Genomic DNA, 57,671 nt, shown 5'->3' with positions numbered 1-57,671 from the left:
ATTCCAATTAACGTATTCACAGTAGTTGTATCCGGATTTTTAGGATTGTTTGGAATGGCCTCCCTAGCAGCTATTCACTTATTTATTCTTCCATAATGCCTACCACATATAAGAAACTGCCATTGGGACGAGTTATCCCCTATGGCAGTTTTTATTTCACTGTAGGAAAGAGTACCAAGTATAAGAAAGACGTACCTATTTTCTAAAAGACGAATGAATGCGAGTTTTTCTAATGCTTTAAATGGCTTGACCAACGTAACGGTTTTGATTAATATATGAATATAAAATAAAATAATTCATATATTCAAAAACAAGGAGATGTTGGGATGCCAAAGTTTGGGCAAAGGGAAAAGGAATGGATTCAACAAGATCTTCTTACAAAAGGAAGGGACTTGTTTGTGAAACGAGGACTGAAGAAAACGAGTATTTCGGATATCACGAAATCAGTCGGGATAGCGCAAGGTTCTTTCTACAATTTTTATGAAAGCAAAGAAGTGCTTTATTTAGAGATCTTGGAGCAGGAAGAAGAAAAGATTAGAGAACAACTTGTGCTACCATTTTTCCGGTCGGGTAACGTCACGAGAGAAAGCTTTAAATCCTTTTTAATGGAGGCTTTTTCTGTAATGGAGTCTAATGCATTTGTTAGCCAGTTATTTAACGAGGGAATAATGGAATCGCTATTCAGAAAATTACCAGAGGAGAAAGTAGCCCACCTTGCTAATAGTGATGTGGATTTCTTCACACCATTAGTTGAAAAATTACAAAGGGAAAATGTCATAGTAGAGGAACAATCTGAGGTTGTAATCCAACTACTGCGCATGGTTTTCTTATTATTTCTCCAAAAGCAACAGATTGGTGAGGAGCATTTTGTAGAATCCATGGACTTACTCCTTACCTTTATATCTAATGGCTTAATTAAGAAGGTGGATTAGATGATAAAAGTAGAAAAGTTGTTTTTCACCTATCCAGGTCGTAAAGAGCCTACCCTAAAAGGGATGGATTTTACAATAAAGAAAGGGGAGATTTTTGGGTTTCTTGGCCCATCTGGTGCGGGAAAAAGTACGGCCCAAAAAATCTTAATTGGTATGCTGAAAAACTATCAGGGCGGGGTTCGCATTTTTGACCAAGAAGTAAGCCAGGTAAGGCGCTCTTATTATGAAAGGATTGGGGTAGCTTTTGAATTTCCTAATTTCTATCAGCGGCTTACGGCAATAGAAAACCTCTCCTTATTCCGCAATCTCTATGCAGGGGATACTGCTGTACCAGCGCAGTTGCTTACAGAAATGGGATTAATGGAGTCCGCTCATATGAAAGTGGCCGCTTACTCTAAAGGAATGAAAATGAGGTTGAATTTATGTCGTGCATTATTAAATAATCCGGATATCCTCTTTCTAGATGAGCCGACTTCAGGATTGGATCCGCTTAACGCTAAGAAAGTAAAAGATAAAATTATAAGCTTAAAAAAAGATGGGAAAACGATTTTAATTACCACACACAATATGAGCACTGCTGATGAGATTTGTGATCGGGTTGCTTTTATAGTAGATGGAAAGATCGAATTGATTAATTCCCCTAGAAATTTACGGGTGCTTCATAATAAAAGAAAAGTCCGCTTGGAGTATCGCAGAAAGGATCATCAGTTAGTAACAAGTGAATTTGACTTACAAGGAATCGGGACAAATCATGATTTTTTAGGTATTCTCCAAACACATAATGTGGAGACGATCCATACCCAGGAGGCAACACTCGAAGACATCTTTATTAATGTTACAGGGAGAGGATTGAAATGAGATTTCCTGCAGCCTTTCTCTATGATATAAAAATTCAATTTCGTCACGGACTGTATGCAGTCTATATGTTAGTCAGTCTGTTTTACATTATTGCGCTCCATCAGATCCCGGAACAGTATAGAGAAATTGCTGGGATCTTCATTACATTTTCTGATCCTGGTGTATTAGGATTTTTCTTTATCGGTGGGCTCGTCCTTTTAGAACGGAACCAGAATATTTTAGACAATCTATTCATTACTCCGTACAAAGTGGAAGAGTACATCTTCTCCAAAGCACTTTCATTAACGATGCTATCTGTTCTAACAAGTTATATCATTCATATCAGTGTTTTTGGTGTATCTCATTATCTGGTGCTGTTTCTGGTCGGTGTGTTTTTAACATCCATGTTTTTCACTATTTTTGGTTTAGGGGTAGCGGTGCGTTGCCATACGCTAAATGGATTCTTTCTTCTGTCCTCTATCTACAGCCTGATATTTTTACTTCCGTTACTAGAACTAACAGGGATGGACCATTTTCTTTTTATGCTTTTGCCAACAAAAGGTGCTCTTCTTTTGATCAGCTCAGGATTTCATTCGATTACTACGTGGGAGGCAATATATTCTGTGGTAATGCTATTAATATGGGGTGTCATAGCATTTATTTGGGCAAGGAAATCTTTTTACAACATGATTATACGTAAAGCAAGTGAGGGGAAAACATTATGAAGTCCGTCTTCCATTTAATAAAAGGGGACATGAAGCAAATATACAGGGATCCCATGCTTTTGATTTCCTTGATTGGCCCCCTCTTACTCATCTTACTTGTTCGCTTCATATTGCCGTTTGCTACTGCACAGTTTGCGTTAGGAGCCTATAATGAACTCTTGGCAAGCTTCTTTATTCTATTAATACCATTATTACTAGGCATCATGGCAGGCTTTATTATGCTCGATGAACGAGATGACAAAATGATAGACTACTTTGCTGTGACGCCGTTGAGCAAACAGGGCTACCTGTTGTATCGCTTGTTATTACCAGGAGTGTTAACCGTGTTGTATGGATATATTTATCTGGAGTGGGCGAGTCCTGTTGCTTTACCCATTTTAGATAAGCTGTTGGTAACAGTAATGCTGGCAATGGAGGCTCCGATTATCTGTTTGTTTCTTGTTGCCATTGCTGCCAATAAAATAGAAGGGTTAGCTCTCTCTAAAGGTGTCGGTCTTGTTGTATTTGTCCCATTCATCATCTATTTTGTTTCAGAGCCCTGGAACTGGGCTGGTGGTATCTTGCCAACTTTTTGGCCGGCAAAGCTATTTCTTATAGAGGGCGTCCATTTGATAAATAGCCTCTTTATTGGGGTTTTGGGAGTGGGTATTCACATCTTCTATATCATTCAATTGTCCAAACGGTTCCTTAGAAAAACAGATTAATAGCTTCGCATTTTTTCAAAGATTTTTCGTATATATTTCGTTAGATTGGGAGATACTAGTTTCTAACGGAGGTGGGGAGATGGAACAAACAACATATTCGCAACGATGTGGGATCTGTGAGGAAGAAAAGGCTAGAGGGATCCATTTGTACACGACATTCATTTGTACAGAGTGCGAGCATAATATGATTCATACAGAGCCACGAGAAGAAAAGTACAATTATTATGTGAGAAAATTAAAGAATGCAACCAAACCAAAACTATATTCATAGATACCTAAGTCTTTGCTTTTTGCAGAGACTTTTTTTATTTCCTAATGGTTTAACTAGAGGGGTAATCGTCGTTCCATAAAAACAGGCGCTTGCCATTTTGTTATAGTAAAATAGCATGAACAAATAGAAATGATTTTCGGCCTACATAAACAATAAAAGAAGGAGCATCTCATCATGGATCAGCAATTGACCCCTTTATTCCAAGCATTAAAACAATTCACTAAGAACAGCCCTGTCTCCTTTCATGTGCCTGGGCATAAAAATGGAACCATTTTTCCAGAGAAGGCAAGTGACTTTTATAATGAAATATTAAAATTGGATATGACAGAACTGACTGGACTGGATGACTTGCATGCCCCAGAAGGCCCTATCGCAGAAGCAGAACGTCTTGCTGCAGATTATTTTCAGGCGGAACATACCTACTTCCTTGTTGGAGGGAGTACAGCGGGGAATTTGGCCATGATTATGGCAGCTTGTTCACGCGGGGATAAAGTTATTGTTCAGCGAAATAGCCATAAATCTATTATGAATGGTTTAGAGTTAAGGGGAGCTAATCCGATTTTTATTTCTCCCGCATATGAGGAAAGTGTCGGTCGCTTCACCAACCCCGAGCAAGATACATTACAAGAAGCTTTGAAAAGACATCCAGATGCGAAGGCAGTGGTGCTGACATACCCTGATTATTTCGGAGGAACGTACCCCTTAAAAGAGATGATTGAACTTGCACATGATTATCAAATCCCTGTACTCGTAGATGAGGCGCATGGCGTGCATTTTTCTCTAGGTAACCCTTTTCCTGCTTCCGCTATTAGCTTAGGAGCAGATGTTGTTGTTCAATCGGCACACAAGATGGCACCAGCCATGACGATGGCATCCTTCCTGCATCACAACTCTTCCTTGGCGTCGCGAGGGAGATTATCTCATTACTTGCAACTCTTGCAATCAAGTAGCCCATCCTACCCGTTGATGGCCTCACTAGATATTGCAAGAGCATTTCTAGCGACTATGTCCAGAAAAAATATGGACGCTGTTATGAAAAGTGTCCAAGAAGTAAAGGGACTATTTGAGGATTCGGAAAACTGGTCCATTGTCCCTGCAGAGGATCCATTAAAAATAACGTTACACGTGAAACATTCTGCCAATGAAGTAGCAAAACTGTTTGAAGAACAAAATATTTATCCAGAGCTTCAAACAGACAATCAAATTTTATTTATTCACGGGCTGTCTCCTTTTAGTCAAACAGGAACATTGAAAAAAGCAATAAAAACAGTGAATGAGCAATTAAAAAATAGTCGAATGCATGATACAATAGATATAGTACCGTTTTTAACGGGGCTTGAATCCATAACAGAGCTGGCTATTCCTTATGCAAAAATGGATCAGTTGGAAACAAGGCATGTGCCTATCACCGAGGCAGCGGGACATATAGCGGCAGAGGCCGTTATCCCATATCCGCCGGGAATACCGCTTATACTTAAGGGAGAGCGTATTAAAGAGAAACAGCTTGAACATATAACGCAACTCCAGGGTAATGGAGTGCGATTGCAACAAAGGGACCCTGAAAGAGTAGCTGTCTTTATAGGGTCAACAGAAGGAGAAGAATGACGTGGACGGAATCTTTATAACATTTGAAGGCGGTGAGGGTGCTGGTAAGACCTCTCTTCTTCATCGTATAAGCAAGCATTTACGTGACCAGGGTTATGACGTTCTAGCGACAAGAGAGCCCGGAGGCATTGAGATTGCGGAACAGATCAGGAAGGTTATACTCGATCCTGCCAATACGGAAATGGAAGAGCGCACAGAGGCTTTATTGTATGCAGCCTCTAGACGCCAACATTTAATTGAAAAAGTATTACCTGCTCTCAAAGCGGGGAAAGTAGTACTATGTGATCGTTTCATTGACAGCAGCCTCGCATACCAGGGACATGCTAGAGGATTGGGCATCGATGAAGTATTCTCTATCAATCAATTTGCCATTGGTGACTGTATGCCTGATTTAACTTTATTTTTTGATATAGAGCCAAACAAGGGATTGGCAAGGATCGCGGCGAATAAAGATAGAGAACGAAATCGTCTGGATTTGGAAAATCTCCATTTTCATGAACAGGTTTATGATGCCTATCATATTCTAGTGAAAAGATTTCCTCGCCGAATCCAGGCGATCAATGCGGACCAGCCTATGGAAGCTGTTGAGAATGAGGCGATGGATCGCATTGTCACGTTACTAAAAAATAAAGCGTAAAGGGGGTTACGTATAATGAAATTGCTTATCGCTGTCGTTCAGGATAAAGATTCCAATCGTCTAGTAGATGCATTGGGAGAAGAGAACTTTAAAACAACCAAACTCGCTACTACAGGTGGATTCCTAAAAGAAGGTAATACGACGCTTATGATTGGTTGTCAGGACGAGTATATAGACGAAGCATTACAAATTATTAAAGACAATTGCTCTCACCGTGAGCAAATGGTAGCACCCATTTCCCCAATGGGAGGGAATGCTGATTCGTATATTCCGAAGCCAGTTAAAGTTGAAGTTGGTGGCGCAACCGTCTTTATTCTGCCAATCGAGTCGTTCTATCAATTTTAGAAAGCTCTCGTCTTAGATATACAATGAGGGAAAGGCGGCCAGCAGATATGAAATGTTGATGCTGGTCGTCCTTATTCTTAAGATAAACACGCATTCCAAGGAAAATCGTTTAAGGGACTGATTTTATGAAAATTGGCCAGGAAATACGGACACAAACAGAGCCGAATTATACCAGGACGAATGTAGTCGAATCTAATTCGTTTCAACAAAACCTGCGGTCCCAAACCCAAAGCTTGAAACAGCAGGAACTACAGCAATTAATGAAAAATATAACGCTTCAGGGAAATAAGCTAGCGCGGTTTCGGTCCTTTCGTGATCTTGCAAAGTTTAAGCGAATGGTGAAAAGCTTTTTGCAAGAGACCGTGTCAAATGGACTTGACCTTGAACATTCTCACAGCTTCAGTCTAGATGGCCAAAGCCGTAAACTGGCTATTGTGAAGCAAGTAGATGAGAAATTATTAGAGCTAACAGAAGAAATAATGAATCGGGAAAAAAAGACAGTAGATATCCTTGGCTTAATCGGAGAAATTAAAGGACTATTGATTAATATATATACGTAACAAGGTATGCCGTAAATGAGGGAGTGAATACAATGATGAACTGGTCTGAAATTGCTGAAGTACAGCCACTGGCTAGCAGAATTATTACCAACAGCATAAAAAAAGACCGTATTTCTCATGCGTATTTGCTTCACGGGGCTCGTGGGACAGGTAAAGAAGCAATTGCACAATTGATTGCCAAAAATTTATTTTGTGAAAAGCTGGCAGGGGTAGAACCTTGTAATCAATGTAATGCATGTAGAAGAATTGCCTCTGGGAACCATCCTGATGTTCATTGGGTAGAACCAGAAGGGAAGTCCATTAAAATAGAGCAGATCCGTAATTTACAGAAGGAATTCAGCTATTCTGGTATGGAATCAACTCGTAAAGTATATGTCATAAAGGGTGCTGAGACGCTTACCGTTAATGCAGCCAACCGTATTTTAAAGTTTTTAGAGGAACCAAGTAAACAAACAACGGCCATCATGCTTACAGAGAATAGCCATGCTATTTTGCCAACCATTCGTTCTAGGTGCCAAATTATTGACTTAAGGCCCCTGAATATTGTTCAATTTGAGCGGAAATTAGTGGAGAATGGCTTGAGTGAAAGTACGGCCAAATTGATGGGGGCCCTAACGAATAATTTGGACGATGCGATCGCTCGAAGCAATGATGAGTGGTTTGCCACTGCTAGAAAGATAGTGGTACAATTGATAGAAATGTTTGCCGATAACCCACAAGACGTTTACTTATTTATTCATAACCATTGGGTGGTACATTTTAAAGAAAGAAACGAGCAAGAAGAAGGACTTGATTTACTGCTATTAGCGTTTAAAGATGTACTTTATTACCATATTGGAAATGAGACGGAGATGGTCTTCTTTACGAATCAGGACCAGTTGCTCGAAAAAGCGGCCCTTTCCTTTTCGCAGGAAGAACTATTAACACATTTAAACGCGATTATGCAGGCAAAAAGAAAATTGAAGCAAAATGTTAATCCCACATTAGTGATGGAACAACTTACACTTCATATTCAGAGGTGATTATGTGATAGATGTTATTGGAGTCCGTTTTAAAAAAGCGGGTAAAATATATTATTTTGATCCTGGAGAACATACCATTTCCCTGGACAGTTATGTCATTGTCGAGACAGTGAGAGGAATAGAGTTCGGGAAAGTGGTAATTGCTAAGAAACAAGTGGATGAGGAAGATGTTGTGCTTCCACTGAAACAGGTAATTCGTGTAGCGAACGAAAAGGACAAATTAAACGTTGTGGAAAATCAGGAGCATGCTGAAAAAGCATTTCAAACCTGTTCAGATAAAATAATTCAACATAAGCTTGATATGAATCTAGTAGAGGTAGAATATACATTTGATCGTAATAAAATTATTTTTTATTTTACAGCAGATGGCAGGGTTGATTTCCGTAATCTTGTAAAAGATTTAGCAGCTATGTTTAAAACACGTATTGAACTTAGACAAATAGGTGTGCGTGATGAGGCAAAAATGCTTGGTGGGATTGGTCCATGTGGCAGAATGCTCTGCTGCTCTACTTTTTTAGGTGACTTTGAACCAGTTTCCATTAAGATGGCGAAGGACCAAAACTTATCCCTTAACCCGGCAAAGATCTCCGGGCTATGCGGAAGGCTTATGTGCTGTTTGAAATATGAGAACGACGATTATGAAACGGCCAAGCGTGAACTTCCTGATATTGGGCAATCTATAAAGACACCACATGGTAAAGGGAAAGTAGTCGGTTTAAACATTCTGGAACGACTTATCCAGATCGAAATTCCAGAAAAAGAACGTGTCATTGAATATACTTTAGACGAACTAATTGATGAAGGTATATTAGCGCAAGCCACAGAATAATGGGGTGAGTTAGGCGTGAAGAAGAGACAGATTTTTGACCAGGTATCGGATATGGAGCAGCAAATTGGGGAATTATATGAGCAGCTTGGCGATTTAAAGGGTCGCTTACGTGATTTGCTAGAAGAGAATCACAGGCTTGCTGCAGAGAACCATAATTTACGCAATCATTTGGAACAAACGGATAAGCAGAAAGACACAGAATCAGGTGAGGACAAGCCTTCCAAGAGTTTTCCTGGAGAAGGTTATGATAACCTGGCGAGGCTGTATGAAGAAGGATTTCATATATGTAACCTTGAATTTGGTAGTCCACGGCAAAATGAAGACTGCATCTTTTGCCTCGACTTCCTAAACAAGAAAAAATAACACACAAGAGCGGCTGTCCCAATCACGGGGCAGCCTTTCTTACAAGTTAGGAAAGGATAAAATTTGAGCAAAGGAAGCATAGTCGACGCTGTGAAATTTTAAAGTTCCAAGTATAAGAAACACTTAACATTCCTGCTTTTTAGTAATATTTTAACTTAGCGTAGAAAATACACGAAGACTCCTGCGGGATTTTTTACATAGAAAGGGTAAGACAATGGTAGCGTTATTTGATGATGAACGAATCGATTATTTACTGGCAGATGAGAGTATGAAAATTATCCAGAGCCCAACAGCATTTTCCTTCTCTCTTGATGCCGTACTACTTGCACAATTTGCCTATGTTCCCATTAAACGAGGAGCAATCTTGGATTTATGCACAGGAAATGGGGTAATTCCTCTGCTTTTATCCAGAAGGTCACAGGCAAAAATTACAGGGGTGGAGATACAAGAACGCATTTTCCAAATGGCACAACGAAATATTGAGCTGAACGAACTTGGTGAAAAGTTAGAGGTGCTTCACGCTGATTTAAAGGATGTAGGACCAACTTTGCAACAGAGCAGTTTTGATGTTGTGACATGTAATCCACCTTATTTTAAAACCCCCTCTAAAAATGAACATAACCATAATGAATACCTCACAATTGCTAGGCACGAGGTCTATTGTACGTTAGAAGATGTTGTCAAAGCATGTAAGCTATACGTTCGCCCAGGCGGTAAAGTGGCCATGGTTCACCGTCCGGACAGGCTTGTCGACATTATTGAATTATTCCGGAAGTATAGACTGGAGCCGAAACGGATACAATTGGTTTATCCTAAAAACGGTAAGGAAGCGAACATGCTGCTTGTAGAAGGAACGCGGGATGGGAAGCCAGGCTTAAAATTTCTACCACCCTTGTATATATATAATGAAGACGGTTTGTATACGGAAGAAGCGGCGGAGATTATTTATGGATGATGCCAAGCACACGGTTTATATACTAAAATGCAAAGATGGTTCCTTGTACACAGGGTATACTAACAATCTAACAAAACGTCTTCAAATGCATCGAGAAGGCAAGGGTGCTAAGTACACCCGTGGCAGAGGGCCGTTTGAAGTCGTTTATATGGAACGCTTTCCAACAAAGGAACAGGCAATGCAACGAGAGTATCGGATAAAACAACTGCCCCGTAAGGAAAAGGATGTCTTAATACGGGACAGGATGAAAGAAGGGGTGCAAGGTGAAAGTACAAAAGAGCTATGAAGAAGGATCGGGCGGAACGCTTTACGTGGTACCTACCCCAATCGGTAACCTGGAAGATATCACATTTCGCGCACTTAGAACATTAAAAGAGGTTGCTGTGATAGCAGCAGAAGATACGAGAAACACGAAAAAGCTAATGAACCATTTTGAAATAAACACACCATTGATTAGTTATCATGAACATAATAAGCTGGGACGGGAGGAGCAACTCCTTCCAAGAATGATTGATGGGGAATCCATTGCGGTAGTAAGTGATGCTGGAATGCCGGCCATTTCTGATCCTGGCTATGAGCTCGTACAGGCTGCCATTGAAAATGACCTACCAGTTGTCGTCCTTCCTGGTGCCAATGCAGCGCTTTGTGCACTAGTAGGTTCGGGCCTATCTGCCAAAACGTTTCATTTTTACGGCTTTCTGCCAAGGAAAAAGAAGGATAAGGAAGCAGAGCTTGAGCGGTTAAAGGGTCTACAAGACACCTTGCTGTTTTACGAATCTCCCCATAGACTAAAGGACACCTTAAAAGCATTGCAAGACCAGTTGGGGCAAAGGCAAGCTGTGATTGCCAGAGAACTGACAAAGCGTTTCGAAGAATATAGTCGTGGTACAACAGAAGAATTGCTGACATATGTATCTGAAAATCAGCTAAAGGGAGAATGCTGTATTGTGGTGGAAGGTAGTAGTAGTGATATAGAGGAAAACACTGTACTATGGTGGAGCCATCTTCCAGTACGAGATCATGTCACCTATTATATAGAAGAAGAAAATTTCCCGAGTAAAGAGGCGATAAAAAAGGTAGCTTCGGAAAGGCAGATGCCAAAGCGCGACGTTTATCAGACCTATCACATTGATTAAGAGAAAAGCGGAAAGCACCTGTTTAAAAACGTAGGGACTGGAGTGAATCAACCAAGATAAAGGAATCACGCCCCTTCAAAAGGGGTGTGTCGGCGTTGGCCGGCAAGGCCGATTTTAGTCGACCTACCTTTATGTGATGAATCGATGATGACTTTCACCCTCCGGGTATAAGTGCGACTAAGCCTCTGGTTAAAACCAGTCGGCAAGTATTCTTTATTGTAGGGCGATGTGCGAAGTCACCTAGTTTTTGGCGCTTGGAGCTAGACAAGAAAAGCGGAAAGCAATACAAGGAAAAAGGGCTGACGTGCATATGCAAGCGTCAGCCCTTTTTTAAACTTATAATTACCAAGCTTTATAACACTTCTTAAAGAAGCGATTACTTATTAAAACGTGATTGTATTTCGTTCACAAGTTCTTTAGCGCCTTCTTGGCTTAGAACTAGTTTTCCGTTAGCTAAAGAAAGGTTGTCATCCGATACTTCCCCAGTTAGGTGACAAGTCATGTTTGGTTTATACTTTTTAAGGACAATTTTATCGTTGTCCACGTAGATCTCCATTGCATCTTTTTCATGAATATCAAGTGTGCGACGGAGTTCAATAGGGATTACAACACGACCAAGCTCATCGACTTTACGTACAATTCCAGTAGACTTCATTTTTCTCCCCCTCATAGGTTGGAAAGTATCTTCAATCACAATGGGATGTATTGTGTTGAACAAACTTTCCGTAAAATAAATCGCCATATTTCGACATGTTTCTAAGCAATAGAATACCAACGATTTTCATGCCTGTCAATATATATTTACCTAAAAATAAAATTAGTGGGAAAATTTGATAAACCGCCTATAAACTAGCCATTAGGCAAAGTCGTCAACTACTTTGCCTTAACCTAATAAGCAAGTGACTCCATGTACCGAAGGAAAATCAGCTTAAAATTTTTCGACATAATTCGACAAAATAAACTTTTTTACACGTTCGGAATGTATAATTTTGGCCAGGGAGCATTTACGATATAGTTAAAATTTTGAAGTACCAAGTATAAGAAATACATACACATTTGGTAAAAGACGAGCGAATGCTAGTTTTTTAATGAAGAATTGAGAACATGGCTATACTGAATCTTGCAAGGGGTTTGGCAAAATACGTAAGAAAAGCTACAATAGGAATAGTTTAATAATAGATGTTAGCAATTGAAGGAGGTAACATAATGCCATCAAATAAAAAGACATTTTATATAACAACGCCAATCTATTATCCAAGTGGTAATTTGCATATTGGGCATGCATATTCGACAGTAGCTGGAGATGCAATTGCCCGTTATAAAAGAATGCGCGGTTATGATGTAATGTATCTAACAGGTGCGGATGAGCACGGGCAGAAAATCCAAAAAAAGGCTGAGGAAAATGGACAGACTCCTCAGGAATATGTCGATGAAATTGTTGGAGGAATTCAAGAACTTTGGAAAAAGTTAAAGATCTCAAATGATGACTTTATTCGAACTACAGAGGAACGACATAAAAAAGTACTAGCTAAGCTATTTGATCAGCTTGTAAAGCAGGGAGATATCTATCTTGATCAATATGAAGGCTGGTATTGTACATCGTGTGAATCCTTTTTCACAGAAAGACAGCTAGACCATGGACATTGTCCTGATTGTGGCGGTTCTGTAGAAAAAGTTAAGGAAGAATCTTATTTCTTTAAAATGAGTAAATACGTTGATCGACTTGTCCAATTCTATGATGAGAATCCGGAGTTTATTCAGCCTGAGAGTCGTAAGAATGAAATGCTGAATAACTTTATAAAACCGGGTCTTGAGGATCTTGCTGTATCAAGAACAACCTTTGATTGGGGAGTTAAGGTTCCAGGAGACCCTAAACATGTTATCTACGTATGGGTTGATGCATTGTTTAATTACATTACAGCACTCGGTTATGGTACAGATGATGAAGGAAAGTACCAAAAATACTGGCCAGCAGATGTACATCTAATGAGTAAGGAGATTGTCAGATTCCATACGATATACTGGCCAATTCTACTGATGGCACTTGATTTGCCATTGCCGAAAAAAGTTTTTGCGCATGGCTGGATCCTGATGAAGGACGGCAAGATGTCAAAATCCAAAGGGAATGTAGTAGACCCAGTAAGTTTGACAGATCGCTATGGTCTAGATGCATTACGTTATTATTTGCTTCGTGAAGTGCCATTTGGTTCAGATGGTGTCTTTACACCAGAAGGGTTTGTGGAGAGAACAAACTATGACTTAGCAAACGATTTAGGGAACTTACTAAACCGTACAATTGCTATGATTACCAAATACTTTGATGGTGAAATCCCTGCTTATAAGGCAAGCGAGACGGAAGTGGATGCATCGCTGGAAGCTTTCGGAAAAGAAACGATTAAAAAAGTAGAGGATGCATTAGAGGACATGCAGTTCTCTGTGGCATTATCGTCCTTGTGGCAGATGATTAGCCGCACAAACAAATATATTGATGAAACAGCGCCATGGGTATTGGCGAAGGATGAATCTCAAAAAGAGCGTCTAGGCAATGTGATGGCACATCTAGCAGAGTATCTGCGTAAGGCTGCTGTTATGCTTCAACCATTCTTAACAGAAGCACCGACTGAAATTTTCCGTCAGTTGAATGTAGCTGACGATTCCTTGCATGAATGGGAAAGTGTCTATGAAGAAGGCAATATCCCTGCAGGAACCAAGGTACAAAAAGGGGAGCCTATCTTCCCTAGACTTGACGTAGAAAAAGAAGTAGCTTCTATTAAAGCGATGATGCAAGGCCCAGCACAGGAAGAAGAGAAAAAGCCTGCCAAACAAGAAGAAGCAAAAGAGCAAATTGCTTTTGATGATTTTATGAAGCTAGATATGCGTGTAGCAGAAGTAGTGAAGGCAGAGCCAGTTAAAAAAGCAGACAAGCTGTTGAAATTGCAACTGGATCTTGGATCAGAAAAGCGCCAAGTCGTTTCTGGTATTGCGCAGCATTATAGCCCAGAGGGATTACAAGGTAAAAAAGTAATTTGTGTCACTAATTTAAAACCGGTAAAACTTCGGGGTGAAATGTCTGAAGGTATGATTCTATGTGGGGAAGATGAAGAAGGAAAACTAGTCCTTGCTTCTGTAGAACAAGATTTACCGAATGGCTCCGTTGTAAAATAATAAACAAAAGAGGAAAGGTCAGGTCCTGTTATTGGGAGGTGGCCTTTTCTGTTATCGTAGCATAGCTAATACGATAGCAATGCCAGAAAACTGTAACGTTGTTAAGGAGGATGAAAGAATTGTTGTTTGATACACATGTCCATTTAAATGCCCGACAATTTATGGAGGACCGTGAAGAAACGATCCAACGAGCTTTTGATGCCGGAGTAAAATACATGGTTGTAGTCGGGTTTGACAGTGAAACAATCCCGCTTGCAATCGAAATCGCTGAACAATATGACACGATTTATGCAGCGGTAGGCTGGCACCCCGTTGACGCCATTGACATGACGGAGGACCATTTAAAATGGATTGAGGAATTATCTGCACATCCCAAAGTTGTCGCTATTGGCGAAATGGGCTTGGATTATCACTGGGATAAGTCTCCTAAGGACATTCAGAAAGAAGTATTCCGTAAACAAATTCAACTCGCGAAAAAGGTACAGCTGCCCATTATCATTCATAACAGGGAAGCCACGGAGGATATTATTGAGATATTACAGGAAGAAGATGCTCAAGCCGTTGGCGGTATTATGCACTGTTACAATGATTCAGTGGAATATGTCCAAGCTTGCTTAGATATGAATTTTTATATCTCGCTTGGAGGTCCTGTAACATTCAAAAATGCCCCCCTTCCCAAGGAAGTGGCAGTACAGGTGCCAGGGGATAGATTACTTGTAGAAACAGATGCCCCATTTCTGGCTCCACACCCGAACCGGGGAAAGCGAAATGAGCCGGCCTATGTAAAATTGGTTGCAGAGGAAATTGCAGATTTAAGAGGAGTAAGTTTAGAGGAACTTAGTAAACTTACGACACAAAACGCCTTTTCTCTCTTCAAACTCGAATTATGAGGGTTGTAAAACAAATAACATAATATGTTAAAATATAGGAAAAGTATGGAATTATCAAGAGAGCCTGGCCACAAGAGCCAGGCTTTTTTTTATGAAAAGGATAAACAGGATAAGCCCTTATATACCAAGGTTTGTGGCTGCTTGTAAGCTTCGTACATCCCATGCCAGATATAGTTGTAATCTAATTGTAACTTAACCGTAATCGGATTTACTTTGACTTTGCATATAACTGTATCTATAATCAAAAATGCATTGAGAGGGGGCAGAAGCATGCGAATTATTTCAAAGCTAATGCCGGCATCGAAAATGAAGCTGGTTATTTCAAGCATTGGTGTTTTAGCACTTGTAGTATTTTCAGGTTTAGTGCTATTTGATGCCACAAAGGCAGAAGTTGTACTAAATGATAATGGGGAAAAACAGAAAGTGAGAACACATGCAACAACGATTGACCAACTGTTAGAAGAGGCAGGGATTACCGTTGGGGAACATGATCTGTTGTCACATAAAACAGATACGGCTATTGAAAACGGTATGGAAATCAACTACAAAACAGCTAAACAGATAATCGTTACAATAGATGGAGCAGAGCAGGAGTATTATACAACTGCGGACACAATAGATGAATTTTTAGAGGAGAACGATCTCTCCTTTGCCGATCGTGATGATGTATCACATGATTTGCAGACAGCATTAGAAGATGGACTACATATTGACGTAACGCAAGCATACCAAGTTACTATTCATGACGGCGAGAAAGAAGTAAAAGAATGGACTACTGGCGGAAAGGTAAAAGATTTGCTTAATGAAGCTGGCATTGCATTCGATCCAGAAAGCGATGATCGAATTGAACCAAAGCTAGACGAAGCGCTTTCTGAAGAAACTTCCATATCCATCGTTCGTGTTGAAAAAGATAAAGAAGAAGTAAATGAGACGGTTGCCTTTGATACGGAGAAACAAGAGGATAGCAGCCTCCCAAAAGGGGAGGAGCGTGTTGTTTCTGAAGGTGAAGAAGGAACGATTAAAAAGGTATACGAGATTGTCAAAGAGAACGGAAAAGAAGCAAGTCGCGAGTTACTCAGTGAAGAAGTAATGAAAGAATCCAAAAATCGTGTTGTTGCGATCGGTACAAAAGAGCAACAGCCACAAGTAGCGAAAAAGCAGGAATCAAAGAGCGAAGGCAACCTAGTTACCTTAGCTAAAGAGGAGCCGAAAGAGAGCAAGAAACCAAGCTCTAATGGCAAAGTGTTCACAATGACTGCAAGCGCGTATACAGCAGGATGTAGTGGTTGTTCTGGCCATACATCTACTGGAATTGACCTAAATGCAAATCCGAACATGAAAGTAATTGCTGTAGATCCAAGCGTCATTCCATTAGGCACGAGGGTTTGGGTTGAAGGTTATGGAGAAGCCATAGCAGGCGACACAGGTGGCCACATCGTCGGAAATCGGATTGATGTCCACGTTCCAAGCAAAAACGCAGCATATAGCTGGGGAAGAAAAACAGTAACAGTAAAAGTTCTTGATTAATATTAATGCTCTTACCATGGTATAGTGGTAAGAGCATTATTTATATAGATTAAAAGCTTTTTCTTAGAGAATGATTGAAAATGTGGAGGAATTACAAAAGAATAACGTAGGCAGAATACGAAGACTCCAGTGGGAATAGCACGAGTCCGAAGAACCCGGAAGAAGTGGTTTTGCTTCTGAGGATTCTAAGGCCGTGCCCACGGAAAGCGAAGTATTCTGCCGGAGTGATGCGACAGTTAAAGGCGAAGATGTTCAGTTAAACAACATCTGATATTGTTAGAAGAAAGAGGAATATAATGAAAATAAAAGAAGTCATTGTTGTGGAAGGTAGAGATGACACAGCCAAGATTTCGCAGGCTGTCAATGCCGATACAATTGAAACAAATGGATCTGCCATTAGTAGCGCGACTATTGAGCAGATCAGACATGCACAAGAAAAACGTGGCATCATCATTTTTACAGACCCGGATTATCCCGGTGAACGAATCCGTCACATCGTTAACCAGGCTGTACCTGGCTGTAAGCATGCATTCTTAACTCCTGATCAGGCTAGAGCCAACTCTATTCGGAGACGCAGTTTAGGGATTGAACATGCTTCCCTAGACGCAATTCAACAAGCATTAGCAGATGTGTATGAATTAAAGGAAGTAGAACAAAGTGACATAACAAAGGAAGATCTTGTGCAAGAAGGACTTATCGGAGGCGCAGGTGCAAGTAATAGGCGGAAGCGACTTGGTGAGCTTTTACAAATAGGGCATACTAATGGAAAACAACTCTTAAAACGTTTGACCATGTTTCAAATTACAAAAGCACAATTTGAAGAAGCTATGAAGCAACTGCAACAGGAGGATCGTCATGACAAATAATAAATATATCGCAACACCCACCCGCACGAAAGAGATTCTAAATAAATATAAATTTACGTTCAAAAAAAGCCTTGGACAGAACTTTCTTATTGATAGCAATGTCCTTGAAAATATTATTGCGCATGCTGGAATTGATAAACAGGCAGGAGCGATTGAAATTGGGCCGGGAATTGGCGCTTTAACGGAACAACTTGCAATCCATGCAGACAAAGTCGTTGCCTTTGAAATTGATCAAAGATTGATACCAGTTCTTCAAGACACACTTGGCGACTATGACAATGTACAAATTGTAAATGAAGACATATTAGAGGCAGATGTGGCAGAAACCATTGCCGCTAACTTCCCGAGAACGCAACCCGTCCATGTTGTAGCTAATTTACCATATTATATTACGACTCCTATATTGTTAAAGCTGCTTCATGAAGATCTTCCTGTAACAAGTCTAACCGTAATGATCCAAAAAGAGGTTGCAGAGAGAATGGCAGCAGGACCGAATAATAAAAGCTATGGATCTTTAACCATCGCTGTTCAATATTACACAGAGGCTGCTGTTGTGATGGATGTTCCCAAGCAGGTCTTTATGCCACAGCCGAATGTTGACTCAAGCATCCTGCGATTAGTAAAAAGGGACAAGCCCCCAGTAGAAGTGGATAATGAGAAATACTTCTTTGCGTTAATTAAGGCAAGTTTTGCTCAACGGCGTAAAACGCTACGAAATAACCTAACGAGCTATTTCAATGGTGCAATAGATAAAGAAGCAATTAATCAGACATTAGAAAGCATCGGCATTGATGGAACAAGACGTGGTGAATCTCTAGATATGCAGGATTTCGCTACATTAGCTAATGCCTTCTATAGATTAGGATAGAGAAAGACACACCTTGAAGTTAGGTGAGGTAAATTTAAACATAGGGTGAGAGAAAAGAAAATTAAACAAAAAGTCGGATGCTCAAACGAATTATTGTAAAAAATCCAAATAAATTCGGATAGTCCCTAATCTCTTTGTATCTAATTACAATTTAGCGAAGGAAAATGCGGAAACTCCTTGAAAATGCATTCGCATTTTCTGCGTGCGATGAATCGCTGACGAAGCCTTACTTGTCCAGTGGGAACAGCACGAGTCCGAAGGCCCCGCAAGGTAGGTAAAGGAACAAAGGCTAAGGGCGCCACGTCCTGTGGCAACATCCTGTTGGCCCGAGACTAAGGCCGTGCCCACGGAAAGTGGAGTATTTTCAGTAGCGGTAATTGAGCAGTCTTTTTTCATATTTATTTTTGCTTGTCTTAAAGAGGGCTGAGACGTTATGTCTCAGCCCTTTGTTGTAGTTAATGCATTAAAACAAGGGACAATTTTTAGTAATAAGCTACATACTCCTTATCCCCTCTAATGTGAAAACCCTTAAATTAATAGTACCCTTTTAATGAAACAAATAGTAAAAATAAAAAAGCAATAACGAGTAATACACCATATAATTTTCGTTCTTTCTTGAATTCTTCTAACCCCATTACCAACATCATTAACCCTACAAAGAAAACCATATAAGGCTGAAATTTAAAATCCCCTGTTGTTAATCCATAAACTGCAAAGAAAATAGCCACTGCAACAAAAATAAAACGTAGTATTTTTAGCAAAGAAAGCCCCCTCATATATGATCATCGCTCGATAATTGAACTAAGTCAGCACCTGGATAAAGGTGCAAGGAATAAAAACCATGGCAACCCTTTCAAAACGTGTATTTGCCGTCTTTCCTTTTTGTTCCAGTGTAACACATTGTCCGTTAGCCCACTTTGCCTCCGCACGGTTCTCGGTATTGCTTCATAGGCTATAGAAGCAATGCTTTGGATAACGGAAGGCTGTGAAGGAAATGGATGTAAGGAAAGGCGGACTAGTAACAAGAAAGTCATATAACCATGATCTTCTCTTTCGGGTCGACAAGGTGGAAAAAGGGGTGGCGGCTTTGTTCGGCGAAGATATCCGACTCGAGGCAGACGCACCAGTCAATGATCTTACTATTGTGGCAGAGAGAGAATTGGAAAAGCACCGCAAGAAAGGCAAAGAGCAAGAGGAGTTTTCCTATCGTTTGTTTCGCCAGGACTATCAACTTTTAAAAGAAAAACGAGAATATCAATCAACAGATGGCTACCAATATGAAGCGAAAATCTTTCAACTGCCCGCAAAAGTGCTTCATTTAGATGGGGATCAAATGTATTTACAGAAATGTATTGAGCTTTATCAACGAATGGGGCTTCAAGTGCATGGTATTCATTTAAATGAAAAAGACATGCCACATGAAATCGGGCAGCTCATTGATAAAATACAGCCTGATATCCTTGTGATCACGGGACACGATTCCTTCTCGAAAAATAAAGGGATAAAAAATGACCTACGAGCCTACAGGCATTCAAAGTATTTTGTGGAGACAGTAAGAGAGGCGAGAAGAAGTAACCCTAATTTAGACCAACTCGTTATCTTTGCTGGCGCATGTCAGTCACACTTTGAATCCTTAATAAGGGCTGGAGCCAACTTTGCGAGCTCACCACGGCGAGTTAACATACATGCCTTAGATCCTGTCTATATCGCTGCAAGAATCGCTTACACGCCGTTTATGGAGAAGGTAAGCGTATGGGAAGCTTTGCGGAACACTTTAAGTGGAGAAAAAGGAATGGGCGGTGTGGAAACAAGAGGTTTGCTCAGAACAGGTATGCCATATATGGAGGATGATGAAATGTAAGGAGCTCCTTACCTAAGGGTAAGTGCGCTCCTCTTGGCAGTAGGACATGCACCTATAAAAGTAATATATTTCAAAAAACAGTACATAAATTGTTAAGTTTTACAAATAATACTGAAAATCGACAAAATAAATTGTTGACATTAAAAATGATATCTTGTTATAATAAAAAGTTTTATTTGACTATTAAACAAGCTTATGTTACGATGTTAACAGTGAGGTGGAGTATAGTGGCTAAAACATTAATCGAAATTAAGCAAGGTCTTGAAGGTCACGTTGGAAAGCGATTAAAGCTTAAAGCCAACGGTGGTAGAAGGAAAACGATTGAACGGTCCGGAGTACTAGCAGAGACGTATCCTTCAGTTTTTATTGTGGAGCTGGACCAAGAAGAAAATGCATTCGAACGTGTTTCATACAGCTATGCGGACGTGTTAACAGAGACAGTAGAGTTAAGTTTTGCAGAAGAACGAGCAGCAATAGCATCAATCATGGAGCAGTAGACATTCGTTTACTGCTTTTATTTTTTTACAAGCAATCCTAGTATGGAAGGAAAACCCAGCGTATTATTTTCCTTTTTTACATACTTCTGCTTGGTGTTGAGTTGACCTTTTGGCATAAACTATAGATGTCGTAAAAACTCATGCAGAAGGGGGTTGTTCTTTCATGGCTAGACGTAGAGGAATGATGTCAGACCAATTGAAAGAAGAAATTGCAAAAGAGTTAGGATTTTACGACACAGTAAAGCAAGAGGGCTGGGGCGGTATCAAGGCAAGGGATGCCGGTAATATGGTGAAACGTGCAATTGAAATGGCCGAACAGAATATGCAAACCAAAGGCAGACCCTAATAGGGTTTGCCTTTTGGCTTTTTTGCACAATATATAATATTGTATTCGTTGCTGAATCAATTTGCTGGTTTCTTTTCACTTTATGGGTGCTTGGCGCATAGGTCGCCACTGGTTTTTGAATATGTTACAATTTGTTTATCTATGTACAAGAAGGTGACGGTGTTGGTACTTTTTGAGAAAGCTCCCGCCAAAATAAACTTATCACTAAATGTGTTAAGTAAACGAGATGATGGCTACCATAATGTTGAAATGATTATGACCACCATCGACCTTTCTGATCGGATTGAGTTTCATGAATTGAAAAAGGATCGGATAACCATTTCCCTTGAAAGCAGGTTTGTTCCAAGTGACGAACGGAACTTGGCATATAAAGCCGCGGCTTTGTTTAAGGAACGTTATGGCATTAAAGCTGGGGTGCATATAAAAATTGAAAAGAATATACCAGTTTCTGCAGGACTTGGTGGTGGCAGTTCAGATGCTGCTGCAGTATTGCGGGGATTGAATAGACTTTGGTCAATGAACTTATCCTTAAAGGAATTAGCTTGTCTTGGAGCTGAACTAGGTACGGATGTCCCTTTTTGTGTCTACGGAGGTACTGGGATTGCAACTGGACGTGGAGAGAACGTGGAACTGCTTAAATCGGCCCCGGCTTGTTGGGTTGTGCTTGCTAAGCCAAATATTGGCGTCTCTTCAGGTGCGGTATTCCAACAAATCAAGTTGCATGAGATTGAACATCCAAATACCGAGAAGCTAATGAAAGCATTGAATAAAAATGACTTTTCCATGATTTGTGCCCATTTGGGGAACGCATTAGAAAGTATAACGATGGCGTTACATCCAGAAGTTCGTCATATTAAAGAGACGATGATGCAAGCAGGTGCTACCGGGACCTTGATGAGCGGAAGTGGGCCGACTGTTTATGGACTTGCGATGCAAGAAAGTAAAGCGCAACGTATATATAACGGGATGCGTGGATTTTGTGAAGAGGTCTTTTTAGTACGACTTTTAGGATGATCTTCCTAAATGCATATATTAATGTTATAATATGTATCAAATATTCGGTTTTGAGGTGTGGAAATGAAAAGAAGCAATCGCTTGGTTACATTGACTAACTTTTTTTTGGAAAATCCTAGAGAGCATGTACAATTACCATACTTTGTCCGGCTTCTGCAAACAACGAAAGCTTCTGTCAGTGAGGATATGGATATAATTGATGCAGTATTTCAGCAAGAAGGTTTGGGCTATTTAAATCGTACTACTGGAGCTGCTGGCGGAGTGAAGTTTATACCTGAATTTTCCCAAAAGAAAAGCTTTCAGTTTATTGAGAAGCTAAGACAAAAACTCGAGGATCCAAGTAGAATTCTCCCTGGTGGATATTTATATATGAGCGACCTCTTAGGAAACCCTAAAACAGTAAAAGAAATTGGTCGTGTCTTTGCTTCGGTATTTTCAAAGTCTCACATAGACGTGGTCGTAACGGTAGCGACAAAAGGAATACCCCTAGCTTATGCGGTAGCTTCATTTCTCGATGTCCCTGTTGTCATTGTGAGAAGAGACCCGAAAGTAACAGAAGGATCTTCTGTAAGTATTAATTATGTTTCTGGATCATCACGTAAGATACAAACAATGGTCCTGCCAAAAAGAAGTCTTCAGGAAGGTGCCAATGTCTGTATTATTGATGATTTCATGAAAGCTGGCGGAACTATTACCGGCATGGTAAGCCTGCTTGAAGAGTTTAATGCCAATGTAAAAGCTATTGGAGTACTTGCAGAAGCGGATGACGAGGAAGAGGAACGGGTTGTAGACAACTACACTTCCTTAATTAAAATTTCCCATGTAGATATTAAGGGTAAAAAGATCGAAGTGCAGGCTGGAAACATAGGAGAAAAGTCCTCTGAGTAGCGATTTTTTTAACAAACAAAGCCTCTTTTCCCACTTTTTTTGAAAATAATAAATTTTTTTCTAAGAAAAAGAAGGATTTTCCTTTTATTTGTTGAACTTGTTAATTAAGTTCTAATGGGAAAAGGTGGTGAAACATCATGGAAGTAACAGACGTTAGATTACGCCGCGTTAATACAGAAGGAAGAATGCGTGCTATTGCGTCGATTACACTGGATCAAGAATTTGTCGTTCATGATATCCGTGTCATCGATGGAAACAACGGTTTATTTGTAGCAATGCCTTCCAAGCGGACTCCGGATGGAGAGTTCAGAGATATTGCACACCCAATTAATTCCGGGACGCGTGGAAAGATTCAGGATGCTGTATTAGAAGAATATCGTCGTGCAGGGGAAGAAGATGTAGAGTATGAAGAAGCGGGCGCTTCCTAAATCGTTAATCCTGCATGATCACAACTAGAGGTCTAATCTTACAACAGGTTAGCCTTCTTTTTTTGCGAAAAAGGGGCTGAAATGGAAGATCTATGTAAATGTTCCCCGCCCTTTCCACCCTTCATTATCAATTCCTCTCCATATGCAGGTAGTAGAGCAATTAGTGTTGAAATCCATGGCTATTTAGGATATATTCATTATGGATTAAATTATAAACGTACAATTTTTATTCTTAATATCGTAATGAATGAATAATAGAGCTTAATACAAACATGGAGGTCTCCTTAATGACAAATCGGTATGCGGTAATCCTAGCAGCGGGTCAGGGAACTAGAATGAAATCAAAGTTATATAAAGTACTTCATCCTGTAATGGGCCGCCCTATGGTTCAGCATGTATTAGAACAAGTGAAGGCGGTCAACCTAGAAAGTGTCGTTACTGTGGTTGGCTTTGGGGCAGACAAAGTTGCGGAATACATAGGACATGAAAGTGAATTAGTAGTACAGGAAGAGCAATTAGGAACAGGACATGCCGTTATTCAGGCAAAGGAACGTCTAAGAGATAAAGAGGGAACTACTATTGTTGTGTGTGGTGACACACCTTTAATTAAAGGTGAAACGTACATGGAATTATTTGCACACCATGAGCGCACAGGAGCAAAGGCAACGATTCTTACAGCCAAGGCACCAAATCCGTCTGGATATGGAAGGGTCATTCGAAATGAAGACAACGAAGTAGAAAGAATTGTCGAGCATAAAGATGCAAGTGAACAGGAGCTTACGGTAGATGAAATAAATACAGGTACTTATTGCTTTGATAATCAGGCCTTGTTTGCAGCGCTTGAGCATGTTTCAAATGATAACGCACAAGGAGAGTACTATTTGCCTGACGTCATTGAAATCCTTCGCAAACAGTCTGACGTAGTAAGTGGATTTTTAACGCCAGATTTTGAAGAAACACTTGGGATTAATGACAGAGTTGCCTTAGCGCAAGCGGAGGGAATTCTGAAACAACGAATTAATGAAAAGCACTTACGTAATGGAGTTGGAATTATTGATCCAAGCAATACGTACATTCATCCTGACGTTGTAATTGAACCGGACGCTATCATCCACCCAGGAACGGTAATTAAAGGAAATACTACCATTAAAAGCGATGCTGAGATTGGTCCCTTCACAGAAATAACGAATTGTTATATTGGAGAGAATACGGTTATTAAACAAAGCGTTGCGTCTGACAGCCATATAGGCGACCGCGTTAAGGTTGGACCATTTGCCCATATTCGTCCTGAATCTTCTATTGGAGATGAAGCGAAGATCGGTAACTTTGTTGAAATAAAGAAAACCACCCTTGAGCATAGTAGCAAGGTTTCTCACCTTAGTTATATTGGCGATGCGCATGTTGGAAGCAATGTTAATGTTGGTTGTGGTACAATTACAGTGAACTATGATGGAAAGAATAAATTTTTGACAACGATAGAGGACGATGCATTTATTGGATGTAACTCCAACTTAATTGCACCGGTCACAATTGGCAAAGGTTCTTACGTCGCTGCTGGCTCTACTATAACCAAAAATGTCCCTGAGGATTCGCTGTCTGTCGCGCGTGCCAGACAAACGAATAAAGAAGGGTACGCATCAAAAATCAAAAACAGACAAAAAGATTAACGGAGGGTTCTAACTCATGGCATCTACTTACAAAGATTCATCTTTGAAAGTATTCTCTTTAAACTCAAATCTTAAATTGGCGGAAGATATCGCTAATCACATTGGCACTACTTTAGGTAAATGTTCGGTTACACGATTCAGTGATGGAGAAATTCAAATCAACCTAGAAGAAAGTATTCGTGGCTGTGATGTTTATGTTGTCCAGTCAACATGCTCCCCTGTAAATGAACATTTAATGGAGTTATTAATTATGATTGATGCGCTTAAACGTGCATCAGCAAGATCTATCAATATTGTGATGCCTTACTATGGTTATGCCCGTCAGGACCGTAAAGCAAGATCCCGTGAACCAATCGCTGCGAAATTAGTAGCAGACCTTGTGGAAAGAGCTGGTGCTACAAGGGTGATCACACTTGATCTCCATGCACCGCAAATTCAAGGTTTCTTTGATATTCCGATTGACCACTTACAAGGGGTTCCTATCCTGTCTGACTACTTTGAGACTAAAAACCTAGAGGATATCATTGTCGTTTCCCCAGACCATGGAGGAGTTACGCGTGCCCGTAAAATGGCTGATCGTTTAAAAGCACCAATTGGAATTATTGATAAACGTAGACCGCGTCCAAACGTTGCAGAAATAATGAATATTGTAGGTAACATTGAAGGCAAGACGGCGATATTAATTGATGATATCATTGATACAGCTGGTACCATCACACTTGCTGCAAATGCTTTAATAGAAAATGGAGCGAAAGAAGTGTATGCATGCTGTACGCATCCTGTTCTTTCCGGTCCGGCAATTGAACGGATTGATAACTCAAAGATTAAGGAATTAGTTATTACAAACTCAATTCCTTTAACCGATGATAAAAAGAGTGATAAAATCACGCCACTATCTGTTGCACCGTTAATCGGGGAAGCAATTATTCGAGTTCACGAGTTACAATCGGTAAGTATTTTATTTGATTAAATGTTTAGCAGACTGATTTAATGGGTAATATCTAAATGGAGCGTATTTTAGAAACACTAGTAAAGTTTCACATGAAACTGATGAGAAGACTTTGCTAGACACTGCGTAGAATATACACACGAAACATAAAAGAGAGAAAACGGCTAAGTTTTTTAACTAATTTGGAGGGTGATGAATATGGCAGTAAAGCTAAAATCAACAAACCGAGAAGATCTTACAAAATCAGCTACAAAACAAGTAAGAAACAGTGGGAGAGTCCCAGCTGTTGTATATGGTCAAGGTAAGGAACCGAAGTCTATATCTGTTGACAGCATTGAACTTGTGAAGACAGTTCGCGACGAAGGTAGAAATGCTATCATTTCACTCGACTTAGACAACAGTGAATCAGTTGATGTGATGTTGCATGATTATCAGATTGATCCGATTAAGGACGAGCTCATCCATGCTGACTTCTATGTTGTAAATATGTCTGAAGAGATGGATGTAGAGGTTTCACTACGCTTTGAAGGAGAGGCACAAGGTGCTAAAGACGGCGGTGTACTACAACAGCCATTATACACATTACAGGTTCGTGCTAAGCCTAGCAGTATTCCAGAAGAGATTACAGTTGATGTAAGCCCCCTTGAAATTGGCGATAGCTTAACAGTTGCAGACCTATCAACATCTGGTAGCTACAAAATTCTAGATGAGCAAGATACTACGGTTGCAACGATCGTTGCTCCAGATACGCTTGATGATGTAGAAGAAGCACCAGAAGAGGGCGACAAGCCTGAACTAGTTGATCCTGAAGCAGAGACTCTAAACGAAGAGAATAAGTAGTAAGTCTATCGTTAGGCATTGCTAAACTTAATTTTAATAATTAATAGAAAAAATATATAGACCCTCCCTCTCCAAAGAGGGAGGTTTGTTGTATTGTATAACAAAAGCGAAGAGCGCACGTTTTAGCGACGTACGAACTGGACTGAGCCGTAGGAGATAAAGGAATCACGATGAGGTACGAATCGATGATGACTTATTGTACGGAGGTGAAGGAAGTTGCGCTAGTCGCTGTGTGCTCGTAGCTAGCCGAAACAAAAGCGAAGAGCGCACGTTTAGCGACGTACGAACTGGACTGAGCCGTAGGAGATAAAGGAATCACGATGAGGTACGAATCGATGATGACTTATTGTACGGAGGTAAAGGAAGTTGCGCTAGTCGCTGTGTGCTCGTAGCTAGCCGAAACAAAAGCGAAGAGCGCACGTATATAATTTAAAAAGGGACGAGTGTAAATGAAGTGTATCGTTGGACTGGGGAATCCAGGTAAAAAGTATAAGGATACCAGGCATAATGCTGGTTTTATGGTGATAGATGAATTATTACGCCGCCATGGCTGGTCTTTAAATAAATCTAAATTTAATGCTGATTATGCGTTGGAGACGCTTAACGGAAATAAAATGCTTCTCGTCGAACCACAGACATATATGAACCTATCCGGTGATGCAATTAGGCCATTGCTTGATTATTATTCGATTGATGTTGAAGATGTGCTTATTATCTATGATGATCTTGACTTGCCCCCAGGGAAGATAAGATTACGGCAAAAAGGTGGACATGGTGGTCATAATGGGATTAGATCGACTATCTCTCATTTAGGAACCAAAGAATTTAAGCGAATCCGAATTGGTGTAGGCAGACCAACTACACCTGTACCCGTAGTAGATTACGTGCTAGGACAGTTTCATAAAGCAGAGCAAATCGATGTACAGCAAAGTATTGAGAAAGCTGCTGATGCATGCGAACTTTGGCTAGATAAGCCATTTTTAGAGGTAATGAATGACTATAATAGTTGACACTGCATCAGTTAGGACGATTTTGTTCCGGCATAACTTTCAGTAGGTACACCACCAATTGAAGTTTCACATTATTGTGCTAGTTGGTGTTTTTATTACATAGGTATAAGGAAACAACCTCGGGGTTAAACTAAACAAGACATCTTGTTGGTTTCCAAGGAGGTTAAAAGGTGCCTATTATTTATAAGTGCAGACATTGCACGAAGGAGATTGGAAGGTTAGATCATCAAATCGTCGAGTCAACCATGCTTGGTTTTGATCAATTAACCACAAAGGAAAAAGAAGATATGATAAAATACAAGACGAACGGTGACGTTGAGATAACGTCCATATGTGAAAGTTGTGAAGATACATTAGGTCACAATCCTCATTATCATGAGCTAGATTTTTTTATACAGTAGAAGCAATAAAGCTTTGGTGCTCAAGCCAAAGCATTTTTGCGTTTATTCAGCAGGCGGAGGTTTAGGAATGAAAGGTATTAATAAGTATTTAAAATCTAAAGAAGATATCCAATCTATTATTAGTGGGATAGAAAGTGGCATGAAGGAACAGCTCGTAGCAGGGCTCTCTGGATCTGCACGGAGTATTCTTGTGTCCATTTTAAACGAATCGACAAAACGGCCTGTTTTATTAGTAACCCATCAGCTTGTTCAGGCCCAGCAATTATATGATGATTTATCCGAAATCATGGAAGAAGATACTGTCCATCTATACCCTGTTAACGAGTTAATAGCCTCCGAGATAGCGATTGCCAGCCCAGAGCTGAGGAGTCAGCGAATTGAATCTCTAACAGCTTGGGCAAACCGTGAGACAGGAGTTTTGATTGCGCCAGTAGCTGCATTGAAGCGCTTACTCCCGCCCACACACTACTGGGAAAACTACCAGCTCGAATTTAAGCTTGGTGAAGAGATAAAGATCGATAACTATCTGTCCTCTTTAATTGATATGGGCTACGAGCACGCTTCCATGGTTGCTTCACCAGGAGAGTTTAGTAGACGTGGCGGTATTATTGATATTTATCCTATAACAGAAGAGCATCCTATTCGTATTGAGTTATTTGATGAGGAAATTGACTCAATACGCTATTTTGATGCAGGGACACAGCGTTCGTTGGATACATTACAGGAGGTAATGGTTGGCCCGGCAACAGAGTTATTGCTCACACAAGAGGATATTCTATCAGGTGGGGAACGCCTCGAAGAAGCCCTGGCAGTTAGCATGAAGAGTCTTAAGTCTTCTGAAGCAAAGGAAACACTCAATGAATCCCTATCTCATGATATTGATCGATTAAAAAACCTTGAACGTTTTCAGGAAATGTACAAATATATTGGGTATCTTTATCAAGAACCTGCTAGTTTATTAGATTACTTACCAGATAATGGTTTGATTATCATGGATGAAATGAGCCGTATTCAGGAAACAGCAGTAAACCTTGATACAGAAGAAGGAGAATGGTATAGCAGCCTCCTGGAGACGAACAGGATGGTGAAAAACAGTAAGTTCTCTTTTGACTGGAACCAGGTTTGGGACCATCTAGAGCACCAACGTCTCTACATGTCTGTTTTCCTGCGACATATACCAAACACGCAACCACAAAACATTATAAATCTGTCATCACGGGCGATGCAGGAATTCCATGGGCAAATGCATTTATTTAAGAATGAATTGCTTCGCTGGGAAAAAGGTGAATTTTCAGTTGTTATTCTGGCACCAAATGAAAAACGGGCAGAGAAAATTCATTCCATCCTTACAGACTATGACATTGAGGCGTCTGTAACGAAGAACCTTGAACTGCCTGCTGAAAAGCCCGTTATAACGGTAGGGAATATGAATGGCGGTATTGAACTGCCTATGCATAAGCTTGTTTTAATTACCGAGAAGGAATTATTTAAAAAGCAGACAAAGCGGAAAAGAAGACAGCAGAAGATATCTAATGCCGAGCGGATCAAAAACTACCAAGAGTTAAAGGTAGGCGATTACGTGGTGCACGCCAATCACGGGATTGGCCGCTATCTTGGTATTGAGACATTGGAATTAAACAATATGCATAAGGATTATATGCTTATTAAGTATTCCGGTGATGACAAGCTGTTTGTACCAATAGATCAGATTGATCAGGTTCAAAAATTCGTTGGTTCAGAAGGTAAGGAGCCTAAATTATATAAGCTTGGTGGGAGTGAATGGACCAAGGTTAAACGAAAGGTACAGTCTTCTGTCGAGGATATTGCGGATGATTTAATTAAACTCTATGCTGAGCGTGAGGCACAAAGAGGTTATGCATTCTCCGGGGATACGGAGATGCAGCGTGAATTCGAAGCGTCCTTCCCTTATCAGGAAACAGAGGATCAATTAAGATGTATTGAAGAAATTAAAGTTGATATGGAGCGAGAAAGACCAATGGATCGCTTGCTTTGTGGAGATGTTGGTTATGGTAAAACAGAGGTGGCAATCCGTGCTGCCTTTAAAGCGGTGGCTGACGGCAAACAAGTTGCTATCCTTGTACCAACAACGATTCTTGCCCAGCAGCACTATGAAACAATACGGGAAAGATTTCAGGACCATGCCATTAACATTGAATTAATGAGTAGATTCCGCACGCGAAAACAACAAACCGAAACAACAAAAGGATTAAAAAAGGGTACGGTTGACGTTGTAATTGGAACACATCGAATTCTTTCCAAGGATTTGGAATACCGTGATCTTGGACTATTAATAGTTGATGAGGAACAGCGCTTTGGAGTAAAGCATAAGGAAAAGATAAAACAAATGAAAACAAATGTGGATGTCTTAACGCTTACGGCTACTCCAATTCCACGTACGCTTCATATGTCGATGCTTGGTGTTAGAGATCTCTCTGTTATTGAAACACCACCAGAGAATCGCTTTCCAATCCAGACTTATGTTATGGAATATAATCCAATCTTTATGAGAGAAGCCATTGAGCGAGAAATGGCCCGAGGTGGACAGGTTTTCTTCCTATACAACCGTGTGGAGAATATCGATAAGGTAGCAAGAGATTTAGGTACACTTGTAGGAGATGCGCGTATTGCTGTGGCACATGGTCAAATGAATGAGTCAGAGCTGGAGAACGTTATTTTTGCCTTTTTAGAAGGAGAATATGATGTATTGGTAAGCACAACCATCATTGAGACAGGTGTGGACATACCGAATGTGAATACCTTAATTGTAAACGATGCAGACCGTATGGGACTAAGTCAGCTGTACCAACTGCGTGGTCGAGTCGGACGTTCTAATCGTGTTGCTTATGCGTATTTTACCTATAAAAAAGATAAGGTACTTACAGAGGTAGCAGAAAAAAGGCTTCAGGCAATTAAAGAGTTTACCGAGCTTGGATCCGGGTTTAAAATTGCTATGCGCGACCTATCCATTCGTGGGGCTGGTAATTTGCTAGGCTCTCAGCAGCATGGTTTCATTGATTCTGTTGGTTTTGATATGTATTCACAAATGTTAAAAGATGCCATTGATGCAAGAAAAGCAGGTAAGGAGCTTGAGGATATCACGCCATTTGAGCCGGAGCTTGCCTTAAATCTTGATGCTTACATTCCAGAAACGTACATCCCTGATGAGAAGCAAAAAATTGATATTTATAAGCAATTCCAAACCATTGAAGAATCAGAGGATATTACAGAGTTAACAGATGAATTAATGGATCGTTTTGGTGACTATCCTGAAGAAGTAGAGAATTTATTTACTGTAACGAAGCTCAAGATGAGTGCGAAGCAGGAAAGAGTCGAATCGATTAGCGAAAAAAATACCAAAATTGAGTTACTTGTTGAAGAGAACCGCAGTCAACAAATTGACGGTGCCAAATTATTTGAGCTTGCAAATAATTATGGCAGGAATGTCCAGTTAGGAACAGAAAGTAATAAACTGAAAATCGTCTTTAAAAGCACACAGGATTCAAAACATCAACGGTATGAGATCGTTTCAAAATTTATTCAAGAGCTAAATAAGCTTGATCGGGAATAATGGACTTCGATTTGGCGACGAATGCTTTTATACCCATGCAGTAAGTTTAAAAATTCCTATACTTTTTTCCCTGTAGCTGTGAAAAATTGGTTCATCATGTATAGTCTTCCTAAGTTGATTCATACTAAGTTCACAGTTGGTGAATGATGACCCCGTGAGAAAAGGATTAACAGAAAAAAGAAATTTACTATCACCAATTTTTCACCATAGGAAAGTGAGGCTACTGAGAATGAAAGCAACAGGTATCGTTCGTCGTATTGATGATCTTGGAAGAGTAGTTATTCCCAAAGAAATCAGAAGAACTCTAAGGATCCGGGAAGGCGACCCACTTGAAATTTTTGTGGATCGAGAAGGCGAAGTTATTTTAAAGAAATATTCTCCTATTAATGAACTTGGACAATTTGCCAAAGAATATGCTGAAGCGCTATTTGATTCCCTACATTCACCAGTTATAATTTGTGACAGGGATGAAGTTATCGCGGTAGCAGGAGAATCGAAAAAAGATTATCTTAACAAAAATATTAGCCCTGATATTACAAAAATTATTGAAAATCGCTCCCCGGTCTTTGAAACAGAAAAAGGAAACATGGAAGTTATTGATGGAAAAGAATTTGAACTACATTCCTATTGTATAAGCCCCATTATTGCAAATGGGGATCCAATCGGTTGTGTGATGGTCTTTTCCAAGGAAGAGAAATTAACTAAAGTAGAACAAAAATCAATTGAAACAGCTGCAAGTTTTCTAGCCAGGCAAATGGAGTAATAATGAGCAGAGGCACCAGATACAGGTGACTAAAACTATCTCGGAAAAGACCCTATAGAGTGGACAGGTTACGATGTCTCCTATAGGGTACTTTTGTATATATGGCTTTGGTTTGACAGGCTAAAGCGCTTAGGAGAGGTGGTTATTATCATCCTGACAGGTGTGCTATAATAGAGACAAATTTAACGGAATTAAAGGGCGTTAGTCATGAGCAGGAACGAAACAAATCAGCTGTTAAAGGGTGCTCTTCTGCTGACGGCAGCTGGTATACTCAGCAAGCTGTTAAGTGCGGGGTATCGAATCCCATTGCAAAACCTCACGGGAGACATAGGGTATTATGTGTATCAACAGGTTTACCCGATACTTGGAATAGTTATGGTACTATCCTTGTATGGTTTTCCGGCCGCTATCTCAAAGATACGGTCCGAAACTTCTGGCACTGCTGGCGTGCAAACAATACGTAACTTTTATTTTCCGTTGTTCCTAATATTGGTTATTCTGAACGGTTCTTTGTTCCTTTTCTTATTTATTAATGCACCAAATCTGGCAAGATGGATTGGGGACCCTGAACTTGTTAGTACATACCGCGTAACGGCAATTATTTTTCTTTTTGTCCCTTTTTTGTCCCTTTTGCGGGGGAGCTTTCAAGGGGAGCAACGAATGGCCCCAACGGCCATTTCACAAGTAACGGAGCAATTAATACGCGTCACGCTACTTATTACAGCTGCTATCGTAATAAGTGTAAAACAACTTGATATTTATGAAATAGGACATGCAGCGGCAATTGCCTCCATTGTAGGGGCTTTAGCGGGCACAGCTGTATTATTTGTGCTCTTTATGAAGGACGTGCCAAGGAGTCGAGAAAAAGAAATAATAGAAATCCCCTGGAACTATTATGTCCGGACAATGTTATTGTTCGGAGCAGTCGCGGCGTTAAACCATATGGTCCTTCTCGTGATACAGTTTGCTGATACCTTTACATTGCTCCCAGGGTTAATTGAATCTGGTCTTGCTAAACAGGAGGCAATGGAGGCAAAGGGGGTATTTGATCGGGGCCAACCCTTAATTCAATTAGGAACGGTCCTCGGCTCTTCTTTTGCTTTGGCCCTCCTGCCAACTATCTCTCAGGAACGTCTAAAACAACAGCCAGCTTTATTTTACCAATATATGAGAGGGGCCCTTCTTTTTAGCTTTTATTTAGCATTGGGAGCTACCATCGGTTTGGTTCTTATTTTTAGAGAAGTGAATGTATTATTGTTTCAAAATGAACAAGGAACGGCTGATTTACGACTATTAGTCGTTTCGATCCTTCTTTGCTCATTATCCGTTACGGCGGCGTCTATTTTACAAGGTCTTGGACATGTGAAAAGGACAGCAGGCTTTATCCTTGGAGCATTTTTTATCAAGTGGATTGCCAATCAACTGTTGGTTCCTCCCCTTGGTATTACGGGTAGTGCATTGGCCACCGTCTTAAGTCTGCTCCTGCTGTGTGCTGTTACCTTATATGAATTAAAGCGCAAGCTTCCAAAGTTGAACTTTATGAAAGTCGTGAATCTACGGGCAATGCTGACTGCGATTGGAGCGATGATTGTTTATGTGCTCGGCATGCATGCATTGCTAGCAGACCTATTTCAATCAAGCAGATGGCTTTTGCTGCTTTATGTTATATTTATCGCCTTTACTGGGGGAGGATTGTACTTATTTTGTTTGTTACGCTTTCGGGCATTTAACAAAAGTGAACTGAGTATGCTGCCATTTTCCACCTATTTATTACGTTTTTATAAAGGAAGGGAAAAAAATGAACAGAATTGATGTTATTGGTCTAGGTGCTGGAGATATTGATCAGCTCCAGCTTGGACTCTACAAAAAGTTACTACAAGAAAATCAAACAATTTTTACTCGCACAATAGACCATCCCGTGATACGTTCACTAAAAGAAGAGGGTGTGTCCTTTGAAGCTTTTGATCAACTCTATGAGGCAGAGGATCGATTTCAAGAGGTTTATCAAAACATAGTAGATGCCCTGCTTGAGCATGCAAAGCATCGATCACTCATTTATACGGTACCAGGCCATCCGATGTTAGCAGAGAAAACCGTCCAGCTCCTCCTTGAACAAGAGGAAGTAGAGGTGAATGTCTTAGGGGGCCAAAGCTATCTTGATGATCTATTCACAGCACTACGAATTGACCCGATAGAAGGGTTTCAATTTGTCGATGGGACGGCTTTTTCAAGAAGTGATTTAAACTATCAGCAGCATCTTATTTTTTGTCAGGTGTATGATCGTTTCATTGCTTCGGAAGTAAAGTTAAGTCTATTAGAGGATTTGCCTGCCGACTATATGGTGACTATCGTGGAAGCAGCAGGCAGCGAGGCAGAGCAGATTCGCCAAGTTCCACTGGAAGAACTCGATCATGCGATGGAAATTAGTAACCTAACAAGTGTGTATGTACCGCCAGTGTCAGAAACGTTATTAAATCATACCTTCAATAGACTTCGTGAGGTTATTGCTGTATTAAGAAGTCCTGAAGGCTGTCCATGGGATCGTAAGCAAACCCATGAAAGCTTGCGGGAATATGCTATAGAAGAAGTGTATGAGCTAATTGATGCGATCGACAACCAAGATGATGAAAATATCATTGAGGAGCTTGGCGACATTCTCCTTCAAGTGATGCTTCATAGCCAGATTGGGGAAGATGATGGATACTTTACAGTAGATGATGTAATTCGAGCTGTTACAGATAAAATGATACACCGCCATCCACATGTATTTGCTGACCGTCACGTTGATTCTGTTGAAGAGGTATATAAAAACTGGGAAGAGCTTAAAAAAGAGGAAAAACCAGGGGAACGCACTTCCGTTCTAGATGGCGTTCCAAAGAATCTACCTTCTCTAGCAAAAGCCGTAAAGCTGCAGAAAAAGGCTGCCAAAACAGGGTTTGACTGGGAGGAAGTAAAAGACATCTGGGCTAAGCTGACGGAAGAGTTAGATGAGGTAAAAGAAGCAATATCCGATGACAATAAAGAAGAAATAGAAAAGGAATTTGGCGATATTCTATTTGTCATTGCCAACCTGTCAAGGTATTATAAAATAAACCCTGAAGTTGCTCTAAATCGCACAAATGAGAAGTTTACTAGCAGGTTTGCATTTATTGAAGAACAGCTTGGGGAGCAACAAAAGGATATTCAAAAAGCAACCCTGCAGGAAATGGATGAACTGTGGGATAAAGCAAAGGAAAGAGAGGGATTGAATTGAGACTAGATAAATTTTTAAAGGTTTCCCGATTGATTAAGCGAAGGACGCTGGCAAAGGAAGTTGCTGATCAGGGACGTATTACAATAAATGGCGTTACGGCAAAAGCATCATCAACTTTATCAAAAGGTGATGAACTGGTTATTAGATTTGGCCAGAAGCTTGTGACCGTAAAAGTCAATGAGTTAAAGGAAATCGTGAGAAAAGATGAAGCGGAAATGTTATACAGTGTAATTAAAGAAGAGAAAGTAAACAGCTAGTTCTAACCTTGTCCCTCCTGTCATAAAGTAATAATGATAAGGAGGGTTTTACAATGAACTATTATGAAAATAAAGAAACTACTACGCGTGTACAAGCAGATCATGCGGTGAAAATTAATAATCGGAAGAACCTTGAGATCAGTGGTGTAAAAGAAGTGGACAGCTTTGATAATGAGGAATTTCTTTTAGAAACAGTTATGGGGTATTTGATTGTAAGAGGGCAGAACCTGCAGCTGAAAAACCTTGATGTAGGGGAAGGCCTGATTACCATTAAGGGGAAAATTTATGAGCTTTCCTATGTCGATGAGCAACAGCAGGAGAAAGCTAAAGGGTTCTTTAGCAAGCTTTTCAAATGACCCTTAGCACGCAGTTCTTGACAATGCTTACAATGGTTTCAAGCGGTTTCTATCTGGGTATAGTACAGGACACCTTTCGTCGATTTACACCATACTGGAAAAAGAGGGTTGTCCTCACCTATACCATGGAAATAAGTTTTTGGTTAACCCAGACGCTTATTGTGTTTTATGTCTTATTTCGGGTAAATGGGGGAGAGTTGCGCTTTTATATATTTGTAGCTTGTTTGCTAGGTTTTGCTACCTATCAAGCCTTAGCCGCTGACTCTTATAAAAAGCTTCTTGAGCATATTATTCGTATCATGACAGCTGTCTATCGCTTTGTTGAACGTTGTGTGATAGCGTTGATTATTACCCCCATTAAATGGATATTAAAACTCCTCTGGACGATTACCTTTCATGTGTTTAAATTATTAGGGACGGTACTTTTATTTTTACTAACCGTTATCATAACCCCGATTGGCTGGATATTCGGATTCATCTATCGGCTATTACCAGAAGGTTTTAAAAAAAACATTCGCAAACTTGCAGGATTTTATAGTAAAATGAAGAATATATGTATAAAGCTAATGAAACGCCTGAAAAGGAGGTAGAAGCTTTGTCTTCTAACAAAGAATCGGTAGCAAAACTAAATTCAAATTATACGCAGCAATATGATGTTTACATACAAAGACAGAAGAGAAAGAAGCAACGTTTGGTCCGTAGGCTGGTATTATTCTCTATTGTTGTCGCCATTGTAATAGGAGGCATTGCTGCATACCATGTGAAACAACGAACGGTTTATGCGGAGAAGCTTGACCAATATGAGGAGCTTGAAAAGGAACTGTCGGTATTGGAAAAGAAAGAAGTGAACCTGAAAGAAGAAATATCCTTGTTAAATGATGAGGATTACGTGTTAGAAATAGCCCGTACGAACTACTTCTTCTCAAAAGAGGGAGAGCTTATTTTTAAGATACCTGAGGAAGACCCCTCTTATTGACACACTTTTGAAAGCTTCGCTATAATATAATACAAAGCGATTGTGTTTTATGTAGCACATTAAAAACGAGGATGAAAGATTGCTCGTTTTTTTTAAAATTTTAAGGAGGAGCATTTTTTTATGTCAATCGAAGTAGGCAGCAAGTTGCAGGGAAAGGTAACAGGGATCACTAATTTTGGGGCTTTTGTGGAGCTGAAAGAAGGCACTACTGGGCTCGTACACATTAGTGAGGTTGCCGATAACTATGTCAAAGACATTAACGAACACCTGAGTGTGGGTGATGAAGTTACGGTCAAAGTAATTAATGTCGGGAAGGATGGCAAGATTGGACTGTCGATCAAGAAGGCAAAAGACAAACCAAAGCGTCCGCAACGTGATACGAGGGAGCGTACAGAGTCATTTGAATCTAAAATGAATCGTTTCCTTAAAGACTCTGAAGACCGTTTATCCTCTTTGAAGAAACACACGGAATCCAAACGCGGAGGACGGGGTGCTAAGAGAGGATAGCAGTTGCTGTCTATAGACAATGCTCTATGAAGATAAAAAACAGGAATCACCAGCTGTGGTGATTCCTGTTTTTATTATTGCATAGGAAATTATAAAATGTGAGTGCTGTGGATAACAAAACAACTGAAGTAGCCACGTCCAGCTCCAGCACTCAGAAACTAGGTGACTTCACGAAATCGCCTACGATAAAGAAGACTTGCCGACTGGTAAAAACCAGCGGCCTAGTCGCACTTATACCCGGAGGGTGAAAGTCATCATCGGTTCAAAAATTAAAGTAGGTCGACTAAAATCGGCCTTGCCGGCCAACGCCGACATACCCCCTTTGTGGGGGCATGATTCCTTTATCTTAGTTGATTCGTTCCACTCGCTACGTTTTTAAACGGGCGCCCTGCGCTTTTGTTCTTTAGACTGTGAGAACCTTAGAAATGGCAAAATAAAAACCCCTCTGCATCATGCAGAGGGGTTAGTGATAGCGGCGGAGGGGATCGAACCCACGACCTCACGGGTATGAACCGTACGCTCTCGCCAGCTGAGCTACGCCGCCAAAATAAGTCAACAAAAAATATAATACAGCAGGACAGCCCACGTGTCAATAGATTTTGAAAAAAAATGATAGGATGCCTCTCATTTTGAGGAGGCATCCTGCAATGTCTCGCAAATCGCCCTTCCCTGATAAGGGTTTTGCGCCTTTACACGTATGCCTATCATTGCGGGGTTATGACGAGCAAAACGCAAGGAAAGCTCAGGCATAATGCTCATCATGTAGGTCATGGAGACATGCGCACCATCGATTCGTCCCATAAAGATAGGTCGCCTAAAACCGGCCATGCCAGCCAACGCTGACATATCCCTTCTTACTTGTCTGTTTGTAGATTCGTACGGGTTTGCATTTTAGCTGCAGTTTTATCTGCCATTTGCTTATTGTAGGCTTCATCTTCTTCGACTGGTTTTGTCTTTTTGATAAAGAAGGAGAGAGCGAACCCAATTAATGCAAAGACGGTTGCCACTGTAAAGGCATCGTTAATTCCTTCGATAGTAGCAAGGTTTTCGATAACCCCCATTTGTTTTTCTGTAGGCATCCCGGTAGCCGGCATAAATTCTGGTATATGTTTGGCTGTTTGGGCACTCATTACTGTAACTAAAAAGGCTGTACCAATTGAACCAGACATTTGGCGTAAGGTATTGGCCATCGCGGTACCGTGAGAATAAAGTCGTCTTGGAAGCTGATTTAACCCAGCGGTCATAATGGGCATCATAATCATGGAAATACCGATCATTCGTGCAGTATATAATGCCATCATGGAATAATATCCTGTGCTGTCAGTCAGGTTTGCAAAGAAATAGGTTGTCACTGCTGTAAGGAATAAACCGACTAAAGCCAGTGGACGGGCGCCAATTTTATCAAATAGTTTACCAGTAATAGGTGACATGATTGCTGAAATTAAAGCGCCGGGCAATAGCAATAGACCAGACTCAAGTGGTGAGAAACCACGGATGTTTTGTAAATAGATTGGAATTAGGATCATGGCTGCAAACATGGCCATGGTTACTACTACGCTGATAACTGTAGTTAGAGAGAACATATTGTATTTAAATACGCGAAACTCAAGCATTGGTGTTTTCATGCGAAGCTGTCTTCGAACAAAGAGAAACATAATAGCTGCACCAATTGCGAGTGTCAAAATAACAGTAAGACTTCCCCATCCCTTTTCTCCTGCACTACTAAACCCATAAAGCAGGCCGCCAAAGGCGAATGTGGAAAGGACGATGGACTTAACATCTACTTTTGGATTAGATAGTTTGGTTACATTTCGTAATAAGAAATAGGCAAGGATAATATCGATTACGACAATTGGGAATACAATAAAGAATAGTACACGCCAAGAATAATTTTGCACAATGATCCCTGATAGTGTTGGACCAATGGCTGGAGCAAACATCATTGCTAGACCAATATATCCCATGGCTGCACCACGTTTTTCAATACTAAATAGGCTTAGGATGACATTCATTAGGAGTGGCATCATTATTCCAGCACCAGATGCTTGTACGACACGTCCGGCCAGAAGCGTTGGGAAAGAAAATGATATTCCACAAATTAGTGTTCCGAGAGCAAATAAGGACATTGCTGTAAGGAACAAATGCCTTGTTGAAAACTTCTCCATAAGAAAAGCGGTTATGGGAATAAGAATTCCGTTAACCAGCATGAAAATCGTCGTCAGGGATTGTGCAGCGTTTGCTGACATATCCATATCTACAATCATGACTGGTAATGCTATATTCAAAAGTGTTTGGTTTAAGATAGCAACAAATGCACCCATGACCATAACGAATATTATGGGTTTTTTAGGTACCTCTGAAGCCTCTACATATGCTGAACGATCTTTCATTGTATATCATCTCCGATTAATTTCATTTTTTCTTGAACTAACTGATGCAAACGCAACAGTTCTTCTAAGTCTTGTTCACTAATTTCTCCTAACGGATCCAGCCGTTTAAAATATAATGCATGCGTTTCCTCTTTTTTTTCTTTTCCGAGCGGGGTTAAACTCAGAACAATGGCCCTTCTGTCAGCTTTAGAATGTTCTCGCTGGATGTAATTTGCCTTTACTAATCGATCAACGGTAGTGGAAACAGCGCTCTTTCCACTATTCATTCGTTCGCATAATTGAGCCAAACTAAGGTTTGGTTCATCATCCAATATTTTAAGGATTTGTAACTGCACTACTGTAACACCAAGCTCATTGGCATGATGCCACATCTGCTTATGGAAGATATTGTGCATCTTGCGAAAGGAATACGTAATGTGCCTGATCTTTTCTTCGTTATCCATGCAATTCAACTCCTAGTTGTAAATTAGTTCATGCACGAACATTTCGGCATAAGAAGTATTATATGAAATAGTGGATACTTTGGCAAGGGGTTTTTACTAGAAATATAAAAGTAATTATTTTCTGTGAAAGGGAATTACGCAGCTTATGTAACATGTGAAGTTATAAATACTTCGTTTCGCCATAACCTCAGCTGATTCGGCAATGAAATTTTCTTAAAGCGAAATCATAATTAGGTGGTTTATCGACTAAATTGCGCTATGTAATGGGTTACTGCCTGCAGACAAAAAACTTCTTACCATGTAGAACTCTGCTGAAGTACTAAAAAGACGTCGAACGATTTATGGGACCTGCTCTGTTGTTTTGACAAAAAAAGAAGTCATAATGTGGTTTAATTAACCTCACTAATGACGGGAGTGGTTTTATATGAGTTCAATTTCTGGGGTAGATCCTGGTGTATATGGAGCAGAGAATGGTAATAAGGTGAAAGCGCTTCGAAGAAAGGTCCATACTAAAGTTTCAACGCTGTTTTTGGATAAAGGGCTACTCTACTACATTGTTGGCTTTCTGTTGGGACGAGCTGTTATCCTTTCTGCAGTATCGCCTTTTGCAGTAGCGTTTCTCGCAACGATGTGGTTTGTTCATCGAGAAAAAACAGCCAGATCCCTTCTCGCTGTTTTAGCGGGTGCGTTAACTTATTCAATCCCGCAAAGTATTTTTCTTTCTATTGCTATATTGTTATTTATTTTAATGGCCGGGTTTTTTAAGAAAGTCAAAAGGCAGCAGATCCTTATTCCCCTATTTGTCTTTTCTTCCACAGTGGCAACCCGTCTATTTCTATATTCTCTTAATGGGCAGCTAAGCTCCTATGAATGGTTGCTACTCTTTGTCGAGGGTGTTCTGGGAACGGTCCTTGTATTAATCTTTATGCAGAGTATCCCACTTTTATCCCCTAAACGTTATAAACCGAGTTTGAAAAATGAAGAAATTGTCTGTGTGATTATTCTTATAGCATCCATTCTCACAGGTACAATTGGATGGGAGCTATATGGTGCCTCGGCGGAGCAGGTTTTGTCTAGATACTTTGTATTGCTATTATCGTTTGTTGGAGGTGCAGCGATTGGTTCTACCGTTGGGGTAGTAGCGGGGCTAATTCTATCCCTTGCGAATGTAGCCAATCTTTATCAGATGAGCTTGCTCGCATTTTCTGGCCTACTTGGTGGCTTACTTAAGGAAGGGAAGAAGCCAGGGGTGGCTGCTGGTTTGCTTGTCGGTACTTTTCTAATTGGCATTTATGGTGATGCTGCCAATGTTGTACCATCCATCATAGAGTCATCTATGGCGATCGTCTTATTCCTACTAACGCCAGCAAGTATCTTTAAACGGATTGCCCGCTATATCCCTGGAACAGAAGAATACACGAAAGAGCAAGAACAGTATTTACAAAAAGTCCGCAATGTGACGGCAAAACGTGTCGAGCAGTTTTCCGATGTGTTTGAAGCCCTATCGAAAAGCTTTAACACCATGGATCCACCCGAACTGGAAGAAGAGGATTCAAAGCGAGAAACAGACTATTTTCTAAGCCAGGTGACAGAGAAAACATGTCAGACCTGCTTTATGAAGGAACGCTGCTGGCAGAAGCAGTTTGATAAGACCTATGCTTATATGGAAGAAATGAAAGAGGATATGGCGGAAGGAAATGAGCCTAACCGAAAAGTAGCCAGGGAGTTTGAAAATTACTGTGTGAAATCTAAGAAGGTAGTAGAAGCAATGAAGGAAGAAACGTCCTTCTTGGAAGCAAATAGAAGGTTGAAACAACAAGTAATGGAAAGCAAGCGGTTGGTAGCAGATCAATTACAAGGTGTTTCGGAGGTAATGGATGACTTTGCAAAAGAGATTTTAAAAGAAAGGCAGCAGCATGAGCAGCAGGAGGTGCAAATTATTAATGCACTGAAGCATATGGGAATAGATCTTGAAAAGCTTGACATCTACCGTCTTGAAAAAGGCAGTGTGGACATCGATATGACGGTTAGTTTTTATAGTTATAACGGAGAGGGATCTAAGCTGATTGCACCTGTTCTCTCAGATATATTAAACGAAATGATTATCGTGAAGGAAGAGGAGATTTCGCCATTCCCAAATGGGTATAGTTACATCTCCTTTGGCTCAGCAAAAGCGTTTGTTGTGGAAACAGGTGCCTCCAATGCAGCGAAGGGTGGAGGACTTGTATCAGGTGATAGCTTTACAACAATAGAGCTTGGTGCAGGGAAATACGCCATGGCGATTAGCGATGGAATGGGGAACGGAAAACGTGCCAGAGAGGAAAGCATGGAAACATTAAGACTCTTACAGCAAATTTTGCAGACCGGTATTCCAGAGAAGGTAGCTATCAAGTCGATTAATTCTATTCTCTCATTAAGAACAACGGATGAGATGTTCGCCACATTAGACCTAGCAGTGATCGATTTGCATAATGCGTTTGTTCGCTTTTTAAAAATTGGTTCATCACCAAGTTTCATTAAACGAGGAGACAAGCTTATTCGCGTGGAGGCAAGCAATTTACCAATGGGAATTATTCAGGAGTTCGATGTAGACATCGTGAATGATCAGCTTATGGCGGGGGATGTCCTTATTATGATGAGTGACGGAATATTTGATGGTCCAAAGCATGTGGAAAACACAGATATGTGGTTAAAACGAAAAATCCGTGAAATGAAGACAGAGGATCCGCAAGAAATTGCTGATTTATTACTAGAGGAGGTTGTTCGGACACGCGCTGGCGAAATTGAAGATGATATGACCGTGCTTGTGGCTAAGATTACCGAGAACAAACCAGAATGGGCAGCAGTTCCTGTTTATCGTGACAAAGCGCAATAGAGTAGGAATATGGCTTGTGAAAATGTATAAACCTTCCTTTTTCTGGCGATGATGTTACTGGAATAAACGGGAGGTAGATGGTTTTGAAAAAAGGTACGATAAAGCAAATATTACTTATAACAGACGGATGTTCTAATAAGGGGGAAGACCCAGCTGCTACTGCTGCGCTTGCAAATCAGCAAGGTATCACCGTAAATGTAATTGGGATTATGGAAGATACACACACAGAAGAGACAGAAGGGTTACAAGAAGTCGAGGAGATCGCGCAATCAGGCGGCGGGGTAAGTCAGCTTGTCTATAAGCAATCCCTATCCCAAACTGTACAGATGGTTACAAAACAGGCTATGACGCAAACATTGCAAGGCTTTGTAAACAAGGAACTAAAGCAAATACTCGGCTCAGAGCAATCCATGGAAGACCTTGATCCGGAAAAACGAGGAGAAATTATGGAAGTTGTGGAGGATATGGGGGAGACATGTGACCTGGAAGTACTTGTACTCGTTGATACAAGCGCCAGTATGCATGATAAACTTGAGACAGTGAAGGAAGCATTAATCGATCTTTCGCTCAGCTTAAATGCAAGAATCGGACGGAATCGGTTCAGCATTTTTAGTTTCCCTGGTAAACGCAAGGATATGGAAAAAGTATTTGACTGGTCTCCGAGACTTGATTCCATTTCCACTATCTTTCCAAAGCTAACGAGTGGTGGTATTACACCAACAGGTCCAGCGATTAGGGAAGCAATGTATCAGTTTGGAAAGAAAACCTTACTAAGGAGCTTCAGGGATGATGAAGCAGGATTGGAAGAAGCATGATTCGGAAGTTAGACCAGGGATGTTCATTGAAGGTAAATGGCACAAAAAGAAATATCTAATTAAGAAAAAGCTTGGAGCAGGTGCAATCGGCTCCGTCTACTTATGTGATGTCAATGGACGACCTGCCGCACTAAAAATTAGTGACAATAGCACATCAATGACGGTAGAGGTCAATGTACTAAAATCACTTGAAAAGGTCCAGGGTACTCGTCTTGGGCCTTATTTATTGGATGTCGATGATTGGGCATCCCCGCTTGGGGTAAAGTATTCCTTTTATGTCATGGAATACTTAAAGGGAGAACCCTTAGGTGCCTTTATTCAACAGCAGGGGAAAGAATGGCTTGGCGTTTTCATGCTCCAGCTTTTGGAGGATCTAAACAAACTTCATCAGTCTGGATGGGTTTTCGGTGATTTAAAGACAGAGAACTTGATGGTCATCCAGACACCGCCAAGGCTTCGGTGGGTGGATGTGGGAGGAACCACACAAATTGGTCGAGCAATTAAGGAGTACACAGAGTTTTATGATCGGGGATATTGGGGAATGGGGACAAGAAAGGCTGAACCGAGCTATGATTTATTCGCCTTTGTGATGGTGTTCTTACATGTATATTATCCAAAGCGGTTTGAAAAAGGGGCCAACCCAGAAGCAACTTTAATGCGAAAACTCAATGAGGTAAAAGCACTTACACCATATCGTCATGTATTGAAAAAAGCGTTAATTGGCAAATACACTTCAAGTGCTGATATGAAAAGAGAACTAATACAGCTGTTACAAAGGGTTCAACACCATAAACAAACACAAACTCGTACCCAGAGTAGGAAAAAGACGAAATCGACAAAACCGGTTGCAATGGAAATAGGCGGCTTAACCTTCTTAGCTGTTGGCTACTATTTGTTATCCCTGCTTTTATAGTCTGGTTCAGCAGTGGAGCTTGCTTTATTCCCTGCTAATTCTGTGATAGGATGAACAAAAATGGGTTAGTTGGAGATGCACATAATGAAAAACACAATCCTTTCTTTTATAAAGGGAAAACAGTTACTTACAATGAATGCTACCGTCCTTATAGGGGTGTCCGGGGGGCCTGACTCCATGGCGCTTTTACACTTTCTTAAAAGTTTGCGAAAGGAGTGGCAGCTTAAACTCATTGCAATTTCTGTAGACCATCAATTACGGGGAGAGGAGTCCTTGGAGGACCTTCACTATGTAAAGGAAATGTGCAAGCAGTGGGATATTCAATTTGTTGGAACTTCTTTGGACGTTCCTGCGTATAAAGAAACACACCACCTTGGAACCCAAATTGCTGCGAGGGAGCTTCGTTATCAGTTCTTTGCTGAACAAATGCAACGTTTTAATGCATCCTATCTAGCGTTGGGGCATCACGGGGATGACCAAGTCGAGACAATGTTAATGGAATTTGTCCGTTCAGCAAGCTCAAACACTTTATCAGGGATTCCTGTTAAAAGAACCTTTGCGACAGGTAGAATTATTAGACCATTTCTCTGTGTCACCAAAAAAGAAATTGAAGCCTATTGTGTTGCAGAACAAATCGTTCCGAGAATAGATCCTTCTAACAATGAGATAAATTACACACGGAATTATTTTAGAAAACAAGTTCTACCATTAATAAAAGAAAAAAACAGTAATATACATACAACAATGCAGCACTTAAGTGAAACCCTTCAAGAGGATGAAAACTTCCTTCAGATGGAAGCTAAAAATATGGTTAAAGCTGTGGTTGGAACTAATCTCTCCAATTGTGAAGCCATGTTTGAAATTAATAGCTTCAAGCAGTACCCCCGCGCTTTACAAAGACGTGCCTTTCATCTAATATTAAATTATCTGTATGAAGATTTGCCAAAGAACCTATCTTATGTACACGAAGCGCATTTTTTCTCATTATTACAAAGTGAAAAAAGCAATGTCCAAATTGATTTCCCCCACCATTTAAAGTTGGAAAAGTCCTATGCAAATGTACGGTTTTATTTTGAAACGCAACAGGAGCAAGGCGGCACGTTTCATAACATAATGGAGATACCAGGGAAGGTTTCCTTACCAGACGGATCGACCGTTACGGCTTTGTCCGTTAATAAGTGTACAGAGGAGGACGAGCTTACATATTTTTGTAGTATGGATCAGGTAGCTTTACCATTACATATTAGAACACGGCAATTTGGTGATAAGATGCGTTGGAAAGGTTTGAATGGAAGTAAAAAAGTAAAAGACATCTTTATCGATGCAAAAATCCCAAGAAATGAGAGGGATACCTGGCCAATTGTAACAGATAATAATGGGGAAATTCTCTGGCTTATCGGCCTGAAAAAGGGATACCCCAAAAGAAAGTCGAACTCTGCTTCGTATATTCAATTACACTATGAAAATGGCAACATGTAGGAGGAGCAAACATGCACGACGATATTAAGGAAATTTTAATCTCCCAGGAAGATATCACTAATAAGTGTAAAGAACTTGGGGAACAACTGACTAAGGAATATGATGGGAAATTCCCATTGGCAATTGGTGTCCTAAAAGGGGCAATGCCATTTATGTCTGACATCCTTCGTTACACAGAGGTTCATTTGGAAATGGACTTTATGGATGTTTCCAGCTACGGGGGTGAAATGAGATCTTCTGGTGAAGTTAAAATAGTCAAAGACCTTGATACAAAGGTAGAAGGCCGGGACCTGCTGATAATTGAAGATATTATCGATAGTGGTTTAACCTTAAGTTATTTAGTGGATCTGTTTAAATACCGTAAAGCCAAGTCCATTAAAATTGTAACACTGCTTGATAAACCTTCTGGCAGAACAGCAGCAGTGAAAGCAGACATAGTTGGGTTTGAAGTGCCTAATGAGTTTGTTGTCGGTTATGGTTTAGACTATCAAGAGAAATACCGCAACCTTCCATATATCGGTGTACTTAAGCCGAAAATTTATGGTGGAGAAGAATAGTTTTTCTTCAATAAAATAGGGATTTAAAAGCGTTAAGAGCAATTCATGGATTAAACTGGTTGAATAAGGGAAATTAGTTGTATTCCAACTTTTTCTTATGGTACGATGTTATATAGTTTTTCCCGCTTGGGAGGAGGTAGGCAATGAATCGGATATTTCGCAATGTATTCTTCTGGGTACTCATATTTTTTGTCGTTGTCGGCGTAATAGGAGTATTTAACGGACAGAATGAAGAAGCAGAAGAATTTAATGTAAAACAATTTACGGATGCTTTAAATAATGGTGAAATCGAAGAAATGACGATGCAGCCAGCAAATGGTATTATCCGCTACTCCGGAACACTTACGGATGAAGAAAAACAATTCGTAGCACAGGTTCCAGATAATACAGATATAGTTGCCTCGATCACAGATCAGGCTCAGGAACAAAGTATACTTAAAGTAGAAGAAGAGGAACAGCCAAGTGCTTGGGTAACTTTTCTAACTACTATGATACCGTTTCTAATTATCGGACTGTTCTTCTTATTTATACTTAGCCAGGCACAAGGTGGAGGCGGCGGTGGCCGTGTCATGAACTTTGGTAAAAGCAAAGCTAAAATGTACAGTGAAGAAAAGAAAAAGGTACGTTTTAAAGATGTAGCAGGTGCTGATGAAGAGAAACAAGAGCTCGTTGAAGTAGTGGACTTCTTGAAGGATCCACGTAAATTCTCCGCCGTTGGTGCGAGAATTCCTAAAGGGGTACTGCTTGTAGGACCTCCAGGAACAGGTAAAACATTGTTGGCACGTGCAGTTGCTGGAGAAGCCGGAACACCATTCTTCTCTATTAGTGGTTCTGACTTTGTTGAGATGTTTGTTGGTGTCGGGGCATCCCGTGTACGTGATTTATTTGAAAACGCGAAGAAGAATGCGCCATGTATCATTTTCATTGATGAAATTGATGCTGTTGGTAGACAGCGTGGTGCTGGACTCGGCGGTGGTCATGATGAACGTGAGCAAACATTGAACCAATTACTTGTTGAAATGGACGGCTTTGGTGTTAATGAAGGTATCATTATCATTGCTGCAACAAACCGTGCAGATATTCTTGATCCAGCCCTCTTACGCCCAGGACGTTTTGACCGTCAAATTACGGTAGACCGCCCTGATGTAAAAGGTCGTCAGGAAGTATTGCAAGTTCACGCAAGAAATAAACCACTAGATAGCACAGTGGATCTAAAAATTATTGCGATGCGTACCCCAGGATTCTCTGGTGCGGATCTGGAAAACCTTCTTAACGAAGCAGCACTTGTTGCGGCTCGTTCAGATCGAACTGAGATCAATATGCTTGATGTCGATGAAGCGATTGACAGAGTAATCGCAGGTCCTGCGAAGAAGAGCAGAGTTATCTCACAGAAAGAACGTAATATCGTTGCATACCATGAAAGTGGTCACACGATTATCGGGATGGTCCTAGATGATGCAGATATGGTTCATAAGGTAACCATTGTTCCTCGTGGCCAGGCTGGCGGATATGCTGTCATGCTACCAAGAGAAGATCGTTACTTCATGACAAAGCCAGAGCTGTTTGACAAGATTACAGGGCTACTTGGTGGACGTGTTGCCGAAGAATTAATCTTTGGAGAAGCAAGTACTGGAGCACATAATGACTTCCAACGTGCAACAGGAATTGCTCGTAAGATGATCACCGAGTACGGTATGAGTGATAAAATAGGACCGCTCCAGTTTACTAGTGGCGGCGGTGGCGATGTATTCCTTGGTAGAGATATCGGCAATGAGCAGAATTATAGTGATGCCATTGCACATGATATTGACCAGGAAATGCAGAATTTCATCAATTATTGTTATGAGCGCGCGAAAACCATTCTTACGGAAAACCGCGATAAGCTTGAATTAGTTGCCAAAACGCTTCTTGATGTAGAAACACTTGATGCGAAACAAATCAAAGCACTCTTTGAAGATGGCACGCTTCCTGAGCCAGAAGATTACGGTACGGAATCTAAAGATGTGAAAGTAAACATTCAATCTAAAGACGAAGAGCCGGAATCATACACAGAAGCAAAGGAAGAGGTACAACATAAAGAAGAAAAAGATCGTTATATTAATGATCCGATTATGCAGGATAACAAACCTGCTTCCGGTGATGATGACGATAAAGAGAATAAATAAGATTAATTGATAAATGAAAGGCAGTTCTCCAAATTGGAGGGCTGCCTTTTTGCTTATCTAGGTTACCTTTCTTGTTCTGGTCCCTTTATGGTTTTGCAGTATTTATAACACATTATCTAAGAGGTGATTTTAGGCAAGGAGGAGAAATATTTTAGCGAGCCTAAAAGAAAGCCTTATTCAACAGGGGTAGCGAATCTAGACATTGCACATTTCATGTTGAATTATGTTATATTATAAGGTGAAATTGGGATTTAAGAGGCTTATCCCGCCTTACCCCCACCAAACGAAGTTTCACTTTATATAGAAGGGTCTGGATACGTTATGCTATTTGTACTGGATGTAGGAAACACAAATACGGTTCTGGGAGTGTTTGAACAGGACGAGCTTAAACACGAATGGCGGATTAAGACAGACCGTTATAAAACAGAAGATGAATTTGGAATGCTAATTAAGTCTTTACTTGATCATAAAGGGATAGCCTTTTCAGATATACATGGGGTTATCATTTCATCTGTTGTTCCGCCGATAATGTTTGCGTTGGAGAAAATGTGCAAGCTTTATTTTAATATAGAACCCCTGGTTATCGGGAAGGCAGATGTTCAGTCCCATCTTAAAATGCAGTACCCAAATCCACATGAGATTGGAGCGGATCGTATTGTAAATGCGGTGGGCGCCATCACGGAATACAAGGGACCATTAATCATTATTGATTTTGGTACAGCTACAACGTATTGCTATGTTAATGAGGACGAGGAATATGTAGGCGGCGTTATTTCCCCGGGCATAAATGTTTCAATGGAAGCACTTTATAGCAAAGCATCTAAGTTGCCTAAAATAGAAATTGTACCACCAGAGCGTGTAGTAGGAACTTCAACAGTGGAAGCAATGCAGTCTGGTGTGTTTTATGGATATGTTGGTCAAGTCGATGGAATAGTAAAACGTATTGAGAAACAACACAATGTAAAAGCAACAGTTATAGCCACTGGGGGATTGGCATCGTTAATTTCCCATGAATCAGACACGATTGATCATGTAGACCCTCATTTAACATTAAAAGGACTTTACCTGATCTATCAAAAGAATTACAAAGCGTAATGTACAAAAGGAGGAAAACAGCATGAAGGATTATTTAATAAAAGCAACGGCATACCAGGGGAAAGTAAGAGCATATGCTGCGACATCTACGGAAACAGTGGAAGAGGCTCGTGGAAGACATGATACCTGGGCAACTGCATCTGCTGCTATGGGGAGAACGTTGACCATTACAGCAATGATGGGGGCTATGTTAAAAGGTGAAAATTCACTAACTGTAAAAGTAGAAGGTGGAGGACCAATCGGCGCTATCATTGCAGATGCTGACGCGAATGGCCATGTCCGTGGTTATGTATCGAATCCGCATGTGGATTTTGATTTAAATGATAAAGGAAAACTCGATGTAGCAAGGGCAGTAGGAACAGAAGGAAACTTAAGCGTTATTAAAGACTTAGGGCTTAAAGATTTCTTTACAGGAGAGGTACCGGTTATTTCCGGGGAAATTAGTGAAGACTTCACGTATTATTTTGCTAACTCAGAGCAGGTCCCTTCTGCGGTAGGTGCAGGAGTTCTTGTGAACCCTGATCACACTATTTTGGCTGCTGGTGGTTTTATTGTTCAAATTATGCCAGGCGCGGATGATGACATTATTACACGATTGGAAAAGCAAATTGAATCAATCCCACCTATTTCTTCGTTAATTAGAGAGGGGAATAGCCCAGAGGAAATACTAGAACGGTTACTTGGTCAAGAAGAGCTAAAAATTCATGAAAAGCTACCAATCGAATTCCGTTGTAGATGTTCGAGAGAAAGACTTGAACAAGCTATCATTGGATTGGGAAATGAAGAGATAGAAAACATGATTCAGGAGGACCATGGTGCTGAAGCGAGTTGTCACTTCTGCAATGAGAAATACGTTTTTACTGAGGAAGAGTTAAAGACATTAAAGCAGTAAAGCGAGCAAGGTACACAGGGGGAATTGAGGAATGTCCAAAAAATTATTGCTTAGCATCATCGTAATCCTACTCATCACCAATATCGCTACCTTAACTTTTTGGAATAACGGGGAGCAAACATCTGTAAGTGAAGAGGATGAAGGTGTTCCTGCCATTGATGCGAAAAAGCCAGTTGCAACTGTTGGTGATGTGGAAATCACTTACGAAAATTGGATGAGCAGTTTGCGTTCCAACCATGGAGAAAAACAATTGAAAACGTTAATTGACCACCAGGTTGTAAGTCAAATGGCGGAAGAAAAGGGAATTGAGATAGACGAGAAAGTAATAGACCGAGAAGTAGCAATGTTGACCGCTATGCAAGGTGTCATGACCAAGGAAGAACTTGATAAGGCAGAAGAAGGGTGGCGTAAGGATATCCGTTACCGTTACCAATTAGAAATGCTGTTAACGGAAGGAACCGAAATCCCTGAGGGAGATATGGAGAGCCATTATCAAACCTACGGCAACCAGTATAATGTTACACCATCTATGCAGCTTTCCCATATCGTAGTTGAGGATGAAGAAACGGCTAATAAAGTTGTAGAAGAGTTGGATAATGGAGCCTCTTTTAACATGCTTGCAAAAGAGTACTCTACTGATGAAGAAACAAGGGACGATGGCGGCTATATGGGATACATTTTTACTACTAGTCAATTCTTCCCTGCAGGCTATGAAGATGTAGTTGCGGATATGGATGAACATTCATATAGCGAACCTTTCGAAGTGGGAAGCGGTTATGCCATTGTTTACCTGCACAAAAGGTTATCAGCAATCGATTTTACCTATGAAGAAATGAAACCATATATTAGAAGTGAGCTAGCTATGCATGAACTCGACCAAACCCTAAACGCGAACCCTTTATGGGAGGAACTGGACATTGAATGGGTGTATGATGAATAAACTACTATAGGTTGACATTTACCGTGATTAACCGTACATTAGAATTAAATCATACAAAATGACTAGGAATTAGGAGGGGTTTTAATGAGAGTAGCTGATAATATTTCTGGACTGATTGGTCAGACTCCTATTGTGAAACTAAATGGGATTGCGGAAGAAAACAGTGCTGACATTTATGTAAAGCTTGAATTTATGAATCCTGGAAGTTCAGTCAAGGACCGAATTGCATTAGCAATGATAGAGGCAGCTGAAAAAGAGGGTGCTTTAAAAGCGGGCGATACGATTATCGAGCCAACAAGTGGAAACACAGGAATTGGCCTCGCGATGGTAGCAGCTGCTAAAGGGTACCGTGCGATTCTGGTCATGCCAGACACAATGAGTAAAGAGCGAAGAAATCTACTGCGTGCATATGGAGCGAAGCTTGTCCTGACGCCAGGAGCCGAAGGAATGAAAGGCGCTATTAGTAAAGCAGCAGAATTACAGAAAGAAAATGGCTATTTTATGCCACAACAATTTAACAATGAAGCGAACCCTGAGATACATGCCCGGACAACAGGGAAAGAAATTGTCGAGCAAATGGGAGAAGAACTTGATGCGTTTGTTTCTGGAATTGGAACAGGTGGGACAATTACAGGAGCTGGAAAAGTATTAAAAGAACATTTTAAAGGGATTAAAGTATACGCAGTCGAGCCAGAGGATTCTGCTGTACTATCTGGGGATAAGCCTGGACCTCATAAGATTCAGGGTATCGGAGCAGGTTTTGTTCCACAAATACTTGATACAAAAATTTATGATGAAGTGATTCGTATTTCAAATGAGGAAGCCTTTGCTACCTCTCGTGAAGTAGCTACTACAAATGGAATACTCGGCGGGATTTCAGCTGGAGCCGCGATAGCAGCAGCCAAAAAGGTTGCCAAACAGCTTGGCAAAGGGAAAAAAGTTCTAGCTGTATTCCCTGACAATGGAGAGCGTTATTTGTCTACACCGCTTTACCAATTTGAAGAGGATAATAACTAAGAACTCTTTGATGTAAGGCCAGCACCTGCGGAGGTGCTGGCCTTTTGTCTGGGAGAACAGTGGATACCGGTTAGCTTACGTTGGTTCATGTTTAGCGTATGGCGAAACAGGTCGCCTGCCATGCGGGTTTATGGTACGATAGTAGGTGACTTAAAGGTGCGAAGGAAGGGCCGATTTAGTTGAAAATTAAAACAAAACATACTATATACGATCTAAGAGAACGAACACATATTATGGGAATACTGAACGTAACACCAGACTCCTTTTCAGACGGAGGTAGCTATGATTCTGTTCATAAGGCGGTGCAGCAAGCAATCCTTATGGAAGGCGAAGGGGCGGACATCCTTGATATCGGCGGGGAATCCACTCGGCCGGACCATGATCCCGTAGCACTCGAAGAGGAATTAAATAGGGTCATTCCTGCTATCAAAGCGATCAAGGAAAAGGTATCGTTACCAATTTCAATCGATACCTATAAGGCAGAAACTGCAAGAAGAGCACTAGAGGCCGGAGCTGATATGATTAACGACGTTTGGGGAGCAAAAAAAGAACCGGCAATTGCACAAGTTGCGGCAGAATATGATGTGCCGATTATTTTGATGCACAACCGCGATAATATGGATTATGATGACATCATCGAGGATATGAAGCAGGACCTTAAAGAAAGCATTGATATTGCCCGCTCAGCAGGAGTAAAGGAAGAGAATATAATATTGGATCCGGGTGTTGGCTTTGCGAAAACAGGAGCCCATAACCTTATGGTGATGAATAACCTTGAGGCATTCCGTGAATTAGGTTTTCCGATGTTACTAGGTACCTCCAGAAAACGATTTATTGGAAATGTACTAGATAATGAGCCAAAGCAGCGTGATGTGGGGACAGGTGCAACGACCTGCCTCGGCATAACGAAAGGTATAAAGATTGTACGGGTCCACAATGTAAGAATGAACAAAGAATTGGCCACAATGATGGATGCAATGCTTAGATCAGGAAGTGAAGAAATTGGATAAAATAGTTCTGCAAAACCTCCAGTTTTATGGGTATCACGGATTACTCCCTGAGGAAAACAAGCTTGGGCAGCGGTTTAATGTGGATGTCGAGTTATACGTTAGTTTGCAGAAAGCGGGGCAATCAGATAACATGCATGACTCCATCCATTATGGACAAGCCTATGAGAAGATCAAAGCAGTTGTTGAGGGAGAAGCAAAAAACCTAATTGAATCCGTTGCAGAGGACATTGCAGAAACGTTGCTTCATTCCTTTTCCATGCTTACGGCTTGTAGGGTGAAGGTGATAAAGCCTGATCCGCCGATACCAGGGCATTATCATTCTGTTGCCGTGGAAATATATAGGGAGAGATAGGATGAACACAGTATATATTGCATTAGGGACAAATATTGAACCGAGAGAAGACCATCTCAAAGAGGCACTGCGGTTGCTAATGGCTCATTCGGAGATAACAATAGAGAAGGTTTCTTCTATTTATGAAACAGCGCCTGTTGGTTATACCGATCAGGCAGACTTTCTAAATATGGTGGTGCATGTCCATACCTCTGATTCTCCAGTAGAGTTGTTGGACAAGTGCCAGGAAATTGAGCAACAACTCGGTAGAAAGAGGGGAGTTCGCTTTGGCCCTCGCACGATAGACCTTGACATTTTGCTTTATAATCATGAAAATAGTAAAACGGAACGATTAATAATTCCTCACCCAAGAATGCATCAACGAGCTTTTGTTCTTATACCATTACATGAAATTGCACCAACGATATTGATACAGGCACTTGGGAAAAATGTGAAGGAATTAGTAAGAGAACTTCCAGAAACAGACATAAAGGATGTACGAATATGGATGCAAAGCGGATCGGTAGAAGAATAAAGGCCTTTCGCAAGTTAAAAGGGTACACACAAATAACGTTTGCGGAAAAGGCAGATGTTCCTATTGCTGTAATAGGGGCTGTAGAAAGAGGAACGAAGAAGGCAGACGATGAATTACTTAAAAGAATTACAGATTTCCTTGAAATTACAAGAGAAGAATTAGTGCTGGATAAAGAGACAGAAGATGTCCGGCCATAAAAATGAATTAGAAATAGATCTGCTAGCTTAATATTTGCAGGCTTTTATAAATTAGATTATGGATTTATATTAATGACAGGAGTGATAGTGGTGTCAGAAGAATTAAATGAACATATGCGGGTAAGACGTGACAAGTTGAATAATTACAGAGAGCAAGGACTTGATCCGTTCGGCAGTAAATTTGAGCGGACGCATCTAGCGCAGGAATTACTCGATTCATACGACCAATTTACGAAAGAAGAACTAGAAGAGAAGACAGATCAAGTGACTATAGCAGGGAGAATGATGACCAAAAGAGGAAAGGGAAAAGCAGGTTTTGCCCATATCCAAGATTTAAGTGGTCAAATTCAGTTATACATTCGAAAAGATGCTGTTGGAGAAGAGGCATATGAATTATTCCAATCCACTGATCTAGGAGACATCGTCGGTATCACTGGTGTTATGTTTAAAACAAAGGTTGGGGAGCTTTCTGTAAAAGCTGCTAAATTCCAACTGCTGACGAAATCACTTCGCCCATTACCTGAAAAATATCATGGCCTTAAAGATATTGAACAACGCTACCGTCAGCGTTATCTTGATCTTATAACGAATCTGGATAGCAGAGAGACATTTGTATTGCGAAGTAAAATCATTCAATCAATGAGACGTTATTTAGATGGACAAGGGTTTCTTGAGGTTGAGACACCTATGATGCATGGTATTCCTGGAGGGGCATCTGCTCGTCCGTTTGAGACACATCATAATGCGCTTGACATTCCTTTATATATGCGTATCGCGATTGAACTACATCTAAAACGCCTTATTGTAGGTGGATTAGAAAAAGTTTATGAAATCGGACGCGTATTCCGTAATGAAGGTGTATCAACAAGACATAATCCAGAATTTACGATGATTGAGCTGTATGAAGCTTATGCTGATTACAAGGATGTTATGGCCTTGACGGAGAACTTAATTGCTCATATTGCCAAAGAAGTTCTTGGTACAACAAAAGTGACCTATGGGGAAGAAGAAGTGAATCTTGAGCCAGCCTGGAGAAGGGTGCACATGATAGATGCTGTTAAAGAGGCAACTGGAGTAGACTTCTGGAAGGAAATGTCTGACGAAGAAGCGAGAGAGCTTGCGAAGGAAAATGGCATTGAGATAAAAGAGACCATGTCATTTGGCCATGTCGTAAACGAGTTTTTTGAGCAGAAGGTAGAAGAAACACTTATCCAGCCTACATTCGTTTATGGACATCCAGTTGCAATTTCACCACTTGCTAAGAAAAATCCTGAAGATGAGCGGTTTACAGACCGTTTCGAGCTATTTATTGTAGGACGCGAACATGCAAATGCATTTAGTGAGTTGAATGATCCAATTGATCAACGTGAACGTTTTGAAGCCCAAGTGAAAGAAAGAGCAGAGGGTAACGACGAAGCCCATCTTATGGACGACGATTTCTTGGAGGCCCTTGAATATGGTATGCCACCAACAGGTGGTCTAGGTATTGGAATCGACAGGTTAGTTATGCTCTTAACTAATGCGCCGTCTATCCGCGATGTACTATTGTTTCCCCAAATGCGTAATAGATAATATGAGTATATGTAAAGCCCGCTGGAGGTTACACTCCGGCGGGCTTTTATATACACTTCTATAGTTGGATATACTATAGAAGAAGAGGTGAAATTCCATTGTGAAAAGGACTTAATAGCAAGTTGGAAAGTTGGCTAAATAATATGAATATACTTTCCTTTAATTTCTTTTTAAAATGTACTTGCATTCAAAAGTGAATCGTGGTAAATTAATTAACGTTGCTTTAACAGACGGCAACAAGATAAACATTTTGAGAGATAAACAGTTAAATTATTTTCAAAAAAACATTGACTTAATCTTCTCAACATGGTATATTAATAAAGTCGCCAAATTGATAAGCGACTTACTAAATTGCTCTTTGAAAACTGAACAGAACAACTAGTATGTCAAGGAAAAACAGACTTTCTGTTTTTCGAAGAAATACAAGCAGAAGCCAGTTTTCTGCGAAGCTAAGACGGATCATGTCGATTGGTGTCGATATGATACAAACTTTTTTGGAGAGTTTGATCTTGGCTCAGGACGAACGCTGGCGGCGTGCCTAATACATGCAAGTCGAGCGCAGGAAGCAAGTTGATCCCCTTCGGGGGTGACGCTTGTGGAATGAGC

General features: G+C 40.5%; 61 protein-coding genes, 1 tRNA gene and 1 rRNA gene (1 of these 63 running past the window's edge). 57 read left to right on the top strand and 6 right to left on the bottom strand.

Features of this window, described 5'->3' with window-relative positions; genetic code table 11:
• The 16 genes from ACTWPF_RS00315 to rsmI form a co-directional block, all read left to right on the top strand.
• Positions 1-96, top strand: the final stretch of a protein-coding gene (locus ACTWPF_RS00315; protein WP_106895356.1) for a pro-sigmaK processing inhibitor BofA family protein. Its footprint begins 171 nt before the window's first position; only the last 96 of its 267 coding nucleotides appear in the window; the start codon falls outside the window, past its left edge; it ends in the stop codon at positions 94-96.
• 230 nt (positions 97-326) lie between these two features.
• Complete coding sequence (locus tag ACTWPF_RS00310) at positions 327-932, top strand: TetR/AcrR family transcriptional regulator (protein ID WP_443147939.1); 606 nt, start codon at positions 327-329, stop codon at positions 930-932.
• Complete coding sequence (locus ACTWPF_RS00305) at positions 933-1,790, top strand: ABC transporter ATP-binding protein (protein WP_443147938.1); 858 nt, start codon at positions 933-935, stop codon at positions 1,788-1,790. It abuts the gene before it with no gap.
• On the top strand, positions 1,787-2,494 hold the full coding sequence (locus ACTWPF_RS00300) for a fluoroquinolone export ABC transporter permease subunit (RefSeq protein WP_443147937.1): 708 nt from the start codon (positions 1,787-1,789) through the stop codon (positions 2,492-2,494). Before ACTWPF_RS00305 ends, ACTWPF_RS00300 begins: the two co-directional genes overlap by 4 nt.
• Positions 2,491-3,198: a hypothetical protein gene (locus ACTWPF_RS00295; RefSeq protein ID WP_443147936.1), complete on the top strand. Its 708-nt coding sequence runs from the start codon at positions 2,491-2,493 to the stop codon at positions 3,196-3,198. The genes ACTWPF_RS00300 and ACTWPF_RS00295 overlap by 4 nt, the downstream gene beginning before the upstream one ends.
• Before the next feature lie 79 nt (positions 3,199-3,277).
• Positions 3,278-3,469: a sigma factor G inhibitor Gin gene (locus tag ACTWPF_RS00290; RefSeq protein WP_036578170.1), complete on the top strand. Its 192-nt coding sequence runs from the start codon at positions 3,278-3,280 to the stop codon at positions 3,467-3,469.
• A 174-nt stretch (positions 3,470-3,643) separates the two neighbouring features.
• Entirely contained in the window at positions 3,644-5,074 is a 1,431-nt protein-coding gene (locus ACTWPF_RS00285) for an aminotransferase class I/II-fold pyridoxal phosphate-dependent enzyme (protein WP_443147935.1), read from the top strand.
• A gap of 1 nt (position 5,075) precedes the next feature.
• Positions 5,076-5,711 (top strand): dTMP kinase, encoded by a 636-nt coding sequence (gene tmk, locus ACTWPF_RS00280; RefSeq protein WP_036578174.1) that lies wholly within the window; start codon positions 5,076-5,078, stop codon positions 5,709-5,711.
• A gap of 15 nt (positions 5,712-5,726) precedes the next feature.
• Positions 5,727-6,056, top strand: coding sequence for a cyclic-di-AMP receptor (locus ACTWPF_RS00275; protein WP_036578175.1), 330 nt, complete (start codon positions 5,727-5,729; stop codon positions 6,054-6,056).
• A gap of 125 nt (positions 6,057-6,181) precedes the next feature.
• Positions 6,182-6,616 (top strand): YaaR family protein, encoded by a 435-nt coding sequence (locus ACTWPF_RS00270; RefSeq protein ID WP_106895363.1) that lies wholly within the window; start codon positions 6,182-6,184, stop codon positions 6,614-6,616.
• A gap of 32 nt (positions 6,617-6,648) precedes the next feature.
• On the top strand, positions 6,649-7,638 hold the full coding sequence (holB, locus tag ACTWPF_RS00265; RefSeq protein WP_443147934.1) for a DNA polymerase III subunit delta': 990 nt from the start codon (positions 6,649-6,651) through the stop codon (positions 7,636-7,638).
• Positions 7,639-7,642: 4 nt separating this feature from the next.
• Positions 7,643-8,467 (top strand): PSP1 domain-containing protein, encoded by an 825-nt coding sequence (locus ACTWPF_RS00260; protein ID WP_106895365.1) that lies wholly within the window; start codon positions 7,643-7,645, stop codon positions 8,465-8,467.
• A gap of 15 nt (positions 8,468-8,482) precedes the next feature.
• Positions 8,483-8,830, top strand: a complete 348-nt coding sequence (yabA, locus tag ACTWPF_RS00255) for a DNA replication initiation control protein YabA (protein ID WP_036578179.1) — start codon at positions 8,483-8,485, stop codon at positions 8,828-8,830.
• Positions 8,831-9,044: 214 nt separating this feature from the next.
• Positions 9,045-9,785: a tRNA1(Val) (adenine(37)-N6)-methyltransferase gene (locus ACTWPF_RS00250; protein WP_443147933.1), complete on the top strand. Its 741-nt coding sequence runs from the start codon at positions 9,045-9,047 to the stop codon at positions 9,783-9,785.
• The gene (locus ACTWPF_RS00245; RefSeq protein ID WP_443147932.1) at positions 9,778-10,071 is read left to right on the top strand and encodes a GIY-YIG nuclease family protein; all 294 of its coding nucleotides are present in this window, start codon (positions 9,778-9,780) and stop codon (positions 10,069-10,071) included. The genes ACTWPF_RS00250 and ACTWPF_RS00245 overlap by 8 nt, the downstream gene beginning before the upstream one ends.
• Positions 10,049-10,921 (top strand): 16S rRNA (cytidine(1402)-2'-O)-methyltransferase, encoded by an 873-nt coding sequence (rsmI, locus tag ACTWPF_RS00240; protein ID WP_443147931.1) that lies wholly within the window; start codon positions 10,049-10,051, stop codon positions 10,919-10,921. Before ACTWPF_RS00245 ends, rsmI begins: the two co-directional genes overlap by 23 nt.
• Positions 10,922-11,297: 376 nt before the next feature.
• Here rsmI and ACTWPF_RS00235 read toward each other — a convergent pair whose 3' ends face one another.
• The gene (locus ACTWPF_RS00235; RefSeq protein WP_036578185.1) at positions 11,298-11,576 is read right to left on the bottom strand and encodes an AbrB/MazE/SpoVT family DNA-binding domain-containing protein; all 279 of its coding nucleotides are present in this window, start codon (positions 11,574-11,576) and stop codon (positions 11,298-11,300) included.
• A 551-nt stretch (positions 11,577-12,127) separates the two neighbouring features.
• On the opposite strand from ACTWPF_RS00235, the gene metG reads away from it, so the two are divergent.
• From metG to rsmA, 5 genes are all read left to right on the top strand, one after another.
• Positions 12,128-14,086: a methionine--tRNA ligase gene (gene metG / locus ACTWPF_RS00230; RefSeq protein ID WP_106895369.1), complete on the top strand. Its 1,959-nt coding sequence runs from the start codon at positions 12,128-12,130 to the stop codon at positions 14,084-14,086.
• A 119-nt stretch (positions 14,087-14,205) separates the two neighbouring features.
• Positions 14,206-14,976, top strand: a complete 771-nt coding sequence (locus ACTWPF_RS00225) for a TatD family hydrolase (protein ID WP_106898437.1) — start codon at positions 14,206-14,208, stop codon at positions 14,974-14,976.
• Between the two features lie 270 nt (positions 14,977-15,246).
• The gene (locus ACTWPF_RS00220) at positions 15,247-16,503 is read left to right on the top strand and encodes a ubiquitin-like domain-containing protein (RefSeq protein ID WP_443147930.1); all 1,257 of its coding nucleotides are present in this window, start codon (positions 15,247-15,249) and stop codon (positions 16,501-16,503) included.
• Between the two features lie 296 nt (positions 16,504-16,799).
• Positions 16,800-17,369, top strand: coding sequence for a ribonuclease M5 (rnmV, locus tag ACTWPF_RS00215; protein WP_443147929.1), 570 nt, complete (start codon positions 16,800-16,802; stop codon positions 17,367-17,369).
• On the top strand, positions 17,359-18,237 hold the full coding sequence (gene rsmA / locus ACTWPF_RS00210; protein WP_443147928.1) for a 16S rRNA (adenine(1518)-N(6)/adenine(1519)-N(6))-dimethyltransferase RsmA: 879 nt from the start codon (positions 17,359-17,361) through the stop codon (positions 18,235-18,237). The genes rnmV and rsmA overlap by 11 nt, the downstream gene beginning before the upstream one ends.
• A gap of 533 nt (positions 18,238-18,770) precedes the next feature.
• Here rsmA and ACTWPF_RS00205 read toward each other — a convergent pair.
• On the bottom strand, positions 18,771-18,998 hold the full coding sequence (locus ACTWPF_RS00205; protein ID WP_443147927.1) for a YczI family protein: 228 nt from the start codon (positions 18,996-18,998) through the stop codon (positions 18,771-18,773).
• 233 nt (positions 18,999-19,231) lie between these two features.
• Between ACTWPF_RS00205 and yabG the strand changes: the two genes are divergently transcribed.
• The 20 genes from yabG (at position 19,232) to ACTWPF_RS00105 (ending at position 37,839) form a co-directional block, all read left to right on the top strand.
• A complete protein-coding gene (gene yabG / locus ACTWPF_RS00200; RefSeq protein WP_119575677.1) occupies positions 19,232-20,098 on the top strand; it encodes a sporulation peptidase YabG in 867 nt (288 codons plus the stop codon).
• Positions 20,099-20,325: 227 nt separating this feature from the next.
• Positions 20,326-20,595 (top strand): biofilm formation stimulator Veg, encoded by a 270-nt coding sequence (gene veg / locus ACTWPF_RS00195; protein WP_036578197.1) that lies wholly within the window; start codon positions 20,326-20,328, stop codon positions 20,593-20,595.
• Positions 20,596-20,758: 163 nt separating this feature from the next.
• Positions 20,759-20,941: a small, acid-soluble spore protein, alpha/beta type gene (locus tag ACTWPF_RS00190; protein WP_036578199.1), complete on the top strand. Its 183-nt coding sequence runs from the start codon at positions 20,759-20,761 to the stop codon at positions 20,939-20,941.
• A 162-nt stretch (positions 20,942-21,103) separates the two neighbouring features.
• Positions 21,104-21,955: a 4-(cytidine 5'-diphospho)-2-C-methyl-D-erythritol kinase gene (gene ispE, locus ACTWPF_RS00185; RefSeq protein ID WP_443148836.1), complete on the top strand. Its 852-nt coding sequence runs from the start codon at positions 21,104-21,106 to the stop codon at positions 21,953-21,955.
• Between the two features lie 63 nt (positions 21,956-22,018).
• Entirely contained in the window at positions 22,019-22,843 is an 825-nt protein-coding gene (purR, locus tag ACTWPF_RS00180) for a pur operon repressor (RefSeq protein WP_106895376.1), read from the top strand.
• A gap of 137 nt (positions 22,844-22,980) precedes the next feature.
• On the top strand, positions 22,981-23,271 hold the full coding sequence (gene spoVG / locus ACTWPF_RS00175; RefSeq protein WP_036578205.1) for a septation regulator SpoVG: 291 nt from the start codon (positions 22,981-22,983) through the stop codon (positions 23,269-23,271).
• A 287-nt stretch (positions 23,272-23,558) separates the two neighbouring features.
• Positions 23,559-24,938 carry a bifunctional UDP-N-acetylglucosamine diphosphorylase/glucosamine-1-phosphate N-acetyltransferase GlmU gene (gene glmU, locus ACTWPF_RS00170; RefSeq protein WP_443147926.1) on the top strand — a complete coding sequence of 460 codons (1,380 nt, stop codon included), beginning with the start codon at positions 23,559-23,561 and terminating at the stop codon, positions 24,936-24,938.
• Positions 24,939-24,954: 16 nt separating this feature from the next.
• Positions 24,955-25,908, top strand: coding sequence for a ribose-phosphate diphosphokinase (locus tag ACTWPF_RS00165; RefSeq protein ID WP_106895378.1), 954 nt, complete (start codon positions 24,955-24,957; stop codon positions 25,906-25,908).
• 177 nt (positions 25,909-26,085) lie between these two features.
• On the top strand, positions 26,086-26,727 hold the full coding sequence (locus ACTWPF_RS00160; RefSeq protein WP_443147925.1) for a 50S ribosomal protein L25/general stress protein Ctc: 642 nt from the start codon (positions 26,086-26,088) through the stop codon (positions 26,725-26,727).
• 449 nt (positions 26,728-27,176) lie between these two features.
• Positions 27,177-27,737 carry an aminoacyl-tRNA hydrolase gene (gene pth / locus ACTWPF_RS00155; RefSeq protein ID WP_443147924.1) on the top strand — a complete coding sequence of 187 codons (561 nt, stop codon included), beginning with the start codon at positions 27,177-27,179 and terminating at the stop codon, positions 27,735-27,737.
• A gap of 170 nt (positions 27,738-27,907) precedes the next feature.
• Positions 27,908-28,138: an anti-sigma-F factor Fin family protein gene (locus ACTWPF_RS00150; protein WP_036578214.1), complete on the top strand. Its 231-nt coding sequence runs from the start codon at positions 27,908-27,910 to the stop codon at positions 28,136-28,138.
• Positions 28,139-28,205: 67 nt separating this feature from the next.
• Positions 28,206-31,727, top strand: a complete 3,522-nt coding sequence (gene mfd / locus ACTWPF_RS00145; protein ID WP_161464648.1) for a transcription-repair coupling factor — start codon at positions 28,206-28,208, stop codon at positions 31,725-31,727.
• A 229-nt stretch (positions 31,728-31,956) separates the two neighbouring features.
• Positions 31,957-32,490: a stage V sporulation protein T gene (gene spoVT, locus ACTWPF_RS00140; RefSeq protein ID WP_106895382.1), complete on the top strand. Its 534-nt coding sequence runs from the start codon at positions 31,957-31,959 to the stop codon at positions 32,488-32,490.
• Between the two features lie 207 nt (positions 32,491-32,697).
• Complete coding sequence (locus ACTWPF_RS00135; RefSeq protein WP_443147923.1) at positions 32,698-34,302, top strand: putative polysaccharide biosynthesis protein; 1,605 nt, start codon at positions 32,698-32,700, stop codon at positions 34,300-34,302.
• Entirely contained in the window at positions 34,289-35,743 is a 1,455-nt protein-coding gene (mazG, locus tag ACTWPF_RS00130) for a nucleoside triphosphate pyrophosphohydrolase (protein ID WP_106895384.1), read from the top strand. Before ACTWPF_RS00135 ends, mazG begins: the two co-directional genes overlap by 14 nt.
• The gene (locus ACTWPF_RS00125) at positions 35,740-36,000 is read left to right on the top strand and encodes an RNA-binding S4 domain-containing protein (protein ID WP_106895385.1); all 261 of its coding nucleotides are present in this window, start codon (positions 35,740-35,742) and stop codon (positions 35,998-36,000) included. The genes mazG and ACTWPF_RS00125 overlap by 4 nt, the downstream gene beginning before the upstream one ends.
• Before the next feature lie 53 nt (positions 36,001-36,053).
• Positions 36,054-36,356 carry a sporulation protein YabP gene (yabP, locus tag ACTWPF_RS00120; RefSeq protein WP_036578223.1) on the top strand — a complete coding sequence of 101 codons (303 nt, stop codon included), beginning with the start codon at positions 36,054-36,056 and terminating at the stop codon, positions 36,354-36,356.
• A complete protein-coding gene (yabQ, locus tag ACTWPF_RS00115) occupies positions 36,353-36,946 on the top strand; it encodes a spore cortex biosynthesis protein YabQ (protein ID WP_443147922.1) in 594 nt (197 codons plus the stop codon). Before yabP ends, yabQ begins: the two co-directional genes overlap by 4 nt.
• A 5-nt stretch (positions 36,947-36,951) precedes the next feature.
• Complete coding sequence (locus ACTWPF_RS00110; protein ID WP_036578225.1) at positions 36,952-37,332, top strand: FtsB family cell division protein; 381 nt, start codon at positions 36,952-36,954, stop codon at positions 37,330-37,332.
• Between the two features lie 120 nt (positions 37,333-37,452).
• Positions 37,453-37,839: a S1 domain-containing RNA-binding protein gene (locus ACTWPF_RS00105; RefSeq protein ID WP_036578227.1), complete on the top strand. Its 387-nt coding sequence runs from the start codon at positions 37,453-37,455 to the stop codon at positions 37,837-37,839.
• Positions 37,840-38,309: 470 nt separating this feature from the next.
• Here the strand turns inward: ACTWPF_RS00105 and ACTWPF_RS00100 are convergent.
• The 4 genes from ACTWPF_RS00100 to ACTWPF_RS00085 form a co-directional block, all read right to left on the bottom strand.
• A tRNA-Met gene (locus ACTWPF_RS00100) sits at positions 38,310-38,383 on the bottom strand.
• Positions 38,384-38,463: 80 nt separating this feature from the next.
• Positions 38,464-38,640 (bottom strand): hypothetical protein, encoded by a 177-nt coding sequence (locus tag ACTWPF_RS00095; protein ID WP_443147921.1) that lies wholly within the window; start codon positions 38,638-38,640, stop codon positions 38,464-38,466.
• Between the two features lie 53 nt (positions 38,641-38,693).
• Positions 38,694-40,229, bottom strand: coding sequence for a DHA2 family efflux MFS transporter permease subunit (locus ACTWPF_RS00090; RefSeq protein ID WP_443147920.1), 1,536 nt, complete (start codon positions 40,227-40,229; stop codon positions 38,694-38,696).
• Positions 40,226-40,672 carry a MarR family winged helix-turn-helix transcriptional regulator gene (locus tag ACTWPF_RS00085; protein WP_106895388.1) on the bottom strand — a complete coding sequence of 149 codons (447 nt, stop codon included), beginning with the start codon at positions 40,670-40,672 and terminating at the stop codon, positions 40,226-40,228. Before ACTWPF_RS00085 ends, ACTWPF_RS00090 begins: the two co-directional genes overlap by 4 nt.
• Before the next feature lie 424 nt (positions 40,673-41,096).
• Between ACTWPF_RS00085 and spoIIE the strand changes: the two genes are divergently transcribed.
• From spoIIE to ACTWPF_RS00005, 16 genes are all read left to right on the top strand, one after another.
• The gene (gene spoIIE / locus ACTWPF_RS00080; protein WP_106895389.1) at positions 41,097-43,547 is read left to right on the top strand and encodes a stage II sporulation protein E; all 2,451 of its coding nucleotides are present in this window, start codon (positions 41,097-41,099) and stop codon (positions 43,545-43,547) included.
• Between the two features lie 83 nt (positions 43,548-43,630).
• Positions 43,631-44,362, top strand: coding sequence for a VWA domain-containing protein (locus ACTWPF_RS00075; RefSeq protein ID WP_036578230.1), 732 nt, complete (start codon positions 43,631-43,633; stop codon positions 44,360-44,362).
• The gene (locus tag ACTWPF_RS00070; RefSeq protein WP_443148835.1) at positions 44,337-45,275 is read left to right on the top strand and encodes a protein kinase domain-containing protein; all 939 of its coding nucleotides are present in this window, start codon (positions 44,337-44,339) and stop codon (positions 45,273-45,275) included. Before ACTWPF_RS00075 ends, ACTWPF_RS00070 begins: the two co-directional genes overlap by 26 nt.
• A gap of 84 nt (positions 45,276-45,359) precedes the next feature.
• Complete coding sequence (gene tilS / locus ACTWPF_RS00065; RefSeq protein ID WP_443147919.1) at positions 45,360-46,754, top strand: tRNA lysidine(34) synthetase TilS; 1,395 nt, start codon at positions 45,360-45,362, stop codon at positions 46,752-46,754.
• Between the two features lie 11 nt (positions 46,755-46,765).
• A complete protein-coding gene (gene hpt, locus ACTWPF_RS00060) occupies positions 46,766-47,311 on the top strand; it encodes a hypoxanthine phosphoribosyltransferase (protein WP_106895391.1) in 546 nt (181 codons plus the stop codon).
• A gap of 143 nt (positions 47,312-47,454) precedes the next feature.
• Positions 47,455-49,476 carry an ATP-dependent zinc metalloprotease FtsH gene (gene ftsH, locus ACTWPF_RS00055; RefSeq protein ID WP_106895392.1) on the top strand — a complete coding sequence of 674 codons (2,022 nt, stop codon included), beginning with the start codon at positions 47,455-47,457 and terminating at the stop codon, positions 49,474-49,476.
• 321 nt (positions 49,477-49,797) lie between these two features.
• Entirely contained in the window at positions 49,798-50,571 is a 774-nt protein-coding gene (locus ACTWPF_RS00050) for a type III pantothenate kinase (protein ID WP_106895393.1), read from the top strand.
• A 22-nt stretch (positions 50,572-50,593) separates the two neighbouring features.
• Positions 50,594-51,463 carry an Hsp33 family molecular chaperone HslO gene (gene hslO, locus ACTWPF_RS00045; RefSeq protein ID WP_443147918.1) on the top strand — a complete coding sequence of 290 codons (870 nt, stop codon included), beginning with the start codon at positions 50,594-50,596 and terminating at the stop codon, positions 51,461-51,463.
• A gap of 31 nt (positions 51,464-51,494) precedes the next feature.
• The gene (locus tag ACTWPF_RS00040; RefSeq protein WP_443147917.1) at positions 51,495-52,403 is read left to right on the top strand and encodes a peptidylprolyl isomerase; all 909 of its coding nucleotides are present in this window, start codon (positions 51,495-51,497) and stop codon (positions 52,401-52,403) included.
• 84 nt (positions 52,404-52,487) lie between these two features.
• Positions 52,488-53,420 carry a cysteine synthase A gene (cysK, locus tag ACTWPF_RS00035; RefSeq protein ID WP_161464234.1) on the top strand — a complete coding sequence of 311 codons (933 nt, stop codon included), beginning with the start codon at positions 52,488-52,490 and terminating at the stop codon, positions 53,418-53,420.
• A 179-nt stretch (positions 53,421-53,599) separates the two neighbouring features.
• Entirely contained in the window at positions 53,600-54,430 is an 831-nt protein-coding gene (folP, locus tag ACTWPF_RS00030) for a dihydropteroate synthase (protein ID WP_443147916.1), read from the top strand.
• A complete protein-coding gene (gene folB, locus ACTWPF_RS00025; protein WP_443147915.1) occupies positions 54,423-54,782 on the top strand; it encodes a dihydroneopterin aldolase in 360 nt (119 codons plus the stop codon). The genes folP and folB overlap by 8 nt, the downstream gene beginning before the upstream one ends.
• A 1-nt stretch (position 54,783) precedes the next feature.
• Positions 54,784-55,296 carry a 2-amino-4-hydroxy-6-hydroxymethyldihydropteridine diphosphokinase gene (folK, locus tag ACTWPF_RS00020; RefSeq protein ID WP_106895397.1) on the top strand — a complete coding sequence of 171 codons (513 nt, stop codon included), beginning with the start codon at positions 54,784-54,786 and terminating at the stop codon, positions 55,294-55,296.
• Positions 55,266-55,493 carry a helix-turn-helix domain-containing protein gene (locus ACTWPF_RS00015; RefSeq protein WP_106895398.1) on the top strand — a complete coding sequence of 76 codons (228 nt, stop codon included), beginning with the start codon at positions 55,266-55,268 and terminating at the stop codon, positions 55,491-55,493. Before folK ends, ACTWPF_RS00015 begins: the two co-directional genes overlap by 31 nt.
• 72 nt (positions 55,494-55,565) lie before the next feature.
• Complete coding sequence (lysS, locus tag ACTWPF_RS00010; RefSeq protein ID WP_443147914.1) at positions 55,566-57,065, top strand: lysine--tRNA ligase; 1,500 nt, start codon at positions 55,566-55,568, stop codon at positions 57,063-57,065.
• Between the two features lie 491 nt (positions 57,066-57,556).
• A 16S ribosomal RNA gene (locus ACTWPF_RS00005) occupies positions 57,557-57,671 on the top strand; the annotation flags it as partial.

Source organism: Oceanobacillus sp. M65, from assembly GCF_052246275.1.
In the GTDB taxonomy this organism is placed as follows: Bacteria; Bacillota; Bacilli; order Bacillales; family Amphibacillaceae; genus Oceanobacillus_B; species Oceanobacillus_B jordanicus.
The sequence above is the reverse complement of the archived record's forward strand: the minus strand, read 5'-3'. Positions and strand labels throughout refer to the sequence as shown.

What these genes read in the sequence shown, in the direction of transcription:
- ACTWPF_RS00105 (WP_036578227.1), top strand. Translation starts at nt 37,453, where the DNA reads ATGTCAATCGAAGTAGGCAGCAAGTTGCAGGGAAAGGTAACAGGGATC.
- ACTWPF_RS00245 (WP_443147932.1), top strand. Translation starts at nt 9,778, where the DNA reads ATGGATGATGCCAAGCACACGGTTTATATACTAAAATGCAAAGATGGT.
- ACTWPF_RS00310 (WP_443147939.1), top strand. Translation starts at nt 327, where the DNA reads ATGCCAAAGTTTGGGCAAAGGGAAAAGGAATGGATTCAACAAGATCTT.
- pth (WP_443147924.1), top strand. Translation starts at nt 27,177, where the DNA reads ATGAAGTGTATCGTTGGACTGGGGAATCCAGGTAAAAAGTATAAGGAT.
- ACTWPF_RS00050 (WP_106895393.1), top strand. Translation starts at nt 49,798, where the DNA reads ATGCTATTTGTACTGGATGTAGGAAACACAAATACGGTTCTGGGAGTG.
- ACTWPF_RS00290 (WP_036578170.1), top strand. Translation starts at nt 3,278, where the DNA reads ATGGAACAAACAACATATTCGCAACGATGTGGGATCTGTGAGGAAGAA.
- ACTWPF_RS00300 (WP_443147937.1), top strand. Translation starts at nt 1,787, where the DNA reads ATGAGATTTCCTGCAGCCTTTCTCTATGATATAAAAATTCAATTTCGT.
- ACTWPF_RS00160 (WP_443147925.1), top strand. Translation starts at nt 26,086, where the DNA reads ATGGCAGTAAAGCTAAAATCAACAAACCGAGAAGATCTTACAAAATCA.
- mfd (WP_161464648.1), top strand. Translation starts at nt 28,206, where the DNA reads ATGAAAGGTATTAATAAGTATTTAAAATCTAAAGAAGATATCCAATCT.
- ACTWPF_RS00015 (WP_106895398.1), top strand. Translation starts at nt 55,266, where the DNA reads ATGGATGCAAAGCGGATCGGTAGAAGAATAAAGGCCTTTCGCAAGTTA.
- ACTWPF_RS00070 (WP_443148835.1), top strand. Translation starts at nt 44,337, where the DNA reads ATGAAGCAGGATTGGAAGAAGCATGATTCGGAAGTTAGACCAGGGATG.
- mazG (WP_106895384.1), top strand. Translation starts at nt 34,289, where the DNA reads ATGAACAGAATTGATGTTATTGGTCTAGGTGCTGGAGATATTGATCAG.
- ACTWPF_RS00190 (WP_036578199.1), top strand. Translation starts at nt 20,759, where the DNA reads ATGGCTAGACGTAGAGGAATGATGTCAGACCAATTGAAAGAAGAAATT.
- spoVT (WP_106895382.1), top strand. Translation starts at nt 31,957, where the DNA reads ATGAAAGCAACAGGTATCGTTCGTCGTATTGATGATCTTGGAAGAGTA.
- folK (WP_106895397.1), top strand. Translation starts at nt 54,784, where the DNA reads ATGAACACAGTATATATTGCATTAGGGACAAATATTGAACCGAGAGAA.
- ACTWPF_RS00250 (WP_443147933.1), top strand. Translation starts at nt 9,045, where the DNA reads ATGGTAGCGTTATTTGATGATGAACGAATCGATTATTTACTGGCAGAT.
- spoIIE (WP_106895389.1), top strand. Translation starts at nt 41,097, where the DNA reads ATGAGTTCAATTTCTGGGGTAGATCCTGGTGTATATGGAGCAGAGAAT.
- ftsH (WP_106895392.1), top strand. Translation starts at nt 47,455, where the DNA reads ATGAATCGGATATTTCGCAATGTATTCTTCTGGGTACTCATATTTTTT.
- lysS (WP_443147914.1), top strand. Translation starts at nt 55,566, where the DNA reads ATGACAGGAGTGATAGTGGTGTCAGAAGAATTAAATGAACATATGCGG.
- ACTWPF_RS00285 (WP_443147935.1), top strand. Translation starts at nt 3,644, where the DNA reads ATGGATCAGCAATTGACCCCTTTATTCCAAGCATTAAAACAATTCACT.
- holB (WP_443147934.1), top strand. Translation starts at nt 6,649, where the DNA reads ATGATGAACTGGTCTGAAATTGCTGAAGTACAGCCACTGGCTAGCAGA.
- ACTWPF_RS00235 (WP_036578185.1), bottom strand. Translation starts at nt 11,576, where the DNA reads ATGAAGTCTACTGGAATTGTACGTAAAGTCGATGAGCTTGGTCGTGTT.
- rsmA (WP_443147928.1), top strand. Translation starts at nt 17,359, where the DNA reads ATGACAAATAATAAATATATCGCAACACCCACCCGCACGAAAGAGATT.
- ACTWPF_RS00040 (WP_443147917.1), top strand. Translation starts at nt 51,495, where the DNA reads ATGTCCAAAAAATTATTGCTTAGCATCATCGTAATCCTACTCATCACC.
- spoVG (WP_036578205.1), top strand. Translation starts at nt 22,981, where the DNA reads ATGGAAGTAACAGACGTTAGATTACGCCGCGTTAATACAGAAGGAAGA.
- ACTWPF_RS00090 (WP_443147920.1), bottom strand. Translation starts at nt 40,229, where the DNA reads ATGAAAGATCGTTCAGCATATGTAGAGGCTTCAGAGGTACCTAAAAAA.
- metG (WP_106895369.1), top strand. Translation starts at nt 12,128, where the DNA reads ATGCCATCAAATAAAAAGACATTTTATATAACAACGCCAATCTATTAT.
- glmU (WP_443147926.1), top strand. Translation starts at nt 23,559, where the DNA reads ATGACAAATCGGTATGCGGTAATCCTAGCAGCGGGTCAGGGAACTAGA.
- hslO (WP_443147918.1), top strand. Translation starts at nt 50,594, where the DNA reads ATGAAGGATTATTTAATAAAAGCAACGGCATACCAGGGGAAAGTAAGA.
- ACTWPF_RS00135 (WP_443147923.1), top strand. Translation starts at nt 32,698, where the DNA reads ATGAGCAGGAACGAAACAAATCAGCTGTTAAAGGGTGCTCTTCTGCTG.
- yabQ (WP_443147922.1), top strand. Translation starts at nt 36,353, where the DNA reads ATGACCCTTAGCACGCAGTTCTTGACAATGCTTACAATGGTTTCAAGC.
- yabG (WP_119575677.1), top strand. Translation starts at nt 19,232, where the DNA reads ATGGATGTAAGGAAAGGCGGACTAGTAACAAGAAAGTCATATAACCAT.
- ACTWPF_RS00295 (WP_443147936.1), top strand. Translation starts at nt 2,491, where the DNA reads ATGAAGTCCGTCTTCCATTTAATAAAAGGGGACATGAAGCAAATATAC.
- tilS (WP_443147919.1), top strand. Translation starts at nt 45,360, where the DNA reads ATGAAAAACACAATCCTTTCTTTTATAAAGGGAAAACAGTTACTTACA.
- ACTWPF_RS00165 (WP_106895378.1), top strand. Translation starts at nt 24,955, where the DNA reads ATGGCATCTACTTACAAAGATTCATCTTTGAAAGTATTCTCTTTAAAC.
- cysK (WP_161464234.1), top strand. Translation starts at nt 52,488, where the DNA reads ATGAGAGTAGCTGATAATATTTCTGGACTGATTGGTCAGACTCCTATT.
- yabP (WP_036578223.1), top strand. Translation starts at nt 36,054, where the DNA reads ATGAACTATTATGAAAATAAAGAAACTACTACGCGTGTACAAGCAGAT.
- ACTWPF_RS00275 (WP_036578175.1), top strand. Translation starts at nt 5,727, where the DNA reads ATGAAATTGCTTATCGCTGTCGTTCAGGATAAAGATTCCAATCGTCTA.
- ACTWPF_RS00220 (WP_443147930.1), top strand. Translation starts at nt 15,247, where the DNA reads ATGCGAATTATTTCAAAGCTAATGCCGGCATCGAAAATGAAGCTGGTT.
- ACTWPF_RS00270 (WP_106895363.1), top strand. Translation starts at nt 6,182, where the DNA reads ATGAAAATTGGCCAGGAAATACGGACACAAACAGAGCCGAATTATACC.
- ACTWPF_RS00095 (WP_443147921.1), bottom strand. Translation starts at nt 38,640, where the DNA reads ATGGGACGAATCGATGGTGCGCATGTCTCCATGACCTACATGATGAGC.
- ACTWPF_RS00085 (WP_106895388.1), bottom strand. Translation starts at nt 40,672, where the DNA reads ATGGATAACGAAGAAAAGATCAGGCACATTACGTATTCCTTTCGCAAG.
- rnmV (WP_443147929.1), top strand. Translation starts at nt 16,800, where the DNA reads ATGAAAATAAAAGAAGTCATTGTTGTGGAAGGTAGAGATGACACAGCC.
- ACTWPF_RS00305 (WP_443147938.1), top strand. Translation starts at nt 933, where the DNA reads ATGATAAAAGTAGAAAAGTTGTTTTTCACCTATCCAGGTCGTAAAGAG.
- hpt (WP_106895391.1), top strand. Translation starts at nt 46,766, where the DNA reads ATGCACGACGATATTAAGGAAATTTTAATCTCCCAGGAAGATATCACT.
- purR (WP_106895376.1), top strand. Translation starts at nt 22,019, where the DNA reads ATGAAAAGAAGCAATCGCTTGGTTACATTGACTAACTTTTTTTTGGAA.